This is a genomic window from Streptomyces sp. NPDC018610 (assembly GCF_044391765.1).
Lineage (GTDB): Bacteria > Actinomycetota > Actinomycetes > Streptomycetales > Streptomycetaceae > Streptomyces.
The window spans coordinates 228,981-286,140 of sequence record NZ_JBISAL010000007.1 but is presented as its reverse complement, the minus strand read 5'-3'; the positions used below and the strand labels follow the sequence as shown (position 1 = coordinate 286,140).

Below are 57,160 nucleotides of genomic sequence, written 5' to 3'. Positions count from 1 at the left end.
CCTCGGCGCCTTCGCCGTGGCCGCGCTCGTGGGCCGCACCCGACGGCGCAACCGCCTCTCCGACTACCGCGGCCTGTACGCCGCCAACCCGCTGACCGCCCTCCTTCTGGCCTTCTTCCTGCTCTGCCTCGCGGGCCTCCCCCCGGGCGTCATCGGACTGTTCGCGAAGGTCACCGTCTTCTCCGCCGCCGTCGACGCCGGACTCGGCTGGCTCGCCGTCGTCATGGCCGTCAACGTCGTCATCGCGCTGTTCTACTACCTCCAGTGGACCGCCCTGCTGTTCCGCGCCCCCGAGGGCGAGGCGGGCAGGCACCGCGTCCCGGCCCCCCTCACCGCCGCCATCACCCTGACGGGCGTCATCGGCGTCGCCTTGTCCGGCGCGCCCCAGCTGGTGCTGCGCTTCGCCGCCCAGGGCCTGTTCTGAGACGGTGCGCCTGTTCTGAGACGGCGGGTCTCTTCCGAGACGGCCGGGAACCGGCTCCCGCGGCCGCCGGGCGTCAGCACGCGCGCGCGGGGCACCCGATCAGTCACGCGCGCGTGCCGGCCCGGGACCCGTTCACCCGGGCGGCCCGCGCGCCGTCGTACACGCCGGGGAACCCGGGGCCCTCGCCTGGCGTTGACCAGTACGGAAGGGTCCACTGGACGGGACAGCAGAACATCACGACACCAGTGGCACCGAACAGCAGCAAGCGAAGGGTTCCCCTGCCGCACCACTTGGAGGGCGTACCGTGCACCGCCGGCACAACGGGCTCAGGACCGCAGTACTCCTCGGGGGGCTGTCCGCGCTCATCATCGTCATCGGCAGCCTTTTCGGCCGCACCGGCCTGATCGTGGCCGTGCTCGTCGCCGTCGGCACCAACGCGTACGCGTACTGGAACAGCGACAAGCTGGCCCTGCGCGCGATGCGCGCCCGCCCGGTCAGCGAGTTCGAGGCTCCGGCCCTGTACCGCATGGTCCGCGACCTCTCCACCCAGGCCCGCCAGCCCATGCCCCGCCTCTACATCTCCCCGACCGAGGCGCCGAACGCCTTCGCGACCGGCCGCAACCCGCGCAACGCCGCCGTGTGCTGCACCGAGGGCATCCTGCGCATCCTGGACGAGCGCGAGCTGCGCGGCGTCATCGGCCATGAACTCAGCCACGTCTACAACCGCGACATCCTGATCTCCTCCGTCGCCGGGGCCCTCGCCTCCGTAATCATGTTCCTGGTCAACTTCGCCTGGCTGATCCCGGTGGGCCGCTCGGACGACGACGACGGCCCGGGCCTGCTCGGGATGCTGCTGATCATGATCCTCGGCCCGCTCGCGGCCACCCTCATCCAACTGGCCATCAGCCGCTCCCGCGAGTACGAGGCCGACGCCTCCGGCGCCCGCGTCACCGGCGACCCGCTCGCCCTCGCCAGCGCCCTGCGCAAGCTCGAAGCGGGCACCCAGCAGCTCCCGCTGCCGCCCGAGCCGCGCATCGAGACCGCCAGCCACATGATGATCGCCAACCCCTTCCGCCCGGGCCAGGGACTGTCGAAGATGTTCTCCACCCACCCGCCCATGGCGGAGCGCATCGCCCGACTCGAGCAGATGGCAGGTCGCCGACAGTGAAGACGATTCTCAACATCATCTGGGTGGTCCTCAGCGGCTTCTGGCTGTTCCTGGGCTACCTCCTCGCGGGAGTGCTGCTGTGCGTGACGGTGATCGGCATCCCGTTCGGCATAGCGGCCTTCAGGATCGGCGTCTACGCCCTGTGGCCCTTCGGGTACACCACCGTCGAGCGCCGTGACGCGGGCGCGCCCTCCTGCGTGGGCAACGTGCTGTGGCTGGTCCTGGCCGGCTGGTGGCTGGCGATCGGCCACATCGTCACGGGCATCGCGCTGTGCGTCACGATCATCGGCATCCCGTTCGGCATCGCCAACTTCAAGCTGATCCCGGTCTCGCTGCTCCCGCTGGGCCGCGAGATCGTCCGCACGGACCAGCCGTTCGCGACCCGCTGACGCCCGGGAAACGATCCACGCTCCCGGACCGGGCGCGGCGCCGCCGGCCTGGAGCGTGCCGTGGGCCGGCGCGCGGCCCAGTGCGCGCCCTGGGGCCCGAGCCCGCGGTCGGCGCGTGCCGTGGCTCCCCGCCCGCGGCCCGGAGCGTGTCATGGGCCCGTCTCCCGCCCGGCGGTGCAACCGTGCGGCGTGGCCGGGGCGTCCTCCTGGACGACACGGCACGAACACGCGTGTGGCGAGCACGACGGCGGCGCCGGCCGTCAAGAAGGGCAGGTTCAGGGCATGGGCATCATCAGCTGGATCATCCTGGGACTGTTGGCCGGGGCCATCGCGAAGTTCCTGCTGCCGGGCCGTGACCCGGGCGGCCTCATCGGCACCACGCTCATCGGCATCGCGGGCGCGTTCATCGGCGGCTGGATCTCGGCGCGCTGGCTGGGCCACACGGTCTCCAAGGACTTCTACGACGGCGCCACCTGGGCCGCGGCGATCGGCGGATCCCTCGTGCTGCTGATCGCCTACCGGATCCTGTTCGGCAACTCACGGGACTGAGCGCGCCCGCGGGGCGCGAGCCCCCGGCGACGGGAGAACACCGAGGGCGGGCACCCACCGGGTGCCCGCCCTCGACCATGCCAGGTCCCGCCGGTCCCGCCGGTGGGAAACCGCCGGTTCCTACCGGTAGTTCACGAACTGCAGCGCGAAGTCGAAGTCCTGGCCCTTCAGTAGCGCGATCACGGTCTGCAGGTCGTCCCGGCTCTTGGAGCTGACGCGCAGCTCCTCGCCCTGGACCTGGGCCTTGACGCCCTTGGGGCCCTCGTCGCGGATGAGCTTCGCGACCTTCTTCGCGTTCTCCTGGGAGATGCCCTCCTGGATCGTGGCGAAGATCTTGTACTCCTTGCCGGAGAGCTGCGGCTCACCCGCCTCCAGAGCCTTCAGCGAGATGCCGCGCTTGATCAGCTTGGACTGGAAGACGTCGAGGACTGCGTTCACCCGGTCCTCGGAGTTCGCCTCCATGAGGATCTTGTCACCGGACCACGAGATCGAGGCGCCCACGCCCTTGAAGTCGTAGCGCTGCGAGATCTCCTTGGCGGCCTGGTTGAGGGCGTTGTCGACCTCCTGCCGCTCGACCTTCGAGACGATGTCGAAACTGGAGTCGGCCATGTCCTGTGGCTCCTTGTATCGGGGTGTGTCGGGGTGCGTGTCAGCTGCGTGCCGGCGGGTGGGGGACGACCGCCGAACCGGGCCCACGGGTCCCGGTCCGCATCCGCACCAGCCTAGCCACCCCCCGCCCCGCACGGCGCGGATCAAAGGGGTGGCGGAGCACCCCGGGGCATCGGGTATTGTTTACGTCGTTGCCAGGGAGCACCGCCGAAAGGCGGTTCGAACGGCAGCGACCCCGGCGGTGTGCCCGAGCGGCCAAAGGGAGCAGACTGTAAATCTGCCGGCTCAGCCTTCCCAGGTTCGAATCCTGGCGCCGCCACCAGTCCGAAAGGGCTCGTGACCAGCAGCAATGCTGATCGCGAGCCCTTTCGGCGTTCACCGGCCCTGCGCCGCCGAAATAGGCAGTTCGTCCCGGTGTGTCTCACCCTGATTCGGGTGTTGACCAGTGCGTGTGGGGCAGACGTGGGGCGGCTTCCGGGCCCTCTAGCTGCCGTTCTTCAGTGCCTGCTCGATCCGGGCGTTCGCTGTGGCGGCGGCTCCGTCCAGGCACTTCGCGTAGACCCGGAACAGGACGGCGACACTGTGGCCGGCCCGCGCGGCGACCACTTGCGGCTCCACGCCGGAGCTGAGCCACGTGGATACGGCAGCGTGACGAAGATCATAAGGACGCTTGGCCAGCTGCGACGCCCGTTGAGTAGGAGTAAGGGCGTGCATGCGTGCTTCCGCCCAGACCTCTCCATATCCGGTGTCTTGGATGAGTCCGCCCCGTTGCGTCCGGAATAGCCGACCATCGGTGGCGACGCCGTACGCCGTGACGTGCCACCGCAACAGGCTGACCAGGTCGGGCGGAATCGGCACCGTGCGGACCGCCTTCCGGGGCCGGTGCTTGAGGCCGCGCCGGTCGTGCGCTTCACCGCTGTCGGTCCACGCGGACCCCGACCGGGGACGGGTCTCCCTGAGCCGCAGCGTTCCCCACCCGCGGCGGGGAAGGTCGCAGTCCTCAAGTCGTAGCCCGATGACTTCTGCCGGCCGAGCTGCCGCGTAGTACATGCACCCGAAGAACGCCACTAGGCGGCGCCCCCGGGCGCTCTGCGTACGGACGGCATTGAGCAGGGTGAGAGCCTGCCGGGGGTCCGGGACTGACGCAGGGTCCAGTTCCTCCGCCACCTGCTCCGGGGCCTTCCACTGCACCTGTGGCAGAGGGTTGTCCGACAGTCGGCCGGCGTCGACGGCGTACCCGAGGGCGTTGTGGAAGATAGCGCGCTTCCGGCGGATGGTGGACGCGGACGCCGTGGCGCCGTCCAGCTTCCGTGTCAGGGCGTCGAGGGCGGCGCGGACACGCATGCGGTCGGCCAGTGCGGACGTGGGCAGTGACTTCCGCTCGAACCAGGCCAGCACTTTGGCCACCTCGTCCGGCGGCTCCTCGTCGCGCCGGCTGACGTTGAATGCCCAGCTGTAGAGCGCCGTCCGCACGGTCCTCGGGTCGGCCATGCCCTTCGTGTCCTTGACGAGAGCCGGCGTCACCGTGGCCATGGCTTCCGCGAGAGTCCGGCGCGTCGAGCCGGGGGAGTGCGTCCACTTCATCTCGATGTACTCCCGCGCGTGGCGGTACCAACTCACGTCGTCACGCTGCCGCAACTCGGTGAGCGGCAGGCCGGTCGACTCGTCGAACGGCTCGCCCGCGTGCGCTGCCCGCAGCAGCTCGGCCCGCCGGCCTTCGGCCAGAGTCTTGGTGCGGAACGTCTGCGAGTGCGGGGTCTGGCCCGTCTTCCAGCGCAGTTCCGCAGAAGTCTGTCCCCGGTCCTTCCGCTGCCGGACGGACCAGATGCGAACGTCGTACGTCTTCCCCATGGGGGCCTTCCTGTGAGAGAGGCCCGGCGCGAGCCGGGCCTCTTGGTTCTTGCACAGAGCGTGGCTAGGCGGCGTTCTCTTCCAGCGATGCCCACCAGGCGTCCAGGTCGCTGCGACGACAGCGGATCTGACCGTTTGGAAGCTTGATGAGCTTCGGAGCCTTGCCGCGGGCGCGCAGGCGGTAGAAGGCGGCGCGGCTCATGTCGATCTCTTCGAGGACTTCGGGGAGCTTGAGCATTTTGGGGCGAGCCATCGTTGCTGCTCCTTCGGCTGCTGTCACTTGAGCTGTGCTGTCCGAAGCTGGGATTCCTGCGTCATCGCGTCACCTGCGTCAATCAGGTCTCTGGCCTGCGGGTTTCGGTGACGCAGCCGGGCGGGGGCTGCGTCATCGGTGACACGGGCTCTCGTCACGGGGTGACGCAGGTGACGCGGGATGACGCAGGTTTCGCCGTCTGCGTCACCCCCTGTTGTCGCTGGTCAGAGGCCGTGTGCCGGGCGTGTGGTGACGTAGTGACGCAGGTCTTCCCTTCTTAGGACAAAGGAGGGGGTGGTTTCTGTGGTGGTGCGTCGTCTCTCAGGGCTTGAAGAACGGGCCGCTTCGCGGCGCGACCCGTGCAGGGCGGCTGCCGCCGCCGGAACAGCAAGAGGAGCACCCCTGGCCCGGCGTGCTCCTCTTGCTTGTCCGCCCGCGGCCGGCGGTGGTCAGAAGGCGGGCTGCTGCTCGGGCGGCGTGGGCGGGGCCTGGCGGGTGATCTCGATGTACCGGGCGGCGCTGGTGCGGCCCCAGTCGACCAGTACGCCCCGCGCGGCGAGGGTGGGCTGAATGCGCCGGAGACGGTCGGAGAGGACCTTGCCCGTGGTCGGCCACCCCTTGGGCAGGGGGCGGCATTCCTCGCCGCTGTAGAGGGTGCTGAGGGCGTGCAGCCACTCTGCCGACGTCATCCGCACGTCCTCACCGGGGGCCAGTTCCTCAGCGCGCTTGAGGACCGTCTGCGCCAGCAGGTCGCCTTCGATCACGTCGTCATTGAGGTCGTCCAGGCTGGCCCGGTAGGCCTCCAGCGTCCCGAAGCCGGTGGCCGCGTCGAGCTGCGTGCACAGGTGGGCGAAGTCCGCCATCCGCAGATCGGTCGGCGTCTCGGCCTGCATCGCCCGGACCTTGACGGTCAGGTCGAGCAGGGAGCCGAGGACGAGGGGCAGGATCTCGGCGTACTCCGCCCACAGCTCCGCTTCGGTGCGCCGCACGCGGGGCCGTTCCAGGCGCAGGGTCAGGAGCCGTTCGGCCAGGTCGGGGCGGATGACGCCGACGTCGATGCCGGTGAGCAGCATCGGCCGGCGGTAGCGGGAGCGGACCACGTCGCCGTCGGTGAACAGGGCGCGCTTGATGCTCTCGGCGCCGGTGATGACGCAGCACATCAGGTCGGACAGGTCCGGGGGCAGGTGGGAGAGGTTGTCCAGGGCGGTGATCCATCCGGCGGCCACGGCGGTGATCATGTTCTCCTCGTCCTTGGGGGCCCTGCGCAGGTCGCCGGTCATGCCCTCGATGACCCTGACGAGCATCCGCCCGCCGGTCGACTTGCCCGCTCCCTGCGGGCCGGTCAGGAACGGCGCGGGGACGGGCACGGAGGGTTCGAGGCAGCCGATGAGCCAGGCGATGGCCAGGCACTCGGTCCTGGCGTCGGCGAAGTTGCAGAGCCGCATCAGCAGGTCGATGCCCTTGCCGTTGGTGTCCTTGGCCGGCAGGGGCAGTTCGCCGGTGAGCTGGGTGCGCCGCCAGCAGACCTCCTCGGGGTCGGGGACGCGGATGTCCCATCCGGTGGGGTGGATGCGGACGGACTGGCCGTCGTCGCGGCCCAGGTCGAGCCAGGTTGCGCCGTCGAAGCCGGGGGCGACGCGGATGTGGGTGGGCTGTACGGGCTGGCTGAGGGCGAGTGCTTCGATCAAGTCCAGCGCCTCCTTGAGGGCGGTTCCGTTGAAGACGCCGACCCCGTCACGGAAGAGGCCGACCATGAGTTCTTGGCGGTGGCTCCCGCTGGTGCCCTGGGAGCGGATGGGGCGGGCCACGGGGTGGCCGGTGCGCTGCGCGTACACGGTCCCGTCGACGGTCCGGAAGTACCGGAAGTGGGACTGCGCGTAGTCGGTGATGACCTGCCGCGCCGGGGTCTTGTCGTCCTCGGACACGGCGCTCACATCCCCAGCGCCGCACGGGCGTTCGCCCACGCCTCGACGCAGTGCCGCGCCGTCTCGCCCTTGGCCTGCGCGGCAGCGAACAGCCGGGCGACGTGGGTGTCGTTGAGGCAGCCGCACCGGCCGTGCGTGGACAGCACCGCGAGGAAGGTGCGGTACACGGTCGCGTGGACCGCGCTGGACGCCGCGGTGATGCGCTGCTCCGCCATGGCGATCCCACGGGCAAGGTAGGCGGGGGTGCGGTGCGGGCACTGTCCGCCCCCGGGCTGTGCGGGCACAGCGACGGGATGCGGCGCCGGGCGGGCCGGGGCGGGCGTCTTCACGGCCAGGGCGCGGACGGTGTCGGGCAGGGTGGTCATGGTGCCGGTGCCGGGGCCGAGATAGCGGGCGTAGGCCATGGTGGACTTGATGTCCACGCCGGGCCGTACGCCGTTCGCGGACTGCATGCGGCCGAGGTAGATCCAATGCTCACCGCGGGTCGTGGGCACGGTCTGCGTGGTCGGCAGGTTCTCGCGGGCCCAGTTGACGGCGTCGGCGTCGTCCAGGTCCACGACCGTCAGCCCCGCCCCGCCCGGGTGGTAGGCGACGGCGCTCGCGCGCGTCCACGCGCGCCGCCACACGCCGGAGGCGATGACATCCGGGTCGGTGGTCGCGGCGGCCCAGCCGTGGCAGGGGCCGGGGCACGAGCACGGTCCGGGGGTCTTCATGTTCGGCCGGCCGCCGCAGGCATTGCCCGTGCAGCGGCGGCAGTTGCCGAACGGGACCTTGCCCACCCTCAGCGGCAGGACCGGGAACTGAGACGCAGCCAGGGCGAGCGCGGTGCGCAGGTACTCGCTCATGCCGCCACCTCCAGCACGGGGGCGAGGTGGGCGAGGGCGGCGCGGCCCTGGCGGCAGTACAGGTCGAGTAAGCGCGGCCTGCGGCCGAGCACTCGTCGGATGAGGGTGGTTTGGGTCATGCTGGAGGTCTCCAGTTCTCTTTGGCGGTTCTGGATGACGAGGGCGGCCCCGGTTCTTGGCGGAATAGGGGGCCGCCCTTGGTGCTGTCAGTGGTGGTTGATGGTTCCGTTGGCTCGGCCGAAGAGGCCGGTGGCGGTGATGTTCTGGGTGATCTGCGCGGGGCTGGCCGGGCGGCGTGCGGTGCGCAGGATGAGGGGGACGGCGATGACGCCGGCGGCGATGAGGGCGACGGCGGACCACAGGGCGTGGCTCATGGCGATCAGTCCCGGTGCGGCGTAGGAGAGTCCGACAGAGGCGGCGGCGATGCCGCCCCCGACGGTGGGGGCGAGCAGGGCGATGGTCTTGGCCCACGCCGGGACCGGCTGCGCGACCGGTACGGCCGGCGCGGTCGGGGTGGGGGGTTGGGTGTAGGCGAGGGTGCGGATGCCGCCGGGCAGGGTGACCACCTGAACCCCGGGCGGCAGTTCCTCGGGCAGGATCCGCGGCCCGTCCCAACCCGGGTTGTGGGCGAGCGGTTCGCGGCCGGTTCGGGTGATGGTGGTGATCTCGTACCGGGTCTCGGGGTGCACAACGGATTCCCTTCGATTCGGCGGGCAGCACTCGTGTGGTGCGGGTGCTGCCCGGCCTCGTCTTGTCGTGTCGCTTGTCGTCTGGCTTGTCGTGCGGCTTGTCGCTTGTCTTGTCTTGTCGCTTGTCGCCTTGCAGGTCACAAGCCGTTTCCGGGCCTCACAGAGCCGCCCAGGGCCTTTCTCGCGGGATGGGTGACAAGCGACAAGCGCTCAGTCCTGCGGGGCGTGCCGGCGGTGGACGTAGCGGGCTTTGGTGCCCTCCCCGACGCGGACGGCGGTCCCGTCCGCTGTCCAGGTCTTGAGCCAGCCGACGACCGTCTGACGGGTCGTGCCGTGTGCGTCGGCGAGCGCGCGGGCGATCGCGGACGCCCCGGTGCCCTCCGGTCCGGCGGCCAGCAGCAGGGCGAGCGCTTCGCGCTGCGCGGGGCTGTCCTGCTCGCCCCGCAGCGCGGACAGGTTCAACCCGCCCGGGGCGGCCGGCGGTGCGTCGTCCGCGTCCGGGCGTGGTTCGGGGGCGGTGGCGAACTGGGCGTCGATCTGCTCCCGGAACTGCCGCAGCATCTCGTCCTCAGCCGCAGCTGGCCCCTGCCCGTCCTGCGGGCTGCTCAGCGCGGACAACCGCAGTCCCGGACCGGACGTCCCAGCGGGGGCGGTGGCGTTGTCCGTGTCGGGGGTGTGGTCGCGCATCCATGCGGTGCGGTCGGCATCCCAGCGGCGGGTGTAGGCGGGGCCGGCGGCTTTGGCGGACACGTCGTCCAGGGCTGGGTGCCGGTCGGAGGTGGCGGCGATGATGTCCCGGATCTGGTTCGGCAGGATCCGCCACGCCTTGAACAGCGCGGCCGGTGACTCGGGGGTGGCCATGAACCCGGCCCCCTTGAAGGGGGCCTGGTCGACGCGCAGTCCGCGGCTGCCGGGGAACATCTTCGACAGGTCCATGCCCTCGGTTTCGCCCCCGGTGAGGGCGACGCGCACCTTGGCTTCCCGCCGGATCATCAGGTTGCCCAGCACGCTGCCGGTGGCCCCGAGCGCGGTGAGGACGGTGCGCACGCCCATGGCGCGGGCGATCCGGATCACCTCAAGGATCTTCTCCCCGAGCTTGCGCACATTCCGGTCGGTGCTGGCCAGGATCTCCGCGCCCTCGTCCACCACCAGCATGATCTGAGGAATGCGCGGGCTGACCGGCAGGAGATCGGTGTTTCGCTCGGCGAGCAGCGCTTGGTAGGTCATCTTGCGCTGCTTGGCCACCTTGACCGCGGTGTCGAGCATGGTCATGGCTTCGTCGTAGGTGCCGGCGAGCCAGTCGATGCCGGGCCGCACCGGCTGCCCGTCGCCCCGCTTGATCTCCCCGTTCAGCGCGGGCAGTACCCAGGGCAGACCAGCGCTGCCGGCGTTGAGGTCGATCACCCACGTCAGCACGTCCTCGGCGCGGGCGAACCCGGCCAGGATCGCGTGCACCATGTTCGTCTTGCCCGACCCGGTCGGCCCGACCACCAGCGCGCACTGCTCGCGCAGGTAGGCGAGGATCTGTTCGGCGTTGGTCCGGTAGCCCCACGGGATGCCGGTCAGGACGGACAGCGGCCCGTAGTCGGTGGGGTAGGTGCGTTCCTCGGCGAGCACGTTCGACGTGGTCACGTCGATGATGACGCGGCCCTGGTGGATGCCGGGGGAGGCGGTGGCGGTGCAGCCGTGCGGCAGCCGGGCGTCCGCCGACAGCCGCGCCGACTCGGCAGCAATCTTGCTCCACGTCGCGCCGCCGGGCGGGAGTTCGGCGTCGATGGAGAACCCGGCCCCGGTCGCCCACATCTCCACCCCCACCACCCGCACCGTGATCGAGCAGACGCGCTGGATGCGGTCCACCCATTCCGCGGCGATGGCCCGGCGTTCGGCGGACAGCTCCCGCGCGATCTGCCGCTCTTCGGCGGCGATGGTCTCCTCTTCCCGTGCCTCTTCGTAGAGGGCGGTGGAGCGGGCGGCGGTGCCGATGCCGACGCCGATGGTGGCGAGCGAGCCGAGCGCCACCCACGTCAACGGGCCGTGGGCCATGGCCCACGTGGTCCACCCGGCTCCGACGAGCCAGGACGCGGCGCGGGTGGCGAGGGTGCGGCCGGCGTTGCGCACGCGCAGTCCGGCGATGGTGTGGCCGAGGGCTCCGGCGGCGCCGACGGCCAGTGCCCAGCCGGGGGGCATGCCGGTGGCGGCCCCGGTGGTGGCGACGGCGAAGGCTCCGGTGGTGGCGGACAGGGCGCCGGTCACGGGTCCGTGACCGGCGCTCCAGTCCAGCACCGGGCCACTGTGCTGCTCGGTGGTGGTGGCCATGGTCAGACGTTCCAGCCCTTCTCGGCCTCGGTGCCGTTGCGGGGGTCCTCGTGGCGGGCGATGTCCTGTTCGTGGGCCTGCCGGAACAGCGGCCCCATGTCCTCGGCGACCGCGACGGCGGACATGAGCGCGCCGAAGATGTCGTTGAAGCCGTCCGCGACCTCCTTCTCCAGCGGGAACTCGCTGTCGGAGCGCTCGGCGAGGATCTTCATCACGTTCGCCACGCTGGTCAGCGCGGCGGGCAGTCCCTCGACCATGGCCAGGATCTCCATGGCGTTCTCGGGGTCGTACTGGGTGGCGGCCTGCTCCATCTCGGCCGCGACCTCTTCGAACCGGAAACCGGACACGTGCTCTCCTTCACTCACCTCGGATGTGGCGGGGACTTGCGATGCGGGCCGCTCGACGCCGTCCGCGATGCCCTCGGTGCCGTCGGCGGCGGCTTCGGCGTCCGCGGCGGCTTCCTGCTCCGCCAGGCCCTCACGGATCGCCGCATCGCGGGCGGCGCGCTGCTCGCCCGCGATACCGGCCAGGCGGCGGTAGAGGCGGCGGCCGGGGTGCATCAGCCAGCCGACGCCGAGCTTGCGCCCGAGCGGCGTGGTGATCAGCCCCAGCAGGCCGACGGGCAGGGCGAGCAGGGCGGCCAGCAGCCGCCGGCCGTGGAAGCGGGCCGCGGACCGGCGCAAGGCCTGCCGGGCGGCCCTGCGGGCGGGAGCCTTGCGGACCGTGGCGCGCTGAGCGGCCACCGTGCCGCCGGTCTTCGCATCGCGCTTGGCACGCTGCTTGGCGACCGCGGCGTCCCGGGCGGCGCGGGCCTTGCGGACCGCACCACCCAGCAGACGACCAGCCGCGCCCCCGGGCTTGCCGGGCCGGTTGGTGCCGGCGGCAGCTTTGGCGTTGCGGCGCGCGTCGGCGACCGCCCGACGCGCGGCCGTGGTCTGCGCCCGCCGGTCAGCCCGCGACCCGCCCCCCGCCGCCTGCTGCGCCCGCAGGGCCTTGATCTGACCGGCCCGGCTGGCGGCCTTGCCCAAACCGCCCGACAGGTGCTTGGACAGGCCCGGAGCAGCCTTGCCGCCGGTCTTCGGGCCGTTGGTGGTGTTGTTGTGGCGGGCGGTCGGTCCGGTGGAGCGGCGGTGCTGGCTCGGGACACCGCCTGAACGGCTTCCCGATGTGCCACGGCCTGAGCCACCGGAGCGCTTGCCGTGCGAGCCGGACGACCGGCCGCCCGCGGCCCGGCTCCCGGCTCCTCCGGTGCTGCTGTGGCGCAGCCCGGTGTTGCGGGTGGCGGTTCGGCCGGCGGTGCGTGCCGCGTTGCGTCGGGCGTCGCGGCGGGGGTTGGGGGTGCGGGAGCGGGCGGCGGCGACCGTGCCCAGCACGGCGGCGCCGGTCGCGGCGACTATGGCGGCGATGGGTCCGCCGGCCAGGGAGGCGGCGGCGACCATGCCCGCGGTCGTGTTCACCCCGGACAGGGCCAGCGGGACGACCGGCCAGCCGCCGGGCGTGTGGTCCACCTCGTCCGCAGCCGCCGCCGTCGGGGCGGGCGCAGTGTCGGGCGGCGGGGCCGCCGGTGGGGTGGGGGCAGCCTCGACGGCTACCGGCTCAGTGCTGAGTTCCGTCATGCTGTGAGCACTCCTTCGCGGAGTAGGGCCCGGCCGCGGGCTGTGGAAGGTTTGGCGGCCGGGCCTGCTGACAGGGGGTCAGGCAGCGCGCTGTTCCTCGGTGGGGTAGGCGCAGGGGGTGCACATGCCGAGCGAGGCCGGGATGACGTATCCGGCATCGCGCCGGCACTCGGGGCAGGTGCGGCGGGCGGCGTTCGCCCTGGCCAGAACGGCGCGTTTCGCGTCCGTCATCGGCCGCACGGGCTTCGCGGCGTCGATGCGGTAGAGGTAGGCGACCAGCGGGCCGCGGCGCCGCCGCGGGCGTTCGAGCTGGGCGGCCACGTCCTGACCGCCGGGCCGCAGCCCCGCCGCCCGGAGTTGGCGGCGGGTGGCCAGGCCATCAGGGGCGAGATGCCACCGGTAGACCGGGATGCTCGCCATCACTGGCCCGCGATCGCGAGTTCAGCACCACCCGTGGCCGGGTCGCGGTGCTCGGCGTAGCGGGCGGACACCCACCCCACCGACCAGCCGCACAACTCCGCCGCCGCCCGCACCGGCAGACCAGCGCCGAACGCGGCGGCCACGATCGCGCGGGCTTCGTCCTCGGGGAGCTTGCTCGTGGCCGGGCCGCGTTCCAGCAGTGCGGCCCGTTCACGCTCGGCCCGCTCCTCGCGCGCTTGGCGTTCACGGCGCTCGCGCTCGGCCCGCTCACGACGCTCACGCTCGCGCCGTTCGGCGGCTTCCCGCTCGGCCCGTTCACGCTCCCGCTCACGCTGTTCACGCTCGCGTTCACGGCGTTCACGCTCTGCCCGCTCAGCCTGCTCGCGGGCGGCCTGCTGCTCGCGTTCCTCGCGGCGGCGCCGCTCGTCCCGCTCGGCCTGCTCGCGGACGAGACGGGCTTCGTGCTCACGCTGTTCACGCGCCAGCGCTGCGGCGTGCTCGCGTTCCTCCCGAGCCAACCGCACCGCTTCCTCGCGCCGCTCGGCGGCGGCCCGCTCCCGCTGCTCCCGCTCGGCGCGCTGCCGTTCCTCCAGCGCCGCCACGGCGCGGGTGATGGCGCGCCGGTAGGCGAGGCCGGTCTCCGCGGTGACGATCAGCAGCAGCGGCGCGACCGCGTGCACGGCCACCCCGACCAGATCATGGGCCAGGGCGGAGTCCGCGACGTTGAGCGCGAGGGTCATGCAGCCGGTCATCCACCGCAGCGCGATGGGCCACCGGCCGCCGTTGCCCCCCAGCCGGGCCAGGACGGCGTCCAGGCGGACCACGATGACCACCGCGGCATCCACCACCAGGGGCAGAATCGGGGCGGTCCAGTCCCACTCGTCCGGCGTGTGCGCCGCAGCGAGCGGGGTGACGGTCAGGATCGAATAGAGCATCGCGCCGGCCACGATCAGCCACGTCCCGGCGGACAGGGCGCGCTCTGCTGAACGGACGTGAGCGGCGTTCACCGGCCCGCCCCCGTCCGTGAACGCACCGTGAGCGCGGCGACCAGCATGACCGCAGAGGCCGGTTCATCGAACGTCTCGGTGTGCTCAGTCCAGGCCCACGCGGCACCCGGCACCGGCTCGAACCCGAGCCCGCTGAGCGCGTCCGCGCGCTCCGTGAACGTCGGCACCGGCAGCGCCCGACCGAAGTCGTGCTCGGGCCACGGCTCGATCGTGTCGAGCAGCGCCACGTACAGACGCCACCGGCCGGCGCGCACGGACATCTGCGCCGTGAACTCCCGCGCCTTCTCGCGCTCGCTCACGCCGCACCGCCCGGCACGCTCACGCCGGCGGCGGCGCGGTTGAGCAGCGCGACCCGCGCGGCCAGCGCCCGGCGGCGGGCGCGGCGGATCCGGCGGGCGTCCAGCTCGCTCGGCATGCGGTCCATGACCGCGATCTGCGCGTCGAGCAGATCGACGTCCGCCAGAATGACGGGCATCTCCGCCTCGATCGCGTCCAGCTCCGCATCCGTCGGCTCCATGAAGTCGGCGAACGCGGTAACAACGTCCTGAACAGTGACGATGGGTCCCATTGGGTTGTTCCTCTCGTACAGGAACGGCCCGAACAGCGGCCCCGGTGTTCGAGCACCGGGGCCGCACGCCGTTGAAGTCGGAACATCCGGCTCCCCTCACCGCTGCTCGTACGAGACGAGCAGCGGAGGCAACCGGCCGCAGCGACGCTGCGGAGATTGAGTCGCGCTGTACCTCACACGGGAGACCCCCGTGTGGCCGCCTACTTGGCCGAGGAGAGGCGGCGTGATCCCCATGCAGTTGTCAAAGAACCGGCGCTGCCTTCGTACTGACCCCTGCGGGCGTTCCTCTGGGCGCACTGAGTGCACGTCAGGAGCACGACTCAGTCGCGCAGTTGGGATTGTTCCAACAACTGACGGGTCATGAGTTTGCACGGCTCGCTTGGGCTGCGCAAGGGAATCCGCGTATGTTGTTGGAACAAGACCGTCAAAGCTTGGGAGGGTTGACGTGGGCGAGCAGACGCCGCGGTACCACCGCATCGCTGATGAGCTGCGGCATCTCATCGACACAGGAGAGCTGGAGCCCGGCCAGCAACTCCCAACTGAACATCGCCTCATGGAGCAGTACTCGGCGAGTCGTAACACGATCAGGTTGGCTCTTCGTCGGCTGACCGAGGAAGGTCTGGTGGTCGCCGGGCAGGGACGCGGCAGCTTCGTCAGGAAGAGCCGGCCGGCGGAAGTCTGGGACTGGTCCCTCTTGGAGTCTCGCTCGCGCCACAATGCGGCCCACAGCGAGGGGGACCAGTGGTCGACGGTGGTGGAGGAGAGTGGCCGAAAGCCACGACAAGAGGTCACGGTGTCGATCAGGCGTCCGCCTGCCGAAGTGGCCGAGCAGCTGGGACTTGATCCCGACACCGCCCTCACTGTCGTCCGCGAACGGGTTAGGTACGTGGACCAGGAGCCTTACGCCCTTGCGGACTCGTACTTTCCCGAAGAGCTGGTCAGGGGAACTGCGCTGATGCTCCCGGAGGACGTATCGGCTCCGGGCGGCGTGCTGGCCAGTAGCGGACTGATCCAGACGCACTACCGCGACGAAATCACGGTACGGATGCCTACCCGCCCGGAATCCGAGCGGCTGGACCTGCCCGCCGGCACCCCAGTAGCAGTCCACCGTCGCACGGGCTACGACCAGGATGGCCGTGCACTGCGAGTCATGATCAGTGTCTTGCCGGGAGACCGGCACATCATCCGCTATGAGGTATCCGCAGAGTGAACGTGTTCACCCCAAGGCAACTAGACGGTCTGGCAACCGAGCCGACCTCGCCGAGGCAGGTTTGGTACGCGGCCTTTGGCTCCAACATGCATCTCGCGCGTCTGACCTATTACCTACTCGGGGGTAAGCCCCCTAACGGGCGGCGCACCTACCCGGGGTGCCGGGACGGAAGCCCGCCTGAACGGATGGAACCGGTTTTGCTCCCCGGCGAGCTCTACTTCGCGCTGGAGTCGCAGGCCTGGACGGGCGGCATGGGCTTCTACGATCCGAACGTAGGCGACCAGATGGCTGCGCGTGCCTACCTGGTCACAGCAGAGCAGTTCTCGGACATCGCCGCCCAAGAGATGTATAGAGAGCCTGGAGTGAAGCTGGACCTATCGAAGGTGCTTGCGACGGGCCGAGCGGAGATGGGTCCAGGGCGCTACGAGACTCTGGTGTGCCCCGGTTACTTGGATGGGCATCCAGTCCTGACCTTCACCGCACCCTGGGAGATCGGCGAAGTCGAACTGAAGCCCCCTTCTGCCAACTATCTGCGGCACCTCGGCTCCGGGTTGGCTGAGGCTCACGGTTGGCCGGTCGAGCGAATCGCTGATTACCTGGCTACGCGCCCAGGTGCCGTTGGCCATTGGACGCCGGATAGCGTTGCTGATCTACTCGGGCCGTACGGTGTGGGGGAATCTGCCTAAACAGTGTGAGAGCCGCGGGGGCTCCCACCCCGTCCACCGTCGACCCAGGCAGAGCCGAGCAGACGCGCCCAGGAGCGTCAAGGTCGTTCGTACAGTGGCGCGCTCCACCTTGACACCCCTAAACCATGCCCACTCCACGGTATGTGGGTCGGCGGCGGACGGGATGGGAGCTGGGGTGAGTGGTGGGTGAGGGGGGAAGTAGGCGCGAGCCCACGCAGCGAAGCTCCGGTCTGAGCTGGAGGGCAGATCAGCTCCCGCGCTGACCTCACGAAGAGGGGGCCGGCTCCTCCTGCAGCAGCGTCAACAAGCGCTGGCCAAGGCCAGACAGTGCGTACGGCCGGTAGGTTCCCCCGTAAATCATGCCGTGAAGCGCGCTTTCGACCAGTCCCAGCGAAAGGAGCCTTTGAAGGATCGCATGGCCACCTAGTTTCAGACCCGGGTCGATCTTGCACACATCCTGCAACAACATGCCGTACTTCACGTTGTCCAAGGGGCGCTCAGGAGGCTCAGGCAGGGGTCTCGCTGAGGAGATGACGTGCATGAACCTGATATGTGGAGGATCTATCTCCTTGATGGCCGTTTGCAGCAGTTCCCACACATCTAGTCGCGCTGGCGCCGGGTCCGCTACTGCCGATGCCAGCGCACGGGCGAGCGCGCGCCGCTTTTGAGTGAGTGAGATGTCCTGGGCGGCGGCCACTACTCTTCCCGCGAACTCGAGTAGTCGTTCATCTGCAAGGAGCCGTTCTTGCAACTCGCTTGCCTCGATACCCAACACGCGGGTGACCTCATGCACCAACTGAGCAGTTCGGTCTGCACGGTATGACGTGATCCGGTCTACGATCAGGTCAAAGCTCGTAGCCAAGGCCGGGCCAGCTGCGGCGCCGAGGAGCGCCCCTTCAGGGCCACCGACCACAGCCCCAGCTGTTGTGCCAGCCACGGCAGCAGCTACCTGCTTCAAGCCGCTGACAATCTGACCTTCTGTCCGCTTGTTCACAACACCGACTGTATGCACTTGAGTGGCGGCACGTTTCCTGTTTTTGCTTGCCCATCTCGCGCGAGGACGTCCAGTGACAAGCGACTGCTACACCTCGCGCCCGAGCATTGACCGCCGAAGGAGTACAGGCCAGCAGACTCCCCGCGTAGCGGAGCGGTATCGTGCCCTGGTATGGCCGAGGACAATGAGCAGCGTACGTTCATGGCGATCACCTGCACAGACCGCTCGCAGCATCGACGGATTCGGTTGACGACGGCGCGACTGCACCTGAGCGACCGGGGCATGAACTACGCGCTTGAGCACTTCGCTCCCCCCATGGCCGATGCCGAACCGGAGACGCTGGTTGGACGCGAGTCCTACACCTTCGTCTGCCCCCGTTGCGGCCGCACTCCACAGATCAAGTTCGACAAGTGGTGGAAGCTCCTGGAGGAGCTTGCCGAGGCAGGCCGTGACGAGTTTGACATCTCGCTGCTACCTTGAGTGAGTCACGGAAATATGTGGCCCCTGTGCGAGGACGGGGTGACCTTCCAGTCGGTTGCAGCATGGCCGGCGTTCGCGAAAGCCCGCTCATCCGGTGGGTAGCTTCGAGCTGCCTACGGAGAGTACATGCAGGGCTTCCTCTATGACCTCTTGATCAACGCGGTAGGTTCCCTCATAACAAGTGGCTCGCTGCTCGCGGGTCGACGACTGTGGAGTGCCTGGCAGACGGGTCGCCGTCAGCAGAGTGGGGGAGGTTCCACAGACCAGGAGTCGTGATCAATCGAGTAGCGCGCTCTGGGGTTCCAGCGCACAAGGGGAGCGCACGCCACGTGAGTAGGGTCGTCGCGCGAACCACTCGCCTGCTGAAGCAGCGGATGATCTACCGACTTTGCCGCTCTCAGTGACGGCAATCCTGACGGCAACGACGGCGGACGATAGCGGCACTCGGCAACCAGGAACGGAGGCATCAAGGTGCCTCCGGATCGCCTCCTCAAGGCCTGCTCGCATCTTCTAAAGCGCCTGGCCGCACGACGTAGCTGGTCAGCATGCGCGCGTTGGGCATCAAGGGATGTGGGGCGAGTACGGGGCAGCTGCCGCGCGTTAGCGAAAACGTGCAGCTCAGAGGAAGTGGCCTGCGCGGTCTGTAAATCTGCCGGCTTCGCCTTCCCAGGTTCGAATCCTGGCGCCGCCACACTGGGGAAAGCCCCCTCCGAACTGCGCGAGCAGAGCGGAGGGGGTTTCTTCGTTGCGGGCCGCTTCGACAGCCGCTCGCTTCACTGCTCAGCACCGAGTGACGTCCGTCACCGCCCGCCACCCGAACCCCCCTTCGATCGGCTCACGCTCCCAGGTGTCCGGTACGAGGCCGCGACCGTTTGGGTGCGTAGCGAAGATCACACAGCGGCCGCAGGAAGTGAGCGGGGGCTGGTACCGCCGGAACCGTCCTCGAGTCCGGCTGGACCTGGTGGGGAGTGGTCCTCGGCAAGCTGTGCGGCCACCGGCCACCGGCCACCGGCCACCGGCCACCGGCCACCGGCCGCCGACCACCGGCCCGCGGCGGGGCGGCTGAGAGGATCCGGGCATGAGCGTTCCCGAACCCTCTCCCTCCCGTCCGGCCTCCCCGCAGCGCCCGCCCGCGCCTTCCCGCCCGGGGCAGGCCACGACGACGCTGTGGCGGCCCACCGGGCCCGTGGAGCTGGAGCTCGTTCGGGAGTCGAAGTGGCGCGCCTGGCCGCCGCGACTGCTCGAGCAGCCGATCTTCTACCCGGTCCTCGACGAGGACTACGCGGTCAGGATCGCCCGGGACTGGAACGTGAGGCACGACGGCGCCGGCTTCGTGACCCGGTTCGAGGTCGATACGGAGTTCCTGCGCCGCTACCCGGTCCAGCAGGCGGGCGGGCGGACCATCCTCGAACTGTGGGTGCCGGCCGGGGAACTCGACGAGTTCAACGCGCACATCGTCGGGACCATCGAGGTGGTGCACGAGTTCCGCTGAGGGCCCGATGTCAGTGCCCCGGTGCACACTTGGCCCATGTCCTCGCGCCGCAGAACCTGCCCCGTGTGCCGTCGTGAGATCGCCGTCGTCGCCGGGCGGTTCGCGCGACACGATCCGCCCGGCGCCCGGGAGAGCGGCGAGCTGACGTCCTGTCCGGGCTCCCGCAGCCCGGCACAACTCGGCGCCGTACAGCCGTCGCTGGACGGGTACGCCGTCCCCGAGTTCCCCGGGCAGCTCGCGCTGTTCTAGGGCGTGTTTCGAAAGTCCCGCCTGTCCCGCGACGCCTGGCACGCGCGCTCGCCGCGTTGTCGGGATCGTCCACGTACGCCCAGTACGAGGACGACCCTCCGCCTTGCGATCACACGCACCAGACGCCGCGGGGGCCGCCCTTCGGGCGGCCAGCGCCACTTTCGAAACACGCCCTAGTGCCGCGGCACCGTCCGACGCCTGCCCGGCCGCCGCCGGCCGCGCCCGTCGGCGCGCAAGTTCAGTTGCCCGCCACCGACTTCACCGCCACCGACACCGGGGTGGAGCCGGACACCAGTTCCAGCGTCAGGCCGGCCGTCGCCGGGGTGTCCACCAGTTCGGCGAGGACGGTGGCCACGTCGTCGCGGGGGACCGGGCCCCGGCCGGTGTGCGCCTCCAGCCGGACCTGGCCGGTGCCGGGCTCGTCCGTCAGGGCGCCGGGCCGCAGAATCGTCCAGTCCAGGGCCTCCAGGCCGCGCACGTGGTCGTCCGCCTCGCCCTTGGCCCGCAGATAGACGTCGAAGACCTCGTCGCCCTCGTGCCGCGCGTCCGCGCCCATCGCCGACACCACCACATGACGCCGCACGCCCGCCCGGACCGCGGCGTCCGCGAACAGCACCGCCGCGCCCTTGTCCACCGTGTCCTTGCGGGCCGCGCCGCTGCCCGGCCCCGCGCCCGCCGCGAAGACCGCCGCGTCCGCGCCCCGCAGCCGCTCCGCGACCTCCTCGACCGAGGTCGACTCCAGGTCCAGCACGATCGGTTCGGCGCCGGCCGCGCGCAGATCCTCGGCCTGTTCGGCGCGGCGGATGATCCCCGCCGCCTCGTCCCCGCGCGCGGCGAGCAGCCGCTCCAGCCGCAGCGCGATCTGACCATGGCCCCCAGCGATGACAATGCGCATGTCTTTGACCGTACGCCCGGACAGCCGCATCCGCCGCACGACTTCGGCGTCACCGCGGGCGCGCGTCCTCCCGCGCGCTCCGCGCGGTGCTCGGCGCGCCGGAGCGCGCGCTCCAGCCCCGCGCCCCGCCGGGCGCGCCCCCCCCCGCGTTTCCGGGCAGCCCCGCCCACGGGCCCCGCCCCCGAGCCGGATCACCGTGGCCGCCCCCGAGGCGCACCGGGCGCCGACGGCTCGGCGCCCGGCTCAGGACAGCTCGCCCCGCCCCTGCCGGGGCAGGCCCAGTTCCACCGCCGCCGCGGAGTCGCAGAACTCCCGTACCGCGCTGGTCCGCGCCACCACGCGCCCCTGGTGCACCACGATCCGGCTGTACGCGAGCGACAGAGCGCCCGCGAGGCCGTCGCCGCGCACCGCGAGGAGTTCGGCGGGGAAACCGGCCTCCACACGCACCTCGGGCAGACCGAGGACCGAGCGGGCCGCCGCGCTCACCGTGTCGTAGGCGTCCTGGGGGCGCAGCCCGTGGCGCGAGGCCAGCAGGTAGGCCGCCTCCAGCGGGTCCCCGCGCCCCACCGGGTTCGACACGTCCCGCAGGGCGCCGCTGCCGGCGGCCACCCGCACCCCGGCCGCCCGCAGCAGCCGTACCGGCGCGGTGCCGGGCCCCTCGGCGCCCGCGCAGCCGCCCTGCGGCAGGCACACCACCGTCACCCCGGCCGCGGCCAGTTGGTCCGCGGCCCGCGCGGCCGCCTCGGCGGGCAGCCGGGCCATGCCGCCGCACGGTCCCAGCGTCACCCCGGGGCGCAGACCGCCCGCCATCGCGGCGATCCGCGCCAGCCGGGCCGGGTCGGTGCCGTCGGTGTGCAGGTCGACGGGGCAGCCGTGCTCGGAGGCGACCTCCAGGACGGCCTCCACGTAACCCGTGGGATCGGGGTCCACGTCCGGGCAGCCGCCCACCACGCCCGCGCCCATCTTCACCGAGTCCCGCAGGACGGCCAGTCCGTCCGCGCCGGCCGCTCCGGTCAGCACGCGCGGCACCGCCACCGCCGTCAGTTCGGCGAGGCCGCGCAGCGCCCGCCGCGCCCGCAGGACCGCCGTGAGGGCGTCCAGCCCCTGGACGTCCCCCACGCGCACGTGCGCCCGCAGGGCGGTCGCCCCGTGACCGAGCTGCAGCAGCGCGGCCTCGGTCGCCCGGCGCTGGACGTCCTCCGCGTCGTAGGACACCGGGCCGCGGCCGTCCGCGGTCAGGGCGGTGTCGGCGTGGGCGTGCGGCTCGGCCGGGGCCGGCAGCAGCAGGTAGCCGGCCAGGTCGACGCGGGTCCCGCGGGCGGTGTCCAGACTGCCGGCCGTGCCGACCGCCTCGATGCGCCCGCCGGACAGCCGTACGTCCACGGCCCGCCCGTCGGTCAGCCGGGCCCCGCACAGCAGCAGGCCGTCCGGGGCCGACGGCTCCGACGGCCCCGGCGAGGAGGGCGAGTGGGGCGGCTGCGGCTTACCGGGGGGCATCGCACTCCAGCTGACGGCGGACGACGAGGGGCTGACGGGGAACCGGCGACGGGTGGTGGCGGCCGGCGCGGGCCGGCCGCGGGCCCGCGACCGGGGACCCGGAGCCTGCGGACGGTGACGGCGGACGGACCGGCGCAAGATCACGCAGAGTGAGACGAGCCTAGGGTCGTCGCCCGCGGGGACGGGGGAGGAGCGCAATAGTCGTACCGGTGTGGCACGGGGTCTGCGGGGCCCGGAGGACCCGGCCGCGAGGGGGAGGCGAACGGATTTGGGCGAACGGCCGCGGACCGTGTAATGTCTTCATCGCTCGCCCCAATAGCTCAGTCGGCAGAGCGTCTCCATGGTAAGGAGAAGGTCTACGGTTCGATTCCGTATTGGGGCTCTGGTGTGAGAGGTTCCCGCCGCGAGGCGGGGGCCGATCTCATCAAAGCGGTGTAGCTCAGTCGGTAGAGCAAGCGGCTCATAATCGCTGTGTCACCGGTTCAAGTCCGGTCACCGCTACTGACAGTAGCCGATTGCGGGGTCGGTCCTTCAATCGGCTACTCTTTCTTGCGTTGAATCAGTCAATCCGTTCGTCTTAGGAGCACTCACGTGGCTGCCACCGACGTCCGCCCGAAGATCACGCTGGCCTGCGTGGAGTGCAAGGAGCGGAACTACATCACCAAGAAGAACCGGCGTAACAACCCGGATCGTCTGGAGATGAAGAAGCACTGCCCGCGTTGCAACGCGCACACCGCGCACCGCGAAACGCGATAAATCAGGCTCATTCATGAGGCCGCCCCTGCACCTGGGGGCGGCCTCATGGTGTTTTCGAAGCGGTTCCGAACGAGAGTGACACCAGGAGGTGCCGGGCCATGGCGCTCGACCAGTCCTTCGTGGGGCGGTCCTATCCGCCCACCGCCCCCTACGAGGTGGGCCGGGAGAAGATCCGGGAGTTCGCGGAGGCGGTCGGTGACGCCAACCCGGCGTACACGGACCCCGAGGCCGCCGAGGCGCTCGGCCACCCCGATGTGATCGCCCCGCCGACCTTCGTCTTCGCGATCGCCTTCAAGGCCGCCGGCCAGGTCGTCCACGACCCGCAGCTCGGCCTCGACTACAGCCGTGTGGTGCACGGCGACCAGAAGTTCGCCTACGTCCGCCCCGTGCGCGCCGGCGACCGGCTGACCGTCACCTCCACCATCGAGGCGATCAAGTCCCTGGCCGGCAACGACATCCTGGACGTCCGCGGCGAGGTGCACGACGAGGCCGGCGAGCACGTCGTGACCACCTGGATCAAGCTGGTGGCCCGCGCGGCCGAGGAGGCGTGAGGAACCCATGACGGCGAAGATCGCCTACGACGACGTCGAGGTCGGCACCGAGCTGCCGGCCCAGACCTTCCCCGTGACCCGCGCCACCCTCGTCCGGTACGCGGGCGCCTCCGGGGACTTCAACCCGATCCACTGGAACGAGAGGTTCGCCAAGGAGGTCGGGCTGCCGGACGTGATCGCGCACGGCATGTTCACCATGGCCGAGGCGATCCGCGTCGTCACCGACTGGACCGGCGACCCGGGCGCCGTCGTCGAGTACGGCGTCCGGTTCACCAAGCCGGTCGTCGTCCCCGACGACGACAAGGGCGCGCTGATCGAGGTCTCCGCCAAGGTCGCGGCCAAGCTCGACGACAACACCGTGCGGGTCGACCTGACCGCCACGAGCGGCGGCCAGAAGGTCCTCGGCATGTCCCGGGCCGTCGTGCGACTGGCCTGACGGTCCCGGACGGCACGGCCCGGCCGCCGGCCGGCCGTGCCGTGCCGCGGACCGGCGCGTCCCGGGCTGTCGTCGGGAGCCGCCGACGGGGTCTCGTAGTCTTGGGCGGGTGCAGGTACTCCACGACGCGCCCCTCGCCCCGCTGACCACCTTCCGGCTGGGCGGCCCCGCGACCCGGCTGATCACCGCGACCACCGACGCCGAGGTGATCGACGCCGTCCGCGAGGCCGACGTCGCCGGCACCCCGCTGCTCGTCATCGGCGGCGGCTCGAACCTGGTCATCGGCGACAAGGGCTTCGACGGCACCGCCCTGCGCATCGCGACCCGCGGCTTCGCACTCGACGGCACGACGCTGGAGCTCGCCGCCGGCGAGGTGTGGACCGACGCCGTCGCCCGCACCGTGGAGGCCGGACTCGCGGGCATCGAGTGCATGTCCGGCATCCCCGGCTCCGCCGGCGCGACCCCGATCCAGAACGTCGGCGCGTACGGCCAGGAGGTCTCCACCACGATCACCGAGGTGGTCGCCTACGACCGCACGGCCGGCGAGACGGTGACCCTGGCCAACGACGCGTGCGCCTTCTCCTACCGGCACAGCCGCTTCAAGGCCGAGCCCGAGCGGTACGTGGTCCTGCGCGTCCGTTTCGCCCTGGAGGACGCCGGGGGCCTGTCCGCGCCCGTCAAGTACGCCGAGACCGCCCGCGCGCTCGGCGTGGAGGCGGGCGACCGGGTCGCGCTCACCACCGCCCGCGACACCGTGCTGAAGCTGCGTGCCGGAAAAGGCATGGTGCTCGACCCGGAGGACCACGACACCTGGTCGGCCGGATCCTTCTTCACCAACCCGATCCTCACCGAGACCTCTTTCGCGGCCTTCCGCGCGCGCGTGCGGGAGCGACTGGGCGAGGGCGTCGAGCCGCCCGCCTACCCGGCGGGGGAGGGCCGTACGAAGACCTCGGCGGCCTGGCTGATCGACAAGGCCGGCTTCACCAAGGGCTACGGCGCCGGCCCGGCCCGCATCTCCACCAAGCACACGCTCGCCCTCACCAACCGCGGCGGCGCGACCACCGAGGACCTGCTCGCGCTGGCCCGCGAGGTCGTGGCCGGCGTCCACGAGGCCTTCGGCGTCACCCTGGTGAACGAGCCGGTGACGGTGGGCGTGAGCCTGTGACCCCCGGCGCGGGGGAGCGGGGCCGGTCTCCCGTGTCCCGCGCACAGGTCGGCGCGGGATCCCTCACAGAGATCGCATAGGGTCGGTCCCCGTTCCACAGGGAGGGGAAAGAACCATGCGAGGCAGACGAAGGGGCGCCACCGCCGCGCCGGCGGCCGTACTGGCCGCCCTGGTCGGCGTGCTCGCCACGGGCTGCGGCACGGCGGCCCAGGCGGGCTCCGGCCACGGCGACGGGAAACCGTCGGCCGCGCGGACACCGGCGGCGGACGTACGGGTCGTCCAGACGCTCGCGTCCGACGGCACCACCGTGAGCGTCGGCTCCCCGGCCGCCAAGACCGTCGTCAGCGTCTACGAGGACCTTCGCTGCCCGGTCTGCAAGGACTTCGAGACCCGGGGCGGCGGCGAGGCGCTGCGGGGGATGGTCCGCTCCGGCGAGGTGCGGGTGGAGTACACGCTGGCCTCCTTCCTCGACGACCAGCTCGGCGGCGAGGGCTCCCAGAAGGCCGCCAACGCGCTGCGGGCGGCCCTGGACGCCGGCAAGTTCGCCGAGTACCACGACGTCCTGTACGCCCACCAGCCCGAGGAGAGCGTCGACGGCTACACCGACGCGTACCTGCTGGACATGGCCTCCCGGGTGAAGGGCCTGCGGGACAAGGACTTCGACGCGGCCGTCAAGGACATGAAGTACCGCGGCTTCGTGATCGCCTCCGAACAGGCCTTCGACGCCTCCGGGGCGACCGGCACGCCCACCATGAAGGTCGACGGCAGGATCGTCGACGGCTGGCTGGCCGACGGGATCTTCGACAAGGAGATGCTGCCCACGGTGGTCCGGATGCTGGCCCGGCCCACGGACTCCTGACCCGACCCGTCCGCCTGGCCACCCGCAGGTCACTCCCTGCCCTCACCCGCCTCCCTCCCGCGGCAGCCCCGCCGTCACGGACCCGCGCCGCGCCCGTCCGTGGCAGCCCCGCCGTCACGGCCCCGCGCCGCGCCCGTCCGTGGCAGCCCCGCCGTCACGGCCCCGCGCCGCGCCCGTCCGTGGCAGCCGCCGCCTCAGCCCGCCAGCCAGTCGTCCACACCCGACAGCAGTTTCGTCCGCACGTCCTCAGGAGCCGCCGAGGCACGGATCGACTGGCGGGCCAGCTCGGCGAGTTCGGCGTCCGTGAAGGAGTGGTGGTCGCGGGCGAGGGTGTACTGGGCCGCCAGGCGGGAGCCGAAGAGGAGGGGGTCGTCGGCGCCCAGGGCCATCGGGACGCCGGCCTCGTAGAGCGTGCGCAGGGGGACGTCCTCGGGCTTCTCGTAGACGCCGAGAGCCACGTTCGAGGCCGGGCACACCTCGCAGGTCACACCGCGGTCGGCGAGGCGGCGCAGCAGGCGCGGGTCCTCCGCCGCGCGCACCCCGTGGCCCACGCGCCGGGCCTCCAGGTCGTCGAGGCAGTCGCGGACCGAGGCCGGGCCGGTCAGCTCGCCGCCGTGCGGGGCCGCGAACAGACCGCCCTCCCGCGCGATCGCGAACGCCCGGTCGAAGTCGCGCGCCATACCCCGGCGCTCGTCGTTGGAGAGGCCGAAGCCGACCACCCCGCGGTCCCGGTAGCGCACGGCGAGGCGGGCCAGCGTGCGGGCGTCCAGCGGGTGTTTCATGCGGTTGGCGGCCACCAGGACCCGCATGCCCAGGCCCGTCTCGCGCGAGGCCGTGTCCACCGCGTCCAGGATGATCTCCAGCGCCGGGATCAGTCCGCCCAGGCGCGGCGCGTACGAGGTGGGGTCGACCTGGATCTCCAGCCAGCCCGAGCCGTCCCTGATGTCCTCCTCGGCGGCCTCCCGCACCAGCCGCTGGATGTCCTCGGGCTCGCGCAGGCAGGACCGCGCCGCGTCGTACAGCCGCTGGAAGCGGAACCAGCCCCGTTCGTCGGTCGCCCGCAGTCTCGGCGGCTCCCCGCTGAACAGGGCGTCCGTCAGCGCCTCGGGCAGGCGCACACCGTACTTGTCGGCCAGTTCCAGCAGAGTCGCGGGCCGCATCGACCCGGTGAAGTGCAGGTGCAGATGGGCCTTCGGCAGTTCAGAGACATCACGTACACCCGGGGGGTTCGGGGGGCGCCCCCCTGAAAAGCTCAGCATTCACCGATCCTGCCGCATGCCCGCGCCGTCCCGGTAGCCGTTTCCCCGTTCGTGGTCTTGCTCGCACAAACGAAGGGGCCCGCCGCCCCGCTCGTCACGAGCGGGGCGGCGGGCCCTCCGGGAAGCGGACGGCGGCGGACGTCAGTCCCGCGCCTCCGCCAGCAGCTTCTGGATCCGGCTCACGCCCTCCACCAGGTCCTCGTCGCCGAGGGCGTAGGACAGGCGCAGATAGCCCGGCGTGCCGAAGGCCTCGCCCGGGACGACCGCGACCTCGGCCTCCTCCAGGATGAGGGCGGCCAGCTCCACGGAGTTCTGCGGGCGCCTGCCGCGGATCTCCTTGCCGATCAGCGCCTTCACCGACGGGTAGGCGTAGAACGCGCCCTCGGGTTCCGGGCACAGCACGCCGTCGATCTCGTTGAGCATCCGCACGATGGTCCTGCGGCGGCGGTCGAAGGCCTCGCGCATCTTCGCGACCGCCTCCAGGTCGCCGGAGACGGCGGCCAGGGCGGCCGCCTGGGCGACGTTCGACACGTTCGACGTGGCGTGCGACTGGAGGTTGGTGGCGGCCTTGACCACGTCCTTGGGGCCGATGACCCAGCCCACGCGCCAGCCGGTCATGGCGTACGTCTTCGCCACGCCGTTGACCACGACGCACTTGTCGCGCAGCTCGGGCAGGAGCGCCGGCAGGGACACGGAGACCGCGTCGCCGTACACCAGGTGCTCGTAGATCTCGTCGGTGAGCACCCACAGACCGTGCTCCAGCGCCCAGCGGCCGATCGCCTCGGTCTCCGCCTCGGAGTACACCGCGCCGGTCGGGTTGGAGGGGGAGACGAACAGGACGACCTTGGTCTTCTCCGTGCGGGCGGCCTCCAGCTGCTCGACCGAGACCCGGTAGCCGGTGGTCTCGTCGGCGACGACCTCGACCGGGACACCGCCGGCCAGGCGGATCGACTCCGGGTACGTCGTCCAGTACGGCGCCGGCACGATGACCTCGTCGCCCGGGTCCAGGATCGCGGCGAAGGCCTCGTAGATGGCCTGCTTGCCGCCGTTGGTGACCAGGATCTGGGAGACGTCCGGCTCCCATCCGGAGTCGCGCAGCGTCTTCGCGGCGATCGCGGACTTCAGCTCGGGCAGACCGCCGGCCGGCGTGTAGCGGTGGTACTTCGGGTTCTTGCAGGCCTCGATCGCGGCCTCGACGATGTAGTCCGGGGTCGGGAAGTCGGGCTCACCGGCGCCGAAGCCGATCACCGGACGCCCGGCGGCCTTCAGGGCCTTGGCCTTGGCGTCCACGGCGAGGGTGGCGGACTCGGAGATCGCGCCGACTCGGGCGGAGACCCGGCGCTCGGTGGGAGGGGTTGCAGCGCTCATACCGCCATCGTTCCAGACCCCGAACGCCGTGGGCACGCGGGTTTCACGGACTGAACAGGACCGGTCTACGTGCTGAACAACCGTCCGGATCCGCGCCGTGGCCAGGCGATCTTCCTCGGGATCCCCCGTCGACCGCCGTCGGAGGGACGCCGAAGAACACTTTCTGTTCGACGCTGGGCCGCAGACCACGTACACTCTCACCTCGTTGGCCTTCAGCAGCCGCCGCACCCGGTGCGCACCGGGGCATCCATTCGGATGCGGTACGTTGGGGGACACACAAAGGGTCGTAGCTCAATTGGTAGAGCACTGGTCTCCAAAACCAGCGGTTGGGGGTTCAAGTCCCTCCGGCCCTGCTACACACACCTTCGCCAGGGATGTGTGCGCATGTACGTACAGAAATGCACCGCCGTGCGGCTCGACCGGGCGCGGCACGGCCACGACCCGGAATCAGGTGAGGACGCATGACGGACGCCGTGGGCTCCATCGACACGCCTGATGCCCAGGACGAGGTGGCGGAGTCCAAGAAGAAGCCCCGCAAGGGCGGCAAGCGTGCCAAGAAGGGTCCGCTGAAGCGTCTCGCGCTCTTCTACCGGCAGATCGTCGCGGAGCTCCGCAAGGTCGTCTGGCCGTCGCGGAGCCAGCTGTCGTCGTACACCACCGTGGTGATCTTCTTCGTCGCCATCATGATCGCCCTGGTGACCGTGATTGACTATGGGCTCAACCACGCGGCCAAGTACGTTTTCGGCTGAGCCAAGAGCGAAGGGCGCCGTGGTTACCGGCGCCCGTTTTCGCATGTTCCACCCCTATGTATCCAGGAAGAAGCAGCCACCGTGTCTGACCCGAACCTGAACGACGCCATCGAGCCGACCGAGTCCGTGGATGACGAGCTCGACATCGTCGAAGGTGCCGACGAGGTCGACGAGGCGGAGGCTGCCGAGGCCGCCGCGGGCGAGCCGGCCGAAGAGGCCGCCCTCCACGTCGAGGACGAGGACGCCGAAGAGGCGGCCGCCGAGGGTGCTGACGCCGAGGCCGCCGAGGGCGAGGCCGGCGAGGAGGCCCCCGCCGAGGAGCCCGAGCCCGAGCTGGACCCGGTCACCAAGCTCCGCGAGGAACTGCGCACGCTGCCCGGCGAGTGGTACGTGATCCACACCTACGCCGGCTACGAGAAGCGCGTGAAGGCCAACCTGGAGCAGCGCGCCGTCTCGCTGAACGTCGAGGACTTCATCTACCAGGCCGAGGTGCCCGAGGAAGAGATCGTCCAGATCAAGAACGGCGAGCGCAAGACCGTCCGGCAGAACAAGCTGCCCGGTTACGTCCTCGTCCGCATGGACCTGACGAACGAGTCCTGGGGCGTCGTCCGCAACACCCCCGGTGTCACCGGTTTCGTCGGCAACGCCTACGACCCCTACCCGCTGTCCCTGGACGAGATCGTGAAGATGCTCGCCCCGGAGGCGGAGGAGAAGGCCGCCCGCGAGGCCGCCGAGGCCGAGGGCAAGCCGGCTCCGCAGCGCAAGGTCGAGGTCCAGGTGCTGGACTTCGAGGTCGGCGACTCGGTCACCGTCACCGACGGCCCGTTCGCCACGCTGCAGGCGACGATCAACGAGATCAACGCCGACTCGAAGAAGGTCAAGGGCCTCGTCGAGATCTTCGGCCGCGAGACCCCGGTCGAGCTGAGCTTCGACCAGATCCAGAAGAACTAGTTCTTTCTGGTCGTACCGCTTCCGCGCAGGTCAGGCGGGCTGCTCGCAGCCGGTCTGACCTGCGCGGTTTTCAGCCGCACAGCTATACCCGTTATCGTTGTGCGGTATGCCTGCGTCCGGGTGGTTTCCCGGGAGCGGGCAGGACCCGAATCGAAAGGACCCGGAGAGCTATGCCTCCCAAGAAGAAGAAGGTCACGGGGCTCATCAAGCTCCAGATCAACGCCGGTGCGGCGAACCCGGCCCCGCCGGTCGGTCCGGCGCTCGGTCAGCACGGCGTCAACATCATGGAGTTCTGCAAGGCCTACAACGCCGCGACCGAGTCGCAGCGTGGCTGGGTCATCCCGGTGGAGATCACGGTCTACGAGGACCGTTCCTTCACCTTCGTGACCAAGACCCCGCCGGCCGCGAAGATGATCCTCAAGGCCGCTGGTGTCGAGAAGGGCTCCGGCGAGCCGCACAAGACCAAGGTCGCGAAGATCACCGACGCGCAGGTCCGTGAGATCGCCCAGACCAAGCTGCCCGACCTCAACGCCAACGACCTGGACGCCGCCGCGAAGATCATCGCCGGCACCGCGCGTTCCATGGGCATCACGGTCGAGGGCTGAACCCCACCTTCGTAGTCATGCGGCCGTGAAACGCCGCACGTGGCAGGGCCTGCTCGGCCCGTACCACGACTCCTTTCAGAAACCTCAGGAGCAGTTGTGAGCAAGCGCAGCAAGGCTCTCCGCGCTGCGGACGCCAAGATCGACCGGGAGAAGCAGTACGCCCCGCTCGAGGCCGTCCGTCTCGCCAAGGAGACCTCCACGACCAAGTTCGACGGCACCGTCGAGGTCGCCTTCCGCCTGGGTGTCGACCCGCGCAAGGCCGACCAGATGGTCCGTGGCACCGTGAACCTTCCGCACGGCACCGGCAAGACCGCCCGGGTCCTGGTCTTCGCGACCGGTGACCGTGCTGCGGCCGCGGAGGCCGCGGGCGCCGACATCGTCGGCTCCGACGAACTGATCGACGAGGTGGCCAAGGGCCGTCTGGACTTCGACGCCGTCGTCGCCACCCCGGACCTCATGGGCAAGGTCGGCCGCCTCGGCCGCGTCCTCGGCCCGCGTGGTCTGATGCCGAACCCGAAGACCGGCACCGTCACCCCGGACGTGGCCAAGGCCGTCACCGACATCAAGGGCGGCAAGATCGAGTTCCGCGTCGACAAGCACTCGAACCTGCACTTCATCATCGGCAAGACGTCGTTCGACGACACCAAGCTGGTGGAGAACTACGGCGCCGCGCTGGAGGAGATCCTCCGTCTGAAGCCGTCCGCCGCCAAGGGTCGCTACATCAAGAAGGCCGCCATCAGCACCACGATGGGCCCCGGCATCCAGCTCGACCCGAACCGCACCCGCAACCTCCTCGTCGAGGAGGACCCGGCCGCGGTCTGAGCCTTCGGCTCGCCCAGTCGGCGACGAGCCCCGCAACCGAACGGTTGCGGGGCTCGTCCCTTTTCTGTGGGACGGCTGTGCGGCTCTCTCGTACGACTGTCGGTGGCCTGCGCTAGCGTGCGGGGCACAGCGAACGCTTAGGGGTGGGTGGAATGAACAGCAGGACCGTACGCCGGACGACGCTCTCGATCGCGGCGGTGGCCGCGTTGACCGGGGTGGCGGCCTGCGGCTCCGGGTCCTCCGGTCAGGGCGGCAAGGCCGTGGGCCAGGGGGTGGCGGCGGTGAGCCCCATAGCGGCCCTGCGCAGCGCCGAGACGTCCACCGCGAAGGCCGACTCGGCCCGGGTCGAGTCGACGACCAGCATGGGCAGCGTGATGTCCCTGAAGGGCACCGGCGCGCTCGACTGGAGTCACGGCATCGCCGGCTCCCTGTCGATCACGTACACCGGGGGCACCGCGGCCGAGACGATGCGCAAGCTCGGCAGCACGACGACCGAGGCGCGCTACGTCGCCGACGGGTACTACACGAGGATGAGCGACCAGTACGCCGCCCTGGTGGGCGGCAAGCACTGGCTCAAGTACTCCTACGACGACCTCGCCGCGATGGGCGGCGGCTCCGGCGCCTACCTCAAGGACCAGATGCAGAACACCACGCCGAACCAGGGCGTGCGGCTGCTGATGGCCTCCGGGGACGTGAGGAAGGCCGGCGAGGAGAAGGTCGCCGGGCAGAGCGCCACGCACTACACGGGCACCGTGAACGTCGCCGACTTCGCCGACAAGAGCAACCACAACCTCTCCGCCGACCAGCTCTCCTCGCTGAAGAAGCAGCTCAGCCAAACCGGCATCAGCACGGAGACCGTCGACATCTGGATCAACGACCAGAACCTGCTGGTCAAGAAGGTCGAGAAGGCGGACACGGCGAACGGCCCCATGACCACCACCGCCCTCTACCGCGACTACGGCGTGAAGGTCTCGGTCACCGCGCCGCCGGCGAGCGACACCGAGGACGTCGCGAAGCTGCTCAAGCAGCAGGGCGCCTCGACCGGCGCCCTCACGGGCGGGACCGGCACCAGCTCCTGACCGCGGGGCGCCGCCGCCCGGACACCCGGCCGACGGCGCCGTACGGCCGCTGCGTACGGCCCGTGCTCGCGGCGGGCCCGTACGCACGGCCCCGTACGTCACCCGGTCGGCGGGGCACGACGAGCGGATTTGCTCGACGGCGTCCCGTTCACGTACTCTCCTCAGGAAGCCAAAGACCGCTGGTCGTTGCCGTGCACTCGTTCGAGGGTGCGGTGGCCGAAGGATCCGCTGTACATGCGGACGACCCGCGCAGGTGACTGTGGAAGTACTCCCGGAGTGCGCACGCTCACGTCGTGTGTCCGACCGGTCGAGTCCGCCCCGTGCCCTGCGCCGGGGCGTTTCGTTTTCCCAGTCCTCCTTCGGGTCCGCGCGGTCCGAATCACCCGGAAGGAGGCCGAGGCTCTATGGCGAGGCCCGACAAGGCTGCCGCGGTTGCCGAGCTGACGGACAAGTTCCGCAACTCGAGCGCCGCCGTGCTGACCGAGTACCGCGGTCTCACCGTGGCGCAGCTCAAGACGCTGCGTCGTTCGCTCGGTGAGAACGCCCAGTACGCCGTGGTGAAGAACACGCTGACCAAGATTGCGGCCAACGAGGCCGGGATCACGACGCTGGACGACCAGTTCAATGGTCCGACGGCTGTCGCCTTCATCACCGGTGACCCGGTGGAGTCGGCGAAGGGTCTCCGTGACTTCGCCAAGGACAACCCGAATCTCGTCATCAAGGGCGGTGTCCTTGACGGCAAGGCGCTGTCCGCCGACGAGATCAAGAAGCTTGCGGACCTCGAGTCCCGCGAGGTTCTGCTCTCCAAGCTGGCGGGTGCCTTCAAGGGCAAGCAGTCCCAGGCTGCTTCGCTCTTCCAGGCGCTCCCCTCGAAGCTCGTCCGCACCGTGGACGCGCTTCGCGCCAAGCGCGACGAGCAGGGCGGTGCCGAGTAACTCGGCTCGCTTTCTGACTCTGGCCGCCTAGGCGGCTCGGGTCGCAGCGGGCCCGACGTACGCCCGCCTCACCCAGTACATCCGGCACCTGCCGAATCAGTGGAAGGATCGCCCATCATGGCGAAGCTCAGCCAGGAAGACCTGCTCGCCCAGTTCGAGGAGATGACCCTCATCGAGCTCTCCGAGTTCGTGAAGGCCTTCGAGGAGAAGTTCGACGTCACCGCCGCCGCGGCCGCCCCGGTCGTCGTCGCCGGTGGTGCCGCCGGCGGTGCCGCCGAGGCCGTCGAGGAGAAGGACGAGTTCGACGTCATCCTCACCGGTGCCGGCGACAAGAAGATCCAGGTCATCAAGGTCGTGCGCGAGCTGACCTCCCTCGGCCTGAAGGAGGCCAAGGACCTGGTCGACGGTGCGCCGAAGCCCGTCCTGGAGAAGGTCAACAAGGAGGCCGCGGACAAGGCCAAGGAGTCCCTCGAGGGCGCCGGCGCCTCCGTCGAGGTCAAGTAAGACCTCCACGGGTCCGCACGGACTCCTGCGAGCCGTCGACGGCCTCGCGGCACGCCCCGTAGGACGGGCCGCATAGGGCTGTAACGCGAACGCACCGAAGAGCGATCATCCATCCGGGTGGTCGCTCTTCGGCGTTCCCGGGGGGTGGCTGTGGCGGCCTTGCACCCGACACCGGGAGGGGTATGGTGATCTTCGTTGTGCCTCAGGAGGCCCCCGGCGGCAGGCTGCACGTGACGATGGCAGCATCCGGTTTGGGCATGGGAGGCCTTGACGAACCGCACGCAGCGCGCAATTCTCAGGACGCGTCGTCACGAGGATCCGAATCCGAGGCATGGATCGACGACGAAGAGGGCAGTATCAACCTGCGTTGAGGGCAGCAGGCCATAGGCGGTGACGACGACGAGGGTCTCGGGAAACCGGCACTGGACATCAGTGGGCCATGTGGCTACACTGACCCTTTGCGCTGCCTGTTAGCTGTCCCCTGCCCGTCACCAGGGGCATGCCCTCGCCCGAGCATCGATGACCGGACCGCACCTGAACTGGCCCAATCGCCATTTCAGGCACCGTCTGTCCCGTTGCCCAGGAGAGGGGCCGGTACGCGCGTAGTGAGTCCGAGCCCTCGGAAGGACCCCCTCTTGGCCGCCTCGCGCAACGCCTCGACCGCGAATACGAACAACGGCGCCAGCACCGCCCCGCTGCGCATTTCCTTTGCAAAGATCAAGGAGCCCCTCGAGGTTCCGAACCTTCTCGCGCTGCAAACCGAGAGCTTCGACTGGCTGCTCGGCAACGACGCGTGGAAGGCTCGCGTCGAGGCGGCTCTGGAGTCCGGTCAGGACGTCCCCACCAAGTCCGGTCTGGAGGAGATCTTCGAGGAGATCTCCCCGATCGAGGACTTCTCCGGGTCGATGTCGCTGACGTTCCGCGACCACCGCTTCGAGCCGCCGAAGAACAGCATCGACGAGTGCAAGGAGCGCGACTTCACGTTCGCCGCCCCGCTCTTCGTCACGGCGGAGTTCACCAACAACGAGACCGGCGAGATCAAGTCCCAGACGGTCTTCATGGGCGACTTCCCGCTCATGACCAACAAGGGCACCTTCGTCATCAACGGCACCGAGCGTGTCGTGGTGTCGCAGCTGGTCCGTTCGCCGGGTGTCTACTTCGACTCCTCCATCGACAAGACGTCCGACAAGGACATCTTCTCCGCCAAGATCATCCCGTCCCGGGGCGCCTGGCTGGAGATGGAGATCGACAAGCGCGACATGGTCGGTGTCCGCATCGACCGCAAGCGCAAGCAGTCCGTCACCGTCCTCCTGAAGGCGCTCGGCTGGACCAACGAGCAGATCCTCGAGGAGTTCGGCGAGTACGAGTCGATGCGCGCCACCCTGGAGAAGGACCACACCCAGGGCCAGGACGACGCGCTGCTCGACATCTACCGCAAGCTGCGCCCGGGCGAGCCCCCGACGCGTGAGGCCGCGCAGACGCTGCTCGACAACCTGTACTTCAACCCGAAGCGCTACGACCTCGCCAAGGTCGGCCGCTACAAGGTCAACAAGAAGCTGGGTGCGGACGCTCCGCTGGACGCGGGCATCCTGACCGTCGAGGACATCATCTCGACGATCAAGTACCTGGTGAAGCTGCACGCCGGCGAGACCGAGACCGCCGGGGACAACGGCGGCACGATCGTCGTCGAGACCGACGACATCGACCACTTCGGCAACCGCCGTCTGCGCAGCGTGGGCGAGCTCATCCAGAACCAGGTCCGCACCGGCCTGGCCCGTATGGAGCGCGTCGTCCGCGAGCGCATGACCACGCAGGACGTCGAGGCGATCACGCCGCAGACCCTGATCAACATCCGGCCGGTCGTCGCCTCCATCAAGGAGTTCTTCGGCACCAGCCAGCTGTCGCAGTTCATGGACCAGAACAACCCGCTGTCGGGTCTCACCCACAAGCGCCGCCTGTCGGCCCTTGGCCCGGGTGGTCTCTCCCGTGAGCGGGCCGGCTTCGAGGTCCGAGACGTGCACCCCTCGCACTACGGCCGCATGTGCCCGATCGAGACGCCCGAAGGCCCGAACATCGGTCTGATCGGCTCGCTCGCCTCCTACGGCCGGGTCAACGCGTTCGGTTTCGTCGAGACCCCGTACCGCAAGGTCGTCGACGGCCAGGTCACCGACGAGGTCGACTACCTGACCGCCGACGAGGAGGACCGCTTCGTCATCGCCCAGGCCAACGCCGGCCTCAACGACGACATGCGCTTCTCCGAGAACCGCGTCCTGGTCCGCCGCCGTGGCGGTGAGGTCGACTACGTCGCCGGTGACGACGTCGACTACATGGACGTCTCGCCGCGCCAGATGGTGTCGGTCGCGACCGCCATGATCCCGTTCCTCGAGCACGACGACGCCAACCGCGCCCTCATGGGCGCGAACATGATGCGCCAGGCCGTCCCGCTCATCAAGAGCGAGGCCCCGCTCGTCGGTACCGGCATGGAGTACCGCTCCGCCGTCGACGCCGGCGACGTCGTCAAGGCCGAGAAGGCCGGTGTGGTCCAGGAGGTCTCCGCGGACTACATCACCACCGCCAACGACGACGGCACGTACATCACGTACCGCCTGGCCAAGTTCGCCCGCTCCAACCAGGGCACCTCGGTCAACCAGAAGGTCATCGTCAACGAGGGCGACCACGTCATCGCGGGCCAGGTGCTCGCCGACGGTCCCGCCACCGAGAACGGCGAGATGGCCCTCGGCAAGAACCTGCTCGTGGCGTTCATGCCGTGGGAGGGTCACAACTACGAGGACGCGATCATCCTGTCGCAGCGCCTCGTGCAGGACGACGTCCTCTCCTCGATCCACATCGAGGAGCACGAGGTCGACGCCCGTGACACCAAGCTCGGCCCCGAGGAGATCACCCGGGACATCCCGAACGTCTCCGAGGAGGTCCTCGCCGACCTCGACGAGCGCGGCATCATCCGCATCGGCGCCGACGTCGTCGCCGGCGACATCCTGGTCGGCAAGGTCACGCCCAAGGGCGAGACCGAGCTGACCCCGGAGGAGCGCCTGCTGCGCGCCATCTTCGGCGAGAAGGCCCGTGAGGTCCGTGACACCTCGCTGAAGGTCCCGCACGGCGAGATCGGCAAGGTCATCGGCGTCCGCCTCTTCGACCGCGAGGAGGGCGACGAGCTGCCGCCGGGCGTGAACCAGCTGGTCCGCGTCTACGTCGCGCAGAAGCGCAAGATCACCGACGGTGACAAGCTCGCCGGCCGCCACGGCAACAAGGGCGTCATCTCCAAGATCCTGCCGATCGAGGACATGCCGTTCCTGGAGGACGGCACCCCGGTCGACATCATCCTCAACCCGCTGGGCGTCCCGTCCCGAATGAACCCGGGACAGGTCCTGGAGATCCACCTCGGCTGGCTCGCCAGCCGCGGCTGGGACGTCTCCGGCCTCGCGGAGGAGTGGGCCCAGCGCCTCCAGGTCATCGGCGCCGACAACGTCCAGCCCGGTACCAACGTCGCCACCCCGGTCTTCGACGGTGCGCGCGAGGACGAGCTGGCGGGTCTGCTGCAGCACACCATCCCGAACCGGGACGGCGAGCGCATGGTGCTCCCGACCGGCAAGGCGCGGCTGTTCGACGGCCGCAGCGGTGAGCCGTTCCCGGACCCGATCTCGGTCGGCTACATGTACATCCTGAAGCTGCACCACCTGGTCGACGACAAGCTGCACGCCCGCTCGACCGGTCCGTACTCGATGATCACCCAGCAGCCGCTGGGTGGTAAGGCGCAGTTCGGCGGCCAGCGGTTCGGCGAGATGGAGGTGTGGGCACTCGAGGCGTACGGCGCCGCCTACGCCCTCCAGGAGCTGCTGACCATCAAGTCCGACGACGTCACCGGCCGCGTGAAGGTCTACGAGGCCATCGTCAAGGGCGAGAACATCCCCGAGCCCGGCATCCCCGAGTCCTTCAAGGTGCTCATCAAGGAGATGCAGTCTCTCTGCCTGAACGTGGAGGTGCTGTCCAGCGACGGTATGTCCATCGAGATGCGCGACACCGACGAGGATGTCTTCCGCGCCGCGGAGGAGCTCGGCATCGACCTGTCCCGGCGCGAGCCGAGCAGCGTCGAAGAGGTCTGACGGGAGTCCGGCAGGGGCCTCACCGATGAGTGAGGCCCCCGCCGACCCCCAGGCCCCCGTTTCAGACCACAGACTTACAACCCTGAGAGGGATTGACGCATAGTGCTCGACGTCAACTTCTTCGACGAGCTCCGGATCGGCCTGGCCACCGCTGACGACATCCGTCAGTGGAGCCACGGCGAGGTCAAGAAGCCCGAGACCATCAACTACCGCACCCTCAAGCCGGAAAAGGACGGGCTCTTCTGCGAGAAGATCTTCGGCCCCACCCGGGACTGGGAGTGCTACTGCGGCAAGTACAAGCGCGTCCGCTTCAAGGGCATCATCTGCGAGCGCTGTGGCGTCGAGGTCACGCGCGCCAAGGTGCGCCGTGAGCGGATGGGCCACATCGAGCTGGCCGCCCCCGTCACGCACATCTGGTACTTCAAGGGCGTCCCGAGCCGGCTGGGCTACCTGCTCGACCTGGCTCCCAAGGACCTCGAGAAGGTCATCTACTTCGCGGCGTACATGATCACGTACGTCGACGAGGAGCGCCGCACCCGCGACCTGCCCTCGCTGGAGGCCCACGTCTCCGTCGAGCGCCAGCAGATCGAGCAGCGCCGCGACGCCGACCTGGAGGCCCGGGCCAAGAAGCTCGAGACCGACCTGGCCGAGCTGGAGGCCGAGGGCGCCAAGGCCGACGTGCGCCGCAAGGTGCGCGAGGGCGCCGAGCGTGAGATGAAGCAGCTGCGCGACCGCGCGCAGCGCGAGATCGACCGCCTCGACGAGGTCTGGACCCGCTTCAAGAACCTCAAGGTCCAGGACCTCGAGGGCGACGAGCTGCTCTACCGCGAGCTGCGTGACCGCTTCGGCACGTACTTCGACGGCTCGATGGGCGCCGCGGCGCTGCAGAAGCGCCTGGAGTCCTTCGACCTCGAGGAGGAGGCCGAGAAGCTCCGCGAGATCATCCGCACCGGCAAGGGCCAGAAGAAGACCCGCGCCCTGAAGCGGCTGAAGGTCGTCTCCGCGTTCCTGCAGACCTCCAACAGCCCCAAGGGCATGGTCCTGGACTGCGTCCCGGTCATCCCGCCGGACCTGCGTCCGATGGTGCAGCTGGACGGTGGCCGCTTCGCGACCTCCGACCTGAACGACCTGTACCGCCGTGTCATCAACCGCAACAACCGCCTGAAGCGGCTTCTCGACCTCGGCGCGCCCGAGATCATCGTGAACAACGAGAAGCGCATGCTCCAGGAGGCCGTCGACGCGCTCTTCGACAACGGCCGCCGCGGCCGCCCGGTCACGGGCCCCGGCAACCGTCCGCTGAAGTCGCTGTCCGACATGCTCAAGGGCAAGCAGGGCCGCTTCCGTCAGAACCTGCTCGGCAAGCGAGTCGACTACTCGGCGCGTTCCGTCATCGTCGTCGGCCCGCAGCTCAAGCTGCACCAGTGCGGTCTGCCCAAGGCGATGGCGCTGGAGCTCTTCAAGCCGTTCGTGATGAAGCGCCTGGTCGACCTCAACCACGCGCAGAACATCAAGAGCGCCAAGCGCATGGTCGAGCGCGGCCGCACGGTCGTGTACGACGTGCTGGAAGAGGTCATCGCGGAGCACCCGGTTCTGCTGAACCGTGCGCCCACCCTGCACCGCCTCGGCATCCAGGCCTTCGAGCCGCAGCTGGTCGAGGGCAAGGCCATCCAGATCCACCCGCTCGTCTGCACCGCGTTCAACGCGGACTTCGACGGTGACCAGATGGCCGTGCACCTGCCGCTGTCCGCGGAGGCGCAGGCCGAGGCCCGCATCCTGATGCTGTCCTCGAACAACATCCTCAAGCCCGCCGACGGCCGTCCGGTGACGATGCCGACCCAGGACATGGTCCTCGGTCTGTTCTTCCTCACCACCGACGGCGAGCTGCGGGACACCAAGGGCGAGGGCCGCGCGTTCGGCTCCACGGCCGAGGCGATCATGGCGTTCGACGCCGGCGAGCTCGCGCTCCAGTCGCCGATCGACATCCGCTTCCCGGTGGGCACCATCCCGCCGCGTGGCTGGACCCCGCCGGTCGCCGAGGAGGGCGCCGCGTCCGACGGCGAGACCGCCGGGCAGGAGTGGCAGCAGGGCGACCCGTTCCGTCTGCGGACGACCCTGGGCCGCGCGCTCTTCAACGAGCTGCTGCCCGAGGACTACCCGTTCGTCGACTACTCGGTGGGCAAGAAGCAGCTCTCCGAGATCGTCAACGACCTGGCCGAGCGCTACCCCAAGGTCATCGTGGCGGCGACGCTCGACAACCTGAAGGCGGCCGGCTTCTACTGGGCGACCCGTTCCGGTGTCACCGTGGCCATCTCCGACGTCGTCGTTCCCGAGGCGAAGAAGGAGATCGTCCGCGGCTACGAGGCGCAGGACGAGAAGGTCCAGAAGCAGTACGAGCGCGGTCTGATCACCAAGGAAGAGCGCACGCAGGAGCTCATCGCGATCTGGACCAAGGCGACCAACGAGGTCGCCGAGGCGATGAACGAGAACTTCCCCAAGACCAACCCCATCTTCATGATGGTCGACTCGGGCGCCCGAGGAAACATGATGCAGATGAGGCAGATCGCCGGTATGCGCGGTCTGGTGTCGAACGCGAAGAACGAGACCATCCCGCGTCCGATCAAGGCGTCCTTCCGTGAGGGCCTGTCCGTGCTGGAGTACTTCATCTCCACGCACGGTGCCCGTAAGGGTCTGGCGGACACCGCCCTGCGTACCGCCGACTCGGGTTACCTCACCCGTCGTCTGGTGGACGTCTCGCAGGACGTCATCATCCGCGAGGAGGACTGCGGCACCGAGCGCGGCCTCAAGCTCCGGATCGCGGAGCGCGGCGCCGACGGCGTGCTGCGCAAGGCGGAGGACGTCGAGACGTCCGTGTACGCGCGCTGCCTCGCCGAGGACATCGTCGTCGACGGTCAGGTGCTGGCCCCGGCCGGCACGGACCTGGGCGACGTGCTCATCGAGGAGCTCGTCGGCCGCGGCGTCGAGGAGGTCAAGACCCGCTCGGTCCTGACCTGCGAGTCCGCCGTCGGCACCTGCGCCATGTGCTACGGCCGTTCGCTGGCCACCGGCAAGCTGGTCGACATCGGTGAGGCGGTCGGCATCATCGCCGCCCAGTCCATCGGTGAGCCCGGCACCCAGCTGACGATGCGTACCTTCCACACCGGTGGTGTGGCCGGTGACGACATCACCCAGGGTCTGCCGCGTGTCGTCGAGCTCTTCGAGGCGCGTACGCCGAAGGGTGTCGCCCCGATCTCCGAGGCGGCCGGCCGTGTCCGCATCGAGGAGACGGAGAAGACCAAGAAGATCGTCATCACCCCGGACGACGGCAGCGACGAGACGGCCTACCCGATCTCGAAGCGTGCCCGTCTGCTGGTCGGCGAGGGCGACCACGTCGAGGTGGGCCAGAAGCTCACCGTGGGTGCCACCAACCCGCACGACGTGCTGCGCATCCTCGGTCAGCGTGCCGTCCAGGTCCACCTGGTCGGCGAGGTCCAGCGGGTGTACAACTCGCAGGGTGTGTCGATCCACGACAAGCACATCGAGATCATCATCCGGCAGATGCTGCGCCGCGTGACGATCATCGAGTCCGGCGACGCCGAGCTGCTGCCCGGCGAGCTGGTCGAGCGCTCGAAGTTCGAGACCGAGAACCGTCGTGTGGTCCAGGAGGGCGGTCACCCGGCCTCCGGTCGTCCGCAGCTGATGGGTATCACCAAGGCCTCGCTGGCGACGGAGTCCTGGCTGTCGGCCGCCTCCTTCCAGGAGACGACCCGAGTCCTGACGGACGCGGCGATCAACGCCAAGTCCGACAGCCTCATCGGCCTCAAGGAGAACGTCATCATCGGTAAGCTCATCCCGGCCGGTACGGGTCTGTCCCGCTACCGCAACATCCGGGTGGAGCCGACCGAGGAGGCCAAGGCCGCGATGTACTCGGCCGTCGGCTACGACGACATCGACTACTCGCCGTTCGGCACGGGCTCCGGCCAGGCCGTTCCGCTGGAGGACTACGACTACGGTCCGTACAACCAGTAAGCGAGCAGCTTGAACGAAGGGCGGCCACCCCGCGAGGGGTGGCCGCCCTTCGGCCGTCCGGGCCTGCCCTGCCGCACTCGGAGGGGCTGGACGTTCAGCCCGTCCGGCGTTCGTGGACGAGGCCGTTCAGGCCGGTCTGCGGGGGTGCGGGGCGGCAGTCCCCGTGGGGGCGGGACGGGGAGGGGCGGCGGGTGCGGGAGGGCTCTGGCGGCCCGTCCAGACGGGCCGGCGGGGCTCCGCGGGCCGGACGGACGAGCGTCGTGTCCCTCGCGCGGGCATTTGTTTTGACCGCAGCGAATGCGATAGGTACGCTCAGACCTTGTGCCTGGGGTGTGCCCTGGCCCTCGTGCGTGCCTCCAAACCGCATCGGGAGCCGCTATCGGCCACCGCAATCTGCGCCTCTTTCTGCACGTGCGGCGGGAGTCCGCGGGATTCGACACACCCGACCGCGTGGGTCGGCGACGTTTCAGGTTAGCTTCACCATTCGGCACACAGAAACCGGAGAAGTAGTGCCTACGATCCAGCAGCTGGTCCGCAAGGGCCGGCAGGACAAGGTCGAGAAGAACAAGACGCCCGCACTCGAGGGTTCGCCCCAGCGTCGTGGCGTCTGCACGCGTGTGTTCACGACCACCCCGAAGAAGCCGAACTCGGCCCTCCGCAAGGTCGCGCGTGTGCGTCTGACCAGCGGCATCGAGGTCACCGCTTACATTCCGGGTGAGGGACACAACCTGCAGGAGCACTCCATCGTGCTCGTGCGCGGCGGCCGTGTGAAGGACCTGCCGGGTGTTCGCTACAAGATCATCCGCGGCTCGCTCGACACCCAGGGTGTCAAGAACCGCAAGCAGGCTCGCAGCCGTTACGGCGCCAAGAAGGAGAAGTAAGAATGCCTCGTAAGGGCCCCGCCCCGAAGCGCCCGGTCATCATCGACCCGGTCTACGGTTCTCCTCTGGTGACCTCCCTCATCAACAAGGTGCTGCTGAACGGCAAGCGCTCCACCGCCGAGCGCATCGTCTACGGTGCCATGGAGGGTCTGCGTGAGAAGACGGGCAACGACCCGATCATCACGCTGAAGCGCGCGCTGGAGAACATCAAGCCGACCCTCGAGGTCAAGTCCCGCCGTGTCGGTGGCGCCACCTACCAGGTGCCGATCGAGGTCAAGCCCGGTCGCGCCAACACCCTCGCGCTGCGCTGGCTCGTCGGTTACTCCCGCGCCCGTCGCGAGAAGACCATGACCGAGCGCCTTCTCAACGAGCTCCTCGACGCCTCCAACGGCCTCGGCGCCGCTGTGAAGAAGCGCGAGGACACGCACAAGATGGCCGAGTCCAACAAGGCCTTCGCGCACTACCGCTGGTAGTCGCTACCCACATCGAGACCGAGAGAAGACTGAAGCCTTATGGCTACCACTTCACTTGACCTGGCCAAGGTCCGCAACATCGGGATCATGGCCCACATCGACGCGGGCAAGACGACCACCACCGAGCGGATCCTGTTCTACACCGGCGTCTCGTACAAGATCGGTGAGGTCCACGACGGCGCTGCCACCATGGACTGGATGGAGCAGGAGCAGGAGCGTGGCATCACGATCACCTCTGCTGCCACCACCTGCCACTGGCCGCTGGACGACGTCGACCACACCATCAACATCATCGACACGCCGGGCCACGTCGACTTCACCGTCGAGGTGGAGCGTTCGCTGCGCGTGCTCGACGGTGCCGTGACGGTGTTCGACGGCGTCGCCGGCGTCGAGCCCCAGTCCGAGACGGTGTGGCGTCAGGCGGACCGCTACGGCGTGCCGCGCATCTGCTTCGTCAACAAGCTCGACCGCACCGGCGCCGAGTTCCACCGCTGCGTGGACATGATCTCGGACCGCCTGGGCGCGCAGCCGCTGGTCATGCAGCTGCCGATCGGTGCCGAGGCCGACTTCAAGGGTGTCGTGGACCTGGTCCGCATGAAGGCGCTCGTGTGGTCCGCCGAGGCGGCGAAGGGCGAGATGTACGACGTCGTCGACATCCCGGCCACGCACACCGAGGCCGCCGAGGAGTGGCGCGGCAAGCTCGTCGAGGCCGTCGCCGAGAACGACGAGGAGATGATGGAGCTCTTCCTCGAGGGCCAGGAGCCCACCGAGGAGCAGCTGTACGCGGCCATCCGCCGCATCACCATCGCCTCCGGCAAGTCCAGCGACACCACGGTCACCCCGGTGTTCTGCGGCACCGCGTTCAAGAACAAGGGCGTCCAGCCCCTGCTCGACGCGGTCGTGCGCTACCTGCCGACCCCGCTCGACGTCGAGGCCATCGAGGGCCACGACGTCAAGGACCCCGAGGTCGTCGTCAAGCGCAAGCCGTCGGAGGACGAGCCGCTCTCCGCCCTCGCGTTCAAGATCATGAGCGACCCGCACCTCGGCAAGCTCACCTTCGTCCGGGTCTACTCGGGCCGCCTGGAGTCCGGCACCTCGGTGCTGAACTCCGTCAAGGGCAAGAAGGAGCGCATCGGCAAGATCTACCGCATGCACGCCAACAAGCGTGAGGAGATCGACTCGGTGGGCGCCGGTGACATCGTCGCCGTCATGGGCCTGAAGCAGACCACCACCGGTGAGACGCTGTCCGACGACAAGAACCCGGTGATCCTGGAGTCCATGGACTTCCCGGCGCCGGTCATCCAGGTCGCGATCGAGCCCAAGTCCAAGGGTGACCAGGAGAAGCTGGGTGTCGCCATCCAGCGTCTCGCGGAGGAGGACCCCTCCTTCCAGGTGCACACCAACGAGGAGACGGGCCAGACCATCATCGGCGGCATGGGCGAGCTGCACCTCGAGGTGCTCGTCGACCGCATGCGCCGTGAGTTCAAGGTCGAGGCCAACGTCGGCAAGCCGCAGGTCGCCTACCGCGAGACGATCCGCAAGGCCGTCGAGCGCGTGGACTACACCCACAAGAAGCAGACCGGTGGTACCGGTCAGTTCGCCAAGGTGCAGATCGCGATCGAGCCCATCGAGGGCGGCGACGCCTCGTACGAGTTCGTGAACAAGGTGACCGGTGGCCGCATCCCGAAGGAGTACATCCCTTCGGTCGACGCCGGTGCGCAGGAGGCCATGCAGTTCGGCATCCTCGCCGGCTACGAGATGACGGGCGTCCGCGTCACGCTTCTCGACGGTGGCTACCACGAGGTCGACTCCTCCGAGCTCGCGTTCAAGATCGCCGGCTCGCAGGCCTTCAAGGAGGCCGCGCGCAAGGCTTCGCCCGTGCTCCTGGAGCCGATGATGGCCGTCGAGGTCACCACGCCCGAGGACTACATGGGTGAGGTCATCGGCGACATCAACTCCCGCCGTGGCCAGATCCAGGCCATGGAGGAGCGGGCGGGTGCCCGCGTCGTGAAGGGCCTCGTGCCCCTCTCGGAGATGTTCGGCTACGTCGGAGACCTCCGCAGCAAGACGTCGGGTCGCGCCAGCTACTCGATGCAGTTCGACTCCTACGCCGAGGTTCCCCGGAACGTCGCCGAGGAGATCATCGCGAAGGCCAAGGGCGAGTAACTCTCCCGAGTTCCAGCCCTTAGGCTTGACTCCGGAGCCTCGTGGGGCATTCCGCCGCAATCACGGCAGGGATGCCCCCGGGATCCGGGCCATCCAGCAAAGATCACCTGGCGCCGATGAGTAAGGCGTACAGAACCACTCCACAGGAGGACCCCAGTGGCGAAGGCGAAGTTCGAGCGGACTAAGCCGCACGTCAACATCGGCACCATCGGTCACATCGACCACGGTAAGACGACCCTCACGGCCGCCATTACCAAGGTGCTGCACGACAAGTACCCGGACCTGAACGAGGCCTCGGCCTTCGACCAGATCGACAAGGCGCCGGAAGAGCGTCAGCGCGGTATCACCATCTCCATCGCGCACGTCGAGTACCAGACGGAGGCGCGTCACTACGCCCACGTCGACTGCCCGGGTCACGCGGACTACATCAAGAACATGATCACCGGTGCCGCGCAGATGGACGGCGCGATCCTCGTGGTCGCCGCCACCGACGGCCCGATGCCGCAGACCAAGGAGCACGTGCTCCTGGCCCGCCAGGTCGGCGTTCCGTACATCGTCGTCGCCCTGAACAAGGCCGACATGGTGGACGACGAGGAGATCCTGGAGCTCGTCGAGCTCGAGGTGCGTGAGCTCCTCTCCGAGTACGAGTTCCCGGGCGACGACGTCCCGGTCGTCAAGGTCTCGGCGCTGAAGGCGCTCGAGGGCGACGAGAAGTGGGGCCAGTCGGTCCTGGAGCTCATGGACGCCGTCGACAGCGCGATCCCGGAGCCGGAGCGCGACGTCGACAAGCCGTTCCTCATGCCGATCGAGGACGTCTTCACCATCACCGGCCGCGGCACGGTCGTCACCGGCCGTATCGAGCGTGGTGTCCTGAAGGTCAACGAGACCGTTGACATCATCGGCATCAAGCAGGAGAAGACCACCACCACGGTCACCGGCATCGAGATGTTCCGCAAGCTGCTCGACGAGGGCCAGGCCGGTGAGAACGTCGGTCTGCTGCTCCGCGGCATCAAGCGCGAGGACGTCGAGCGCGGCCAGGTCATCATCAAGCCGGGCTCGGTCACCCCGCACACCGAGTTCGAGGCGCAGGCCTACATCCTGTCCAAGGACGAGGGTGGCCGCCACACGCCGTTCTTCAACAACTACCGCCCGCAGTTCTACTTCCGCACGACGGACGTGACCGGCGTGGTGACCCTCCCCGAGGGCACCGAGATGGTCATGCCGGGTGACAACACCGAGATGAAGGTGGAGCTCATCCAGCCCGTCGCCATGGAAGAGGGCCTGAAGTTCGCCATCCGCGAGGGTGGTCGCACCGTGGGCGCCGGCCAGGTCACCAAGATCAACAAGTGATCTCGGCCCGGTAGCCGCAGCGTGAGCTGAGCACCGGGGAGGGCCCGTACGACTTCGGTCGTACGGGCCCTTTCGCGTGCCCGGGGGCGGCCGGGACGACCGGACGGTCGAGGGCGGGGGTGGGGCGGGCCTGCGGGCGGTGGGCCCACAGGAGGCCAGGTGGTCAGGAGGGGCCAGGAGAAGCCGGAGGACCGTTGGTCAGGAGGGGCCGGGAAAAGCCGGAGGACCGGTGGTCAGGAGAGGCCGGGAGAAGCCGGGGGACCGGTGGTCAGGAGGGGCCGGGGCGAGACGGACGGATCCGTCGGTATACGAGTGATCATGGATCGGCACCGGTTGGATCACGTCTCCCGCACCTGGCTGTCCAGCCGCTGTCGACTGCGGAAACCTGGCTCCGGTCGCCTGAAGAGAGTGAGCTCGTGAGTACCGTCCCGCCCCCTGAGCAGCCCGATGAGCGGTCCGGCGCGGAATCGTCCATACCCGACGAGCAGTGGGAGGCGTTCCTGCGCGAGTCGGTGGAGGGCGGTGGCGCCCCGGCGCCCAAGGAGCCCTCGGCGCGGGCGCGGATGGTGACCCGGCGGCTGCGGGAGGCGGAGGCCGAGGCGGCCAGGGCGGACGCCGGCGGCCGGCGGGGTCGACGGGGCTGGTGGCGTCGCCGCGGGGCGGCACAGTCGCACGGCCCCCGGCCCTGGACCCCGGCCGGCTGGCACACCGGGCCCGCCTGGCGGGAGATGAACGGTCGCGGCCGGCGCCGGCGCCGCCTGTGGTCCGTGCTCGGCGTGGCCCTCGCGGTCGTCCTCGCCGTCGTCGCCGTACGGCCCTCGTTGCTGCTGGGCCGGCTCCCCGGACACCACACGGCGGCCGCCGACGCCGCGCCCTCGCAGCTGCCCGCCGAGACGGCGCTGCCGAGCGGCGCCCCCGGCGACGCCGGCCAGGCCGGGACGCCCACCCTCGCCCACCCCTTCCTCGGCTCGCCGGCCCAGGCCTGGGCCGACGGCGCGGACGCCATCGAGCTGCCGAAGGCCAAGGCCGTCGGCTCACTGGGCGAGGACGACGTGGCGCTCGCGCTGCGCCGCACCAAGGAGTTCCTCGTCGGCACCAACCTGGATCCGGCCGTACTGCGGGGGGCGCAGCCGGTGAAGGCGATGGCGCTCCTCGACCCGAAGCAGCCCGGGACGCTGTCGGACCTGCGGCGCTCGCTGCGCGACCCCAGCCGCGAGCACGATCCGCTGTCGCTCGTCAGCCGATTCGACCCGGCCCGTGTCCGGCTGGCCGGCGACACGGTGAAGGTGCGCGGCCACATGACGTTCTCCGCCGGGAAGCCCGGCCAGGTGAAGGTGCACGCGGACTACACCTTCGTCTACCCGTTGATGCGCGCCGACGGCGACGACGAGGTGGCGCGCACCATCGTCCGCCGCGTGCTGACCACGGACCTCGCGGACCCGGCCAAGTGGATCGCCACCCCGGGCAAGCTGTCGCTCGACGAGTACTCGTCCGAGACCTACAACAACGAGTGCGCCGTCTACGACGGCTACGCGCATCCGGTCTTCCCCGGTGACGCCCCCACCGGCGCCCCGGCCACCGGCGCCGCCACGGACCCGTACGACCGCAGCAGGACCCTGGGGACCGGGAAGCAGGAGGGGTGCGGCGAGGTCAGCCGCACCTAGGTCCCTCCCGTCGGGATCCGGCTCGGCCGGGAGGCGGACATGGCCGGGCCCGGGTGCTCCCCCTCGGTGCACCCGGGCCCGGCCCACCCCCACGGTGGTCGGTGGTTCAGCGGCCCGGCCGGCGGGCCGGGCGGTGGCTCACGCCCGCTGCCACAGCGCGGGCACGTTCGGCGGCTCCCAGCCCGGCTGGGCCTGGTGGCCCTGGAGGCAGCGGTAGGTGGCGCCGCCGTAGGTGACCGTGGCGCCCGCCTGGTAGACGGTGCCGGCCGCCCAGGTGCCGCCCGGGTCGCCGGGGCCGGGGTCACCGGGGCCCGGGTCGCCGGGGCCGCCCGTGGTGGTCTTCAGGGTGAGCCCGTAGGTGCTCAGGATCGGGTTGACCGGCTGGAAGTAGGTCGTCCCGCCGCTGGTGCAGTCGCCGGAGCCGCCCGAGGTGACGCCCTGCGCCTGGCTGCCGGAGATGAAGGAGCCGCCGGAGTCGCCGGGCTCCGCGCACACCGAGGTGCGGGTGACGCCGGAGACGGTGCCCTCCTGGTAGGTGACGCTGGAGTTCAGCTGCTGCACCGTGCCGCAGTGCCAGCCGGTCGTCGAGCCGGACCGGCACACCGACGCCCCCACGGTCGCCACCGTGGACCCGGTCACCTGGAGGTTCTGGCCGTTCTGGCTGACGTAGGGGGTCGCGGTCCAGCTGGAGTTGACGGCCACCCACGACATGTCGTTGCCCGGGAAGATCGACGCCTGGAAGGTGCCCTGCGCCACCTGGTTGGAGCCGGTGGTGGTGGAGCCGGCCCGCCCGCAGTGCCCGGCCGAGGCGAAGCCCTGCTGGGTGCCCCGGGTGATGGGGAAGCCGATCGAGCAGCGGGTGTTGCCGTTGATGTAGTACGCGTCGCCGCCCCGCAGGTCGTACAGCGGGCGGGGACGCTCGGCGGACTTCACGACCCTGGCGAGGGACGGGTCGACTCCGGCCGCCGTCAGCAGCGCGTGGGCCGCGGCCGGCCGTACCGCCTCGATCACCAGCGCGTTGGTGCGGACGTCGACGTACCAGACCGGGGTACCGGTGGTGTCCCGGTGCGTGGCCGCCCGGTCGAGGCGGGCCTTGGCCGAGTCCAGCGCGGCGAGGGAGTGCCCCACGACGACGGGTTCCGCGCCCCGCGCCCTGATCTTCGCCGCGTCGGCGGCGTCGGTGGTCGCCACCGTCAGCGTGCCCGAGTCGGCGCCGTGGACCCAGGCGCCCGCGAACTCGGCGCCCAGGGCGGCCCGCAGCCGGCCCGCGGTGGCGCCCGCCTCCGCCTCGTTCGACAGCCGCCGCTCGGCCTGCTGCCGGTCGATGCCTAGGTCGCGCTGCATGGCGTGCAGGACGGCGGCGGAGGTGTCGGCGGTACGCAGCGTCTCGGCGGCCGTCGGTGCCGACGCCCTCGGCTGCGCGGCGCGTGGGGCGCCGGGGGCCGTACCGGCGCTCGCGGTGCCGCTCAGCCCCGTCAGGACCAGGGCGCCGGTCGCCGCGGCGGCGGCCAGGGCGGCTCTGGTGTGTCGCTGGAGCATGGGGGTCTCCTCGGTTTCGGTGGGGAGGTGCCGAAACCGTAGGGAGGCCCGAGCGGGCGGCGTAAGACTCCGGTTGACCCCCGTGCCCGGTGTTATGGAAGGGACCGGCTCCCGCCGAGGGGGTCGCTCCCGCCGGAGTCGTCGCCGCCGCTCCTGCCGGGCCGGCCGGTGTGGCCTTCGCTCGTGTCGGGTCCGTCGGTGTGGCCGTCGCGCCCGTCGGGTCCGTCGGTGTGGCCGCCGCCCGCGAGCCAGTCGGCGTAGCTCCGGCTGCGCGCCGCCGCGTCCGCGTGGGCGCTGCGCGCCTGGGCGAGGACGGTCGCCGCGGTCCGGGCGCGCTGGGTGCCCGGGTGCCAGCCCAGCAGGTGCCGCCACCGCAGCGGCGTGCCGGCCAGCGGCCTGGTCGCGATGCCGGGCGTGGTGGGGAAGGTGGCCCGGCACAGCCCCACCGCCCGGCCCACCTGGACCAGGTGTGCGCAGGAGGCGACGTCGGTCTCGTACATCCGGCCGGGGGTGAAGCCGGCGCGGGCGCAGGCGGCCGTGAAGCAGTCGGCGAAGCAGCCGTCGCCGGGCACGCAGGCCCACTCCTCGTCCGCCAGTTCGGCGAGCTCCACCTCGGGCGCGTGGGCGAGCGGGTGTGTCTCGGGGAGCATGACGAAGACCGGGTCGACGGCGAACTCCTGCCAGACGAGGTCCTCGTCGCCGGGCGGGGCGGAGGCGCCGCAGGCCCCGGCGACGGCGAAGTCGAGGCGTCCCTCGGCGAGCAGCGCGGCGAGTTCCCGCTCCGACCAGGAGGCGTGGGTGGTCACCTGGGTGTCGGGCGCGGCGGCGGCCAGCAGGTCCACGAGGGCGCCCAGCAGCGGCCCGTGCGTGCTGCCCAGCCGCAGCCGCTGGGCCGTGCGTCCGGTGCGGGTCCGGGCGAACCGGACGGCCTCCTGCTGGAGTTCGCTCACCGCGGGCAGCACGATCCGCGCCCGCTCCAGCACCAGTTCGCCGAGCGCGGTGGCCCGCACACCGTGCCGCCCGCGCTCGAACAGCTCGCCGCCCAGGGCCCGTTCGATCCGCCTGAGCTGGGCGCTCAGCGCCGGCTGCGCGAGCCCCAGGACCGTCGCCGCCCGGGTGAGACTCCCCGCCTCGGCGATCGTCCGGACCGTCTTGAGATGCCGCAACTCCAGCTCCATGCAGGGAGCTTGCGACCTCCGCGACACCGGGGCAAGGGGTTGGTCCGGACCATTGGAGGCACGGGCGGCGCGCGGCGGACGCGGGTGCGGGCGGACGGCAGGGGACGCGGGTGCGGGTGCGGGCGGACGGCGGGGGATACGGGTGCGGGTGCGGGCGGACGGCGGGGACAAGGGTGCGGGCGGGTGACGGACGCGGGCACCGGTGGGCGGCCGGGCGACGGACTCAGGCAGGCGTGCGGGCGGCGGACGCGGACGGACTCGGCAGGCGCCCACGCGGCGGATACGGCTGGGTCGGGCGGGCGTCCGTGCCACGGGCCCGGGTGGATGGGGCGGGCGCCGTGCGGCGGACCCGGGTGGGTCGGGCGGGCGTCCGTGCGGCGGTTACGAAACTATTCGGCGCGCACGACCCCTGGCCCCCACGCGCCACTCGCCCCACCATTTGTCATGCCACTGACCAAATTCGGACGGGAGGGGTGCGTCATGTCCGCGCACGTCAGTCGCAGGGCCGTACTGGGGGCAGGGCTCGCCGCCCTGCCCGTGCTGTCGTCGTCGGGAGCCGCTTGGGCGTCCGGGGAGATCGCGAGCCCGGCCGGGACGGGACCCGCAGCGGGACCGGGGACCGCAGCCGGGGCCGGCGGGCCGCGGGTCACGGACCCCGGTGCGTACATCTCCTTCGCTGCCTCCTCCCCGGCCCACGGAGCCTTCCCCCTGGTCGGCGCCCCCGTCCTGGTCAGCGCCGACGACCACCCCGGCGTCGTACGGGTCGCCGCCGACCTGCGGGCCGACATCGGCCGGGTCACGGGCGTACGGCCGGGCAGCACCGTCGCCCGCCGCGCCGTGCTCGTCGGGACCATCGGCCGCAGCCCGCTGATCGACACCCTGGTGAAGTCGGGCAAACTGGACGTGACGGGTGTGCGCGGCCGGTGGGAGACATCGCTGCAGGCCGTCGTGGACCATCCCATGCCGGGCGTGGAGCAGGCCCTCGTCATCGCGGGCAGCGACCCGCGCGGCACCGTCTTCGGCGCCTACGACGTCTCGTACGGCATCGGGGTCTCGCCCTGGTACTGGTGGGACGACGTGCCCGCGGTGCGCCGGAACCACGTATGGGTGCTCCCGGGCCGGCACACCCAGGGCAGCCCCACGGTCAGATACCGGGGCGTCTTCATCAACGACGAGAACCCCGCCCTCGGCACCTGGGCCCCGCGCTACTTCGGACCGGGCAAGGCGGAGGGCTACCCGGGCGGCTTCAACGCCGACTTCTACGCCAAGGTGTTCGAACTGCTGCTGCGCCTGAAGGCCAACTACCTCTGGCCGGCGGTGTGGGGCAGGGCGTTCGCCGAGGACGACCCGGACAACCACCGGCGTGCCGCCGAGTACGGCATCGTCATGGGCACCTCCCACGAGGCCCCGATGATGCGCGGCATCGAGGAGTGGAACCGCCACGCGACCCCCGCGGTGCGCGACGCGGACGGCACGATCGTCACACCCGGCCACGACCCCTACGGCGGCACCGGCGAGTGGTCGTACCGGCGCAACGCCGAGGCGCTCAAGGCGTACTGGCGGGCGGGCGTCCAGCGCATGGTGGACGAGGGCTTCGAGGGCGTGGTCACCGTCGGCATGCGCGGCAACGGCGACACCGGCCTCCCGGACGGCGACGGCGTCGAGCTGATGCAGGAGATCATCGCCGAGCAGCGCCGCATCATCGAGGAGGTCACCGGCCGGCCGGCCGCCGAGACCCCGCAGGTGTGGACGCTGTACAAGGAGGTGCAGCACTACTGGGACCGGGGCCTGCGCGCGCCGGACGACGTCACGGTCGTCCTCACCGACGACAACTGGGGCAACATCCGCAAGCACCCCGACCCGGCGGAGGCCGACCGCGCCGGCGGCTACGGCCTGTACTACCACTTCGACTACGTCGGCGCGGGCCGCAACTACAAGTGGGTCGACACCGCCAACCTCACCAACATGTGGGACCAGCTCCACCAGGCCCACGCCTTCGGCAACCACGGCCTGTGGGTGACCAACGTCGGCGACCTCAAGGGCAACGAACTGCCCACCGAGTTCTTCCTCGGCTACGCCTGGAACCCGGAGAACTGGCCGCAGGAGCGGCTGGCCGAGTGGGAGCGCCGCTACGCCCGCCAGAACTTCGGCGAGGACCAGGCCGCCGCCATCGCCGAGATCCTCTCCGCCTACGGCCGCCTCCAGGCCCGCCGCAAGCCGGAACTGCTGAACCGCCGCATCACCGTCGAGGCCGGCCAGGTGGTCTACGACGACCAGCGGAGCCCGTACTACTTCGCCGACCGCGAGCTGGACCGGGTGACCGAGGAGTGGCAGGCGCTGGCGAAGCGGGCGGACCAGGTGGCGCGGAGACTGCCGCGCGGCACCCAGGACGCCTGGTTCGAGCTGGTCGGCTACGAGGTGGCCGCGACCGCGAACCTGTACGAACTGCGCCGGGCGGAGTTCACCAACCTCCTCTACGCCGCCCAGGGCAGGGCCGCGGCCAACGACCTGACCGGGCAGGCGGAAGCCGGCCTGAAGCAGGATCTCGCCCTGGCCGAACGCTTCGACTCCGAGGTGGCGGGCGGCAAGTGGCAGGGCTTCCAGACCCAGCCGCACATCGACTACGGCGACGTGGACCGCTACGGCCCCAACGCCGGCTGGCAGCAGCCGGAGGTGGACAACGTGGCGATCCCGGACGTCCTGTTCCCGGCGGTCAAGCGCATCGAGCTGCCCGAGGCCGCCGCGCTGGGCGTGTCGGTGGACGGCGCGGAGGACGCGGGAAGCTGGTGGCCGGGCGGCGCCGGGATCGAGCGGCCGGGGCTCCCGGAGTTCAGCCCGTACCAGACCCGCCCGCAGCAGTACGTGGAGATCTTCAACCGGGGCCGCACGCCGTTCGCCTACGAGGTGCGGGCCTCGGCGCCGTGGCTGAAGGCCGACCGGCCCAGGGGCCGGGTGGAACAGCAGGTGCGGGTCGAGGTGCGGGTCGACTGGTCGCGGGTCCCGGCCGACGGCGCGGAGGGCACGCTGACGGTCACCGGCGCGGGCAGCACGGTGACCGTCGCCTGCACCGCCCGCAAACCGTCCCCGCGAGGGCTGCGCGGTTTCGTCGAGGCGGGCGGCTACGTCGCGATCGACGCCGAGCACCACGACCGCGCGGTGGGCCGGTGGCGCCGCCTGGACGGCATCGGCCGGACGACGTCCGGCATGACCCCGTGGCCGGTCACGTCCCCGCCCCGGACGCCCGGCGGCGCGGACTCCGACCGCCTGGAGTACGAGGTGACCCTGCTGACCGCGCCGGGCGAGGTGACGGTCTGGGCGGAACTCTCCCCCCGCAACCCGGCCCTGGCGGCGAGCGCCGGCGCCCTGCGCTACGCGATCTCCTTCGACGACGACGCCCCGCAGACGGTGGACGTCATCGCGGCCACCGGCTCGGACGACGGCACGATGAACACCCGGTGGGCCCGCAACACCTCCGACAACGTCAACCGCACGGCCACGCGGCACACGATCGCCCGGGCGGGCGCGCACCGCCTGAAGTTCTGGACGGTGGACCCGACGGTGGTGGTGCAGCGGCTGCTGATCGACACGGGGGGCCTGCCGCGGACGTATCTGGGGCCGGTGGAGAGCAGGCGGCTCTAAGAGCTGCGGACAGAAGCGGGCCCCGGCGGGCGGTGTCCGGCACGCGCCCTCGCCGCGTTGCCGGAAGGCCCTGGTAGCTCCGCTGCAAGGACCTTCCGGCGCCTTGCGATCGCACGCGCCGGAGACCGCCCGCTGATCGGAACCCACTTTTGTTCGCGGCTCCGAGGGGACGCCTGCGGCAGCCATGCGGTGGCGCCCGGCGTCAACACCGGTCGCCGAAAGGCACCGTGACGCGGCCCGGCGTCCGCTGGTTGAAGTGCTGGAAAGCGTCGGCACGACCAGCACGGTGAGGACGGTGGACGGTGGCAGTCGGCTCCGGACCGAGGGACCTGGTCTCCTCGCCCACCGAGAAACGGGCCGCGGCCCGGGCGATCGAGAAGGACATCGAGCCCGGCACGCGCACGGCGGGCGCATGGGCGGAGGAGGAGACCGGGGCCGCCGTCCGCGCCTTCGGCGCGAAGGACGGGGACGGCTGGCTCACCGCGTCCGCCCTGGAGAAGGCCCACCGCACCTGGACCGGCCAGGTCCGGAACCTGATGGACCGCCTCGGCTCCGAGAAGGAGGCGCTGCGCGTCGGCCACCGGGTGCTGACCGGCACGGACCTCGCGGTCGGCTCGACGCTGCGTGAGACATCCGCACTGCGGCCGACATCGGCGCCGAGGGAGACGGCGGCACCGCGGCCCGCCTCGGCCCTGGACCAGTACTGACCCGGCCGCCCGGCCCGCCGCCCCTCCGGACCGCCGGACGGGCCCGACCCTCCGGACCGCCGGAACCGGCGGCCCGCCCGTACCGGCACAGCGCACAGGGGAACGAACGACGATGCCGACGTACCACGAGATCATGACCACCGACCTCTCCGCGCTGACCACGGCGGCCGACCGCTGGGACGGCATGGCGGGGGAGTTCGAGGAGCAGGAGACGGCCTACCGCCAACGTGTGCACGGCATCTGCATGGGCGATTCCTGGCGGGGCCTGAGCGCGGAGGCGGCGGACGCGCGCTTCAACGCCACCCTCACGGAGTTCCAGTACGCGCAGACCGAGGCGAAGGCCGTCGCGTCGCTGCTGCGGGACGCGCACACGCAGTTCACCGAGGTACGGGGCAGGCTGGAGGCCGCGCACCGGGAGGCGGTGGCGGCGGGGATGAGGGTGTCGGACCAGGGCGAGGTGACCCCGGACCCGCACGCGCACCCGGACACGGAGGAAGACGGCCCGCACCGGGGCCACCGGACCGCGGCCTCCGCACGGTCCTGGCAGGACCGCATCGACAAGGCGGTCCGGGACGCGACGGACGCCGACACCGGCGTGCGGACCGCCCTGGCGGCAGTGGTGATCGATTCGGACGCCGTGGCCGGCGGCAGGGGCTTCAACGGCAAGGCACAGGGCGACATCGAGAAGTACGAGGCGGAGGCGGCCGCGGGGCCCCTGGAGAAACTGACCCGGGGCGGACACCTCACGACCGCCGAACTCGCCGAGCTGGAACGCGCGTTCCGAGACAACGGCGACGACGAGTCGTTTGCCCGCACCCTGCTGGACGACCTGGGCGCGACGGGCACGATCCGTGCGGCGAACCAGCTCAACGACCTGATCCACGTCCGAGGAGGACGCGACGCGGGCGCGTACGCGACCGTCGAGACGGGCCTGGCCGACACCCTCGCCACGGCGACCAGGGACACCGGCTCGCCCTGGTACCGGCACTGGCGCGCCACCATGCGGCACGCGGGCGTGCAGCGCTGGGCGACCGACGCCCAGGGCACCCACCTCGACAAGGCCGTGGGCTACCAGTCCCTGGTCACGCTGATGCGCAAGGGTCACGGCTACGGGCGCGGCGTGCTCGAGGACCTGACCGACGACATGGTCGCGGCGGAGCGAAGCGACCCCGGCATCTGGCGCCTGAAGGGCGCGTACGCCGGCCGGCACGACGGCTGGTTCGCCAACGACCCCGTGGACGGCAT

Annotated in this window: 51 protein-coding genes and 4 tRNA genes (2 of these 55 only partly in view); 35 read left to right on the top strand and 20 right to left on the bottom strand. The window is 70.5% G+C overall.

Annotated elements, in window-relative coordinates; all coding sequences use genetic code 11:
* From ACH5A8_RS19925 to ACH5A8_RS19910, 4 genes are all read left to right on the top strand, one after another.
* Positions 1–424, top strand: partial view of an NADH-quinone oxidoreductase subunit N gene (locus ACH5A8_RS19925; protein ID WP_399003637.1) — the 3' end only. It extends 1,100 nt beyond the left edge of the window; 424 of the gene's 1,524 nt are visible here — the last part of the coding sequence; its start codon lies beyond the left edge, outside the window; the stop codon is at positions 422–424.
* Positions 425–728: 304 nt separating this feature from the next.
* Positions 729–1,592 carry a zinc metalloprotease HtpX gene (gene htpX / locus ACH5A8_RS19920; RefSeq protein WP_399003635.1) on the top strand — a complete coding sequence of 288 codons (864 nt, stop codon included), beginning with the start codon at positions 729–731 and terminating at the stop codon, positions 1,590–1,592.
* Positions 1,589–1,981, top strand: coding sequence for a YccF domain-containing protein (locus tag ACH5A8_RS19915; protein ID WP_399003633.1), 393 nt, complete (start codon positions 1,589–1,591; stop codon positions 1,979–1,981). Before htpX ends, ACH5A8_RS19915 begins: the two co-directional genes overlap by 4 nt.
* A gap of 282 nt (positions 1,982–2,263) precedes the next feature.
* Positions 2,264–2,530, top strand: a complete 267-nt coding sequence (locus ACH5A8_RS19910) for a GlsB/YeaQ/YmgE family stress response membrane protein (RefSeq protein ID WP_399003631.1) — start codon at positions 2,264–2,266, stop codon at positions 2,528–2,530.
* A 120-nt stretch (positions 2,531–2,650) separates the two neighbouring features.
* Here the strand turns inward: ACH5A8_RS19910 and ACH5A8_RS19905 are convergent, their stop codons facing one another.
* Positions 2,651–3,139 (bottom strand): YajQ family cyclic di-GMP-binding protein, encoded by a 489-nt coding sequence (locus ACH5A8_RS19905; protein ID WP_399003629.1) that lies wholly within the window; start codon positions 3,137–3,139, stop codon positions 2,651–2,653.
* 237 nt (positions 3,140–3,376) lie between these two features.
* On the opposite strand from ACH5A8_RS19905, the gene ACH5A8_RS19900 reads away from it, so the two are divergent.
* Positions 3,377–3,461: transfer RNA gene (locus ACH5A8_RS19900), tRNA-Tyr, on the top strand.
* A 161-nt stretch (positions 3,462–3,622) separates the two neighbouring features.
* Here the strand turns inward: ACH5A8_RS19900 and ACH5A8_RS19895 are convergent.
* The 12 genes from ACH5A8_RS19895 to ACH5A8_RS19840 form a co-directional block, all read right to left on the bottom strand.
* A complete protein-coding gene (locus ACH5A8_RS19895; protein ID WP_399003627.1) occupies positions 3,623–4,990 on the bottom strand; it encodes a tyrosine-type recombinase/integrase in 1,368 nt (455 codons plus the stop codon).
* Between the two features lie 64 nt (positions 4,991–5,054).
* On the bottom strand, positions 5,055–5,243 hold the full coding sequence (locus tag ACH5A8_RS19890; RefSeq protein WP_399003625.1) for a helix-turn-helix transcriptional regulator: 189 nt from the start codon (positions 5,241–5,243) through the stop codon (positions 5,055–5,057).
* 449 nt (positions 5,244–5,692) lie between these two features.
* Positions 5,693–7,168 (bottom strand): ATP-binding protein, encoded by a 1,476-nt coding sequence (locus ACH5A8_RS19885; RefSeq protein ID WP_399003623.1) that lies wholly within the window; start codon positions 7,166–7,168, stop codon positions 5,693–5,695.
* A 5-nt stretch (positions 7,169–7,173) separates the two neighbouring features.
* Positions 7,174–8,013: a bifunctional DNA primase/polymerase gene (locus ACH5A8_RS19880; protein WP_399003621.1), complete on the bottom strand. Its 840-nt coding sequence runs from the start codon at positions 8,011–8,013 to the stop codon at positions 7,174–7,176.
* A complete protein-coding gene (locus ACH5A8_RS19875) occupies positions 8,010–8,132 on the bottom strand; it encodes a hypothetical protein (RefSeq protein ID WP_399003619.1) in 123 nt (40 codons plus the stop codon). The genes ACH5A8_RS19880 and ACH5A8_RS19875 overlap by 4 nt, the downstream gene beginning before the upstream one ends.
* 87 nt (positions 8,133–8,219) lie before the next feature.
* Positions 8,220–8,702 (bottom strand): hypothetical protein, encoded by a 483-nt coding sequence (locus ACH5A8_RS19870; RefSeq protein ID WP_399003617.1) that lies wholly within the window; start codon positions 8,700–8,702, stop codon positions 8,220–8,222.
* A gap of 210 nt (positions 8,703–8,912) precedes the next feature.
* A complete protein-coding gene (locus tag ACH5A8_RS19865) occupies positions 8,913–11,018 on the bottom strand; it encodes a hypothetical protein (protein WP_399003615.1) in 2,106 nt (701 codons plus the stop codon).
* 2 nt (positions 11,019–11,020) lie between these two features.
* On the bottom strand, positions 11,021–12,634 hold the full coding sequence (locus tag ACH5A8_RS19860) for a hypothetical protein (protein WP_399003613.1): 1,614 nt from the start codon (positions 12,632–12,634) through the stop codon (positions 11,021–11,023).
* Between the two features lie 78 nt (positions 12,635–12,712).
* A complete protein-coding gene (locus tag ACH5A8_RS19855) occupies positions 12,713–13,054 on the bottom strand; it encodes an RRQRL motif-containing zinc-binding protein (protein ID WP_399003611.1) in 342 nt (113 codons plus the stop codon).
* On the bottom strand, positions 13,054–14,061 hold the full coding sequence (locus ACH5A8_RS19850; RefSeq protein WP_399003609.1) for a DUF2637 domain-containing protein: 1,008 nt from the start codon (positions 14,059–14,061) through the stop codon (positions 13,054–13,056). Before ACH5A8_RS19850 ends, ACH5A8_RS19855 begins: the two co-directional genes overlap by 1 nt.
* Positions 14,058–14,360, bottom strand: a complete 303-nt coding sequence (locus ACH5A8_RS19845) for a DUF6303 family protein (protein ID WP_399003608.1) — start codon at positions 14,358–14,360, stop codon at positions 14,058–14,060. Before ACH5A8_RS19845 ends, ACH5A8_RS19850 begins: the two co-directional genes overlap by 4 nt.
* Positions 14,357–14,629, bottom strand: a complete 273-nt coding sequence (locus ACH5A8_RS19840; RefSeq protein WP_399003606.1) for a DUF6284 family protein — start codon at positions 14,627–14,629, stop codon at positions 14,357–14,359. Before ACH5A8_RS19840 ends, ACH5A8_RS19845 begins: the two co-directional genes overlap by 4 nt.
* A 445-nt stretch (positions 14,630–15,074) precedes the next feature.
* On the opposite strand from ACH5A8_RS19840, the gene ACH5A8_RS19835 reads away from it, so the two are divergent.
* Together ACH5A8_RS19835 and ACH5A8_RS19830 are read left to right on the top strand one after the other, a co-directional pair.
* Complete coding sequence (locus ACH5A8_RS19835; protein ID WP_399003604.1) at positions 15,075–15,839, top strand: GntR family transcriptional regulator; 765 nt, start codon at positions 15,075–15,077, stop codon at positions 15,837–15,839.
* 2 nt (positions 15,840–15,841) lie between these two features.
* Positions 15,842–16,525: a histone deacetylase gene (locus ACH5A8_RS19830; protein WP_399003958.1), complete on the top strand. Its 684-nt coding sequence runs from the start codon at positions 15,842–15,844 to the stop codon at positions 16,523–16,525.
* A 265-nt stretch (positions 16,526–16,790) separates the two neighbouring features.
* Here ACH5A8_RS19830 and ACH5A8_RS19825 read toward each other — a convergent pair whose 3' ends face one another.
* Complete coding sequence (locus ACH5A8_RS19825) at positions 16,791–17,519, bottom strand: hypothetical protein (protein ID WP_399003602.1); 729 nt, start codon at positions 17,517–17,519, stop codon at positions 16,791–16,793.
* 171 nt (positions 17,520–17,690) lie between these two features.
* Between ACH5A8_RS19825 and ACH5A8_RS19820 the strand changes: the two genes are divergently transcribed.
* The 3 genes from ACH5A8_RS19820 to ACH5A8_RS19810 all read left to right on the top strand — a co-directional run bounded on the left by ACH5A8_RS19820 (position 17,691) and on the right by ACH5A8_RS19810 (position 19,740).
* Positions 17,691–17,999: a hypothetical protein gene (locus tag ACH5A8_RS19820; protein WP_399003600.1), complete on the top strand. Its 309-nt coding sequence runs from the start codon at positions 17,691–17,693 to the stop codon at positions 17,997–17,999.
* Between the two features lie 1,078 nt (positions 18,000–19,077).
* Positions 19,078–19,491 (top strand): ADP-ribosylation/crystallin J1, encoded by a 414-nt coding sequence (locus ACH5A8_RS19815; RefSeq protein ID WP_399003598.1) that lies wholly within the window; start codon positions 19,078–19,080, stop codon positions 19,489–19,491.
* 36 nt (positions 19,492–19,527) lie between these two features.
* Positions 19,528–19,740, top strand: coding sequence for a hypothetical protein (locus tag ACH5A8_RS19810; protein ID WP_399003597.1), 213 nt, complete (start codon positions 19,528–19,530; stop codon positions 19,738–19,740).
* 238 nt (positions 19,741–19,978) lie between these two features.
* On the opposite strand, the gene ACH5A8_RS19805 is transcribed toward ACH5A8_RS19810, so the two are convergent.
* Together ACH5A8_RS19805 and ACH5A8_RS19800 are read right to left on the bottom strand one after the other, a co-directional pair.
* Complete coding sequence (locus tag ACH5A8_RS19805; RefSeq protein WP_399003595.1) at positions 19,979–20,635, bottom strand: SDR family oxidoreductase; 657 nt, start codon at positions 20,633–20,635, stop codon at positions 19,979–19,981.
* Between the two features lie 243 nt (positions 20,636–20,878).
* Positions 20,879–22,132 (bottom strand): amidohydrolase family protein, encoded by a 1,254-nt coding sequence (locus tag ACH5A8_RS19800; RefSeq protein ID WP_399003593.1) that lies wholly within the window; start codon positions 22,130–22,132, stop codon positions 20,879–20,881.
* A gap of 309 nt (positions 22,133–22,441) precedes the next feature.
* On the opposite strand from ACH5A8_RS19800, the gene ACH5A8_RS19795 reads away from it, so the two are divergent.
* The 7 genes from ACH5A8_RS19795 to ACH5A8_RS19765 all read left to right on the top strand — a co-directional run bounded on the left by ACH5A8_RS19795 (position 22,442) and on the right by ACH5A8_RS19765 (position 25,899).
* Positions 22,442–22,514: transfer RNA gene (locus ACH5A8_RS19795), tRNA-Thr, on the top strand.
* 46 nt (positions 22,515–22,560) lie between these two features.
* Positions 22,561–22,633, top strand: a tRNA-Met gene (locus ACH5A8_RS19790).
* Positions 22,634–22,723: 90 nt separating this feature from the next.
* Entirely contained in the window at positions 22,724–22,888 is a 165-nt protein-coding gene (gene rpmG, locus ACH5A8_RS19785) for a 50S ribosomal protein L33 (RefSeq protein ID WP_003948671.1), read from the top strand.
* Positions 22,889–22,986: 98 nt separating this feature from the next.
* Positions 22,987–23,439 (top strand): MaoC family dehydratase N-terminal domain-containing protein, encoded by a 453-nt coding sequence (locus tag ACH5A8_RS19780; RefSeq protein ID WP_399003591.1) that lies wholly within the window; start codon positions 22,987–22,989, stop codon positions 23,437–23,439.
* Positions 23,440–23,446: 7 nt separating this feature from the next.
* Positions 23,447–23,875, top strand: a complete 429-nt coding sequence (locus tag ACH5A8_RS19775; RefSeq protein WP_399003589.1) for a MaoC family dehydratase — start codon at positions 23,447–23,449, stop codon at positions 23,873–23,875.
* A 109-nt stretch (positions 23,876–23,984) separates the two neighbouring features.
* Positions 23,985–25,040 carry a UDP-N-acetylmuramate dehydrogenase gene (locus ACH5A8_RS19770; RefSeq protein ID WP_399003587.1) on the top strand — a complete coding sequence of 352 codons (1,056 nt, stop codon included), beginning with the start codon at positions 23,985–23,987 and terminating at the stop codon, positions 25,038–25,040.
* Between the two features lie 115 nt (positions 25,041–25,155).
* Positions 25,156–25,899, top strand: coding sequence for a DsbA family protein (locus tag ACH5A8_RS19765; protein WP_399003585.1), 744 nt, complete (start codon positions 25,156–25,158; stop codon positions 25,897–25,899).
* A 194-nt stretch (positions 25,900–26,093) separates the two neighbouring features.
* Here ACH5A8_RS19765 and ACH5A8_RS19760 read toward each other — a convergent pair whose 3' ends face one another.
* On the bottom strand, positions 26,094–27,158 hold the full coding sequence (locus tag ACH5A8_RS19760) for an adenosine deaminase (RefSeq protein ID WP_399003584.1): 1,065 nt from the start codon (positions 27,156–27,158) through the stop codon (positions 26,094–26,096).
* Between the two features lie 141 nt (positions 27,159–27,299).
* Entirely contained in the window at positions 27,300–28,526 is a 1,227-nt protein-coding gene (locus tag ACH5A8_RS19755) for a pyridoxal phosphate-dependent aminotransferase (protein WP_399003582.1), read from the bottom strand.
* A 280-nt stretch (positions 28,527–28,806) separates the two neighbouring features.
* Between ACH5A8_RS19755 and ACH5A8_RS19750 the strand changes: the two genes are divergently transcribed.
* The 15 genes from ACH5A8_RS19750 (at position 28,807) to ACH5A8_RS19680 (ending at position 48,852) form a co-directional block, all read left to right on the top strand.
* A tRNA-Trp gene (locus ACH5A8_RS19750) sits at positions 28,807–28,879 on the top strand.
* Positions 28,880–28,987: 108 nt separating this feature from the next.
* A complete protein-coding gene (secE, locus tag ACH5A8_RS19745; protein ID WP_399003580.1) occupies positions 28,988–29,275 on the top strand; it encodes a preprotein translocase subunit SecE in 288 nt (95 codons plus the stop codon).
* An 81-nt stretch (positions 29,276–29,356) separates the two neighbouring features.
* Positions 29,357–30,226: a transcription termination/antitermination protein NusG gene (gene nusG, locus ACH5A8_RS19740; protein ID WP_399003578.1), complete on the top strand. Its 870-nt coding sequence runs from the start codon at positions 29,357–29,359 to the stop codon at positions 30,224–30,226.
* A 170-nt stretch (positions 30,227–30,396) separates the two neighbouring features.
* Positions 30,397–30,831: a 50S ribosomal protein L11 gene (rplK, locus tag ACH5A8_RS19735; protein WP_164581833.1), complete on the top strand. Its 435-nt coding sequence runs from the start codon at positions 30,397–30,399 to the stop codon at positions 30,829–30,831.
* Positions 30,832–30,927: 96 nt separating this feature from the next.
* Positions 30,928–31,653, top strand: a complete 726-nt coding sequence (gene rplA, locus ACH5A8_RS19730) for a 50S ribosomal protein L1 (protein WP_399003576.1) — start codon at positions 30,928–30,930, stop codon at positions 31,651–31,653.
* Between the two features lie 152 nt (positions 31,654–31,805).
* Positions 31,806–32,732, top strand: a complete 927-nt coding sequence (locus ACH5A8_RS19725; protein WP_399003574.1) for a hypothetical protein — start codon at positions 31,806–31,808, stop codon at positions 32,730–32,732.
* 404 nt (positions 32,733–33,136) lie between these two features.
* Complete coding sequence (gene rplJ / locus ACH5A8_RS19720; protein ID WP_399003572.1) at positions 33,137–33,667, top strand: 50S ribosomal protein L10; 531 nt, start codon at positions 33,137–33,139, stop codon at positions 33,665–33,667.
* A 117-nt stretch (positions 33,668–33,784) separates the two neighbouring features.
* Complete coding sequence (rplL, locus tag ACH5A8_RS19715; RefSeq protein ID WP_399003570.1) at positions 33,785–34,171, top strand: 50S ribosomal protein L7/L12; 387 nt, start codon at positions 33,785–33,787, stop codon at positions 34,169–34,171.
* Between the two features lie 635 nt (positions 34,172–34,806).
* On the top strand, positions 34,807–38,292 hold the full coding sequence (rpoB, locus tag ACH5A8_RS19710) for a DNA-directed RNA polymerase subunit beta (RefSeq protein ID WP_399003568.1): 3,486 nt from the start codon (positions 34,807–34,809) through the stop codon (positions 38,290–38,292).
* A 102-nt stretch (positions 38,293–38,394) separates the two neighbouring features.
* Positions 38,395–42,318 (top strand): DNA-directed RNA polymerase subunit beta', encoded by a 3,924-nt coding sequence (locus ACH5A8_RS19705; RefSeq protein WP_399003566.1) that lies wholly within the window; start codon positions 38,395–38,397, stop codon positions 42,316–42,318.
* A 509-nt stretch (positions 42,319–42,827) separates the two neighbouring features.
* Positions 42,828–43,199 (top strand): 30S ribosomal protein S12, encoded by a 372-nt coding sequence (gene rpsL, locus ACH5A8_RS19700; protein ID WP_003948652.1) that lies wholly within the window; start codon positions 42,828–42,830, stop codon positions 43,197–43,199.
* Positions 43,200–43,201: 2 nt separating this feature from the next.
* Positions 43,202–43,672, top strand: coding sequence for a 30S ribosomal protein S7 (gene rpsG / locus ACH5A8_RS19695; protein ID WP_003992340.1), 471 nt, complete (start codon positions 43,202–43,204; stop codon positions 43,670–43,672).
* Between the two features lie 39 nt (positions 43,673–43,711).
* Positions 43,712–45,838 carry an elongation factor G gene (gene fusA / locus ACH5A8_RS19690; RefSeq protein ID WP_399003564.1) on the top strand — a complete coding sequence of 709 codons (2,127 nt, stop codon included), beginning with the start codon at positions 43,712–43,714 and terminating at the stop codon, positions 45,836–45,838.
* Between the two features lie 156 nt (positions 45,839–45,994).
* Positions 45,995–47,188, top strand: a complete 1,194-nt coding sequence (tuf, locus tag ACH5A8_RS19685) for an elongation factor Tu (protein WP_399003562.1) — start codon at positions 45,995–45,997, stop codon at positions 47,186–47,188.
* 416 nt (positions 47,189–47,604) lie between these two features.
* Positions 47,605–48,852, top strand: coding sequence for a hypothetical protein (locus tag ACH5A8_RS19680; RefSeq protein ID WP_399003560.1), 1,248 nt, complete (start codon positions 47,605–47,607; stop codon positions 48,850–48,852).
* A 138-nt stretch (positions 48,853–48,990) separates the two neighbouring features.
* Here the strand turns inward: ACH5A8_RS19680 and ACH5A8_RS19675 are convergent, their stop codons facing one another.
* Together ACH5A8_RS19675 and ACH5A8_RS19670 are read right to left on the bottom strand one after the other, a co-directional pair.
* On the bottom strand, positions 48,991–50,391 hold the full coding sequence (locus ACH5A8_RS19675) for an alpha-lytic protease prodomain-containing protein (protein ID WP_399003558.1): 1,401 nt from the start codon (positions 50,389–50,391) through the stop codon (positions 48,991–48,993).
* A gap of 92 nt (positions 50,392–50,483) precedes the next feature.
* Positions 50,484–51,569, bottom strand: coding sequence for a LysR substrate-binding domain-containing protein (locus ACH5A8_RS19670; protein ID WP_399003556.1), 1,086 nt, complete (start codon positions 51,567–51,569; stop codon positions 50,484–50,486).
* Between the two features lie 480 nt (positions 51,570–52,049).
* Here ACH5A8_RS19670 and ACH5A8_RS19665 point away from each other — a divergent pair, with 480 nt between their 5' ends.
* From ACH5A8_RS19665 to ACH5A8_RS19655, 3 genes are all read left to right on the top strand, one after another.
* Complete coding sequence (locus ACH5A8_RS19665; protein ID WP_399003554.1) at positions 52,050–55,208, top strand: glycosyl hydrolase 115 family protein; 3,159 nt, start codon at positions 52,050–52,052, stop codon at positions 55,206–55,208.
* A 302-nt stretch (positions 55,209–55,510) separates the two neighbouring features.
* Positions 55,511–55,915 (top strand): hypothetical protein, encoded by a 405-nt coding sequence (locus ACH5A8_RS19660; RefSeq protein ID WP_399003552.1) that lies wholly within the window; start codon positions 55,511–55,513, stop codon positions 55,913–55,915.
* 112 nt (positions 55,916–56,027) lie between these two features.
* Positions 56,028–57,160: the 5' portion of a hypothetical protein gene (locus ACH5A8_RS19655; RefSeq protein WP_399003550.1), read on the top strand. Its footprint extends 925 nt past the window's final position; only the first 1,133 of its 2,058 coding nucleotides appear in the window; its start codon is at positions 56,028–56,030; its stop codon lies beyond the right edge, outside the window.

Excerpts from the sequence above, each read along its gene's own strand:
- ACH5A8_RS19910 (WP_399003631.1), top strand. The coding sequence starts at position 2,264 with ATGGGCATCATCAGCTGGATCATCCTGGGACTGTTGGCCGGGGCCATC.
- ACH5A8_RS19905 (WP_399003629.1), bottom strand. The coding sequence starts at position 3,139 with ATGGCCGACTCCAGTTTCGACATCGTCTCGAAGGTCGAGCGGCAGGAG.
- ACH5A8_RS19895 (WP_399003627.1), bottom strand. The coding sequence starts at position 4,990 with ATGGGGAAGACGTACGACGTTCGCATCTGGTCCGTCCGGCAGCGGAAG.
- ACH5A8_RS19890 (WP_399003625.1), bottom strand. The coding sequence starts at position 5,243 with ATGGCTCGCCCCAAAATGCTCAAGCTCCCCGAAGTCCTCGAAGAGATC.
- ACH5A8_RS19880 (WP_399003621.1), bottom strand. The coding sequence starts at position 8,013 with ATGAGCGAGTACCTGCGCACCGCGCTCGCCCTGGCTGCGTCTCAGTTC.
- ACH5A8_RS19875 (WP_399003619.1), bottom strand. The coding sequence starts at position 8,132 with ATGACCCAAACCACCCTCATCCGACGAGTGCTCGGCCGCAGGCCGCGC.
- ACH5A8_RS19865 (WP_399003615.1), bottom strand. The coding sequence starts at position 11,018 with ATGGCCACCACCACCGAGCAGCACAGTGGCCCGGTGCTGGACTGGAGC.
- ACH5A8_RS19860 (WP_399003613.1), bottom strand. The coding sequence starts at position 12,634 with ATGACGGAACTCAGCACTGAGCCGGTAGCCGTCGAGGCTGCCCCCACC.
- ACH5A8_RS19855 (WP_399003611.1), bottom strand. The coding sequence starts at position 13,054 with ATGGCGAGCATCCCGGTCTACCGGTGGCATCTCGCCCCTGATGGCCTG.
- ACH5A8_RS19840 (WP_399003606.1), bottom strand. The coding sequence starts at position 14,629 with ATGGGACCCATCGTCACTGTTCAGGACGTTGTTACCGCGTTCGCCGAC.
- ACH5A8_RS19820 (WP_399003600.1), top strand. The coding sequence starts at position 17,691 with ATGGCCGAGGACAATGAGCAGCGTACGTTCATGGCGATCACCTGCACA.
- ACH5A8_RS19815 (WP_399003598.1), top strand. The coding sequence starts at position 19,078 with ATGAGCGTTCCCGAACCCTCTCCCTCCCGTCCGGCCTCCCCGCAGCGC.
- ACH5A8_RS19810 (WP_399003597.1), top strand. The coding sequence starts at position 19,528 with ATGTCCTCGCGCCGCAGAACCTGCCCCGTGTGCCGTCGTGAGATCGCC.
- ACH5A8_RS19805 (WP_399003595.1), bottom strand. The coding sequence starts at position 20,635 with ATGCGCATTGTCATCGCTGGGGGCCATGGTCAGATCGCGCTGCGGCTG.
- ACH5A8_RS19800 (WP_399003593.1), bottom strand. The coding sequence starts at position 22,132 with ATGCCCCCCGGTAAGCCGCAGCCGCCCCACTCGCCCTCCTCGCCGGGG.
- ACH5A8_RS19780 (WP_399003591.1), top strand. The coding sequence starts at position 22,987 with ATGGCGCTCGACCAGTCCTTCGTGGGGCGGTCCTATCCGCCCACCGCC.
- ACH5A8_RS19775 (WP_399003589.1), top strand. The coding sequence starts at position 23,447 with ATGACGGCGAAGATCGCCTACGACGACGTCGAGGTCGGCACCGAGCTG.
- ACH5A8_RS19765 (WP_399003585.1), top strand. The coding sequence starts at position 25,156 with ATGCGAGGCAGACGAAGGGGCGCCACCGCCGCGCCGGCGGCCGTACTG.
- ACH5A8_RS19760 (WP_399003584.1), bottom strand. The coding sequence starts at position 27,158 with ATGCTGAGCTTTTCAGGGGGGCGCCCCCCGAACCCCCCGGGTGTACGT.
- ACH5A8_RS19755 (WP_399003582.1), bottom strand. The coding sequence starts at position 28,526 with ATGAGCGCTGCAACCCCTCCCACCGAGCGCCGGGTCTCCGCCCGAGTC.
- secE (WP_399003580.1), top strand. The coding sequence starts at position 28,988 with ATGACGGACGCCGTGGGCTCCATCGACACGCCTGATGCCCAGGACGAG.
- rplK (WP_164581833.1), top strand. The coding sequence starts at position 30,397 with ATGCCTCCCAAGAAGAAGAAGGTCACGGGGCTCATCAAGCTCCAGATC.
- ACH5A8_RS19725 (WP_399003574.1), top strand. The coding sequence starts at position 31,806 with ATGAACAGCAGGACCGTACGCCGGACGACGCTCTCGATCGCGGCGGTG.
- rplJ (WP_399003572.1), top strand. The coding sequence starts at position 33,137 with ATGGCGAGGCCCGACAAGGCTGCCGCGGTTGCCGAGCTGACGGACAAG.
- rplL (WP_399003570.1), top strand. The coding sequence starts at position 33,785 with ATGGCGAAGCTCAGCCAGGAAGACCTGCTCGCCCAGTTCGAGGAGATG.
- rpsG (WP_003992340.1), top strand. The coding sequence starts at position 43,202 with ATGCCTCGTAAGGGCCCCGCCCCGAAGCGCCCGGTCATCATCGACCCG.
- fusA (WP_399003564.1), top strand. The coding sequence starts at position 43,712 with ATGGCTACCACTTCACTTGACCTGGCCAAGGTCCGCAACATCGGGATC.
- ACH5A8_RS19675 (WP_399003558.1), bottom strand. The coding sequence starts at position 50,391 with ATGCTCCAGCGACACACCAGAGCCGCCCTGGCCGCCGCCGCGGCGACC.
- ACH5A8_RS19670 (WP_399003556.1), bottom strand. The coding sequence starts at position 51,569 with ATGGAGCTGGAGTTGCGGCATCTCAAGACGGTCCGGACGATCGCCGAG.
- ACH5A8_RS19665 (WP_399003554.1), top strand. The coding sequence starts at position 52,050 with ATGTCCGCGCACGTCAGTCGCAGGGCCGTACTGGGGGCAGGGCTCGCC.